The organism is Amycolatopsis silviterrae, from assembly GCF_042684085.1.
In the GTDB taxonomy this organism is placed as follows: Bacteria; Actinomycetota; Actinomycetes; order Mycobacteriales; family Pseudonocardiaceae; genus Amycolatopsis; species Amycolatopsis silviterrae.
The window spans coordinates 227,972-284,559 of record NZ_JBHUKS010000015.1; the positions used below are offsets into that span (position 1 = coordinate 227,972).

A 56,588-nucleotide genomic window follows, 5' to 3' on the forward strand; every position below is an offset into this window, starting at 1 on the left:
GGCAGCGACGACGCTGACGACCGCCGATCTCACGCTGGTGCGAGCACTGCAACGGGAACCGCGCGCGACCTGGACGCGCGTCGGAGCCGTCGTCGGCACCGACGCGACGACCGCGGCCCGTCGCTGGGAACGGCTGCACAAAGCCGGGCTCGCCTGGCTCACCGCCTACGTGACGCCGCCGACCTGGACCGTCGGCTACGTCGATCTCGCCTGCACTCCCGACCGGCTGCTGGCCGTCGGCGAGGAAGTGTGCCGCTGGCCGCCGGTGTTCAGCGTCGAACGGACCACGAGCGACCATCAGCTGTTCCTCGGCATCGCGGCCCGCTGCTACCACGCGATGGACACCCTCGTGACCAAACGGCTCGGCGTCATCCCCGGGGTGCGCTCGGTGCGGATGGCGGTGGCCACGCACATCCACCGCGAGGGCGGCGGCTGGACAGTCGGCCCCGACCAGCACGAACCTTCGCGCACCAGCCTCCCGCTGCCCCAGTTCTGGCAGGACGGCAGCGTACGCACGATCGTCGACGCACTCGGCACCGACGGCAGGCTCAGCAGCGCCGAACTGGCCCGCCGCTGCGGAGTCGGCGAATCCGTGGTGCGGCGCGTGCTCGCCCGGCTGCTGCGCAACGGCGAACTGGCATTTCGCTGCGACCTGGCGCACGTGGCCGCTGGCTGGCCGGTGATCGCCGGTTATCGGTTGGACGTACCCGCCGATGTACTAGACCGCGTGGCCGCCGCGGTCGCGGCGCTGCCGGAAACGCGCCTTTCGGCTGCTGTGGTCGGCCGCGGCAACCTGGTGGTGTCGACGTGGCTGCGCAACCCCGCCGACACCACCGGGTACGAAGCCCGGCTGCTGCGCACTGCGCCCGGGGTGCGGGTCCTGGACCGGGCCGTCACGCTGACCATGCCGAAACGGATGGGGCGGCTGCTGGATCAGGCTGGGCGGGCGGTGGGGTATCAGCAGATTCTCCCGGCTGGAGGGCATCCTGTTCCGGGCGGGTGAGCCCCCTGCCCTCGGTCGAAGTACTCCAACGCGACACACCGCTGAAGGCCTCGGGATCGCCATCGTCCACGGCTTGCCAACCTTCGCCCCGGCCCGGCCAAGTCCGTGAGGGGCACCCTCACGGACTCTGATTCCCCATGCCAGGAACTCAAGCTGCGTGGCGCCGCGCCCGTCAACCATCCACAAAGGACACCAACACTGCCGAAATGCCCGATTAACCCCCATGTGACCGGGTGCGCGGGGCTGTGAGGGCCTCCCTGAGGGAATCTGATTCCCTCAGGGTGCCCCTCACGGACGACGCGCCCAGCTACCGACGCCCACGACCCCGCCCCTCCCGATCAGCCGTCCCGGGCAGCACTCCCCCCTTGACACATCGTTTCATCTGACAATACGTTCTTGTCACCAGATGAAACACCCCTTCGTCAAGGGAGGCCGCTCGGATGGTTCTCGACACCGCCTACCTGCTCCGCCGGGCGGCGGCCGCGCATCGGGGCGTTACCGCGGTCGACGACGGGGGCACGGCGCGCACGTTCGGCGAATTGCTGGACCGTGCGGAACGGCTCGCCAACGCCATGGACGCGCTCGGCGTGCCAGAAGGGGCCAGTGTCGGGATTCTGTCCGACAACCGCACGGAGTTCATCGAGGTCGACTGTGCGATCGCGCTCGGGCGGCGGGTCCGGGTGGCGCTCAACGCCCGGCTGCACCTCGAGGATTTCCGTTACGTAGCTGAGGATGCGGGGCTTCGGGCACTGTTCTTCGCCCCGAGGTTCGCCGCTGCCGCGCACGCGTTGGCCGAGGAGTTCGGGCTCGTCGCGGTTCCGTTCGAGGCGGATTCCAGCTTCAAGCATCAGTACGAGGCGCTGGTCGCGGGGGCACGGGCGGAGCCGGTGTTGCGTGACAGCGATCCCGAAGGGGCGGCTTGGATTTCCTACACCTCCGGGACGACCGGGCGACCCAAGGGCGTGGTGCTGTCGCATCGGGCGTTGCGTGAGGTGGCGTTGAATCTGCTGCTGGAGCTGGCACCGGTGCGCGAGGGCGAGCGGATTTTGCTTACCCAGGCCGTTTCGCACGCATCCGGGTACTTCGTGCTGCCGTATCTGATCAGCGGCGCGGGCGTGCATGTCATGCCGAAGTTCGATCCTGACGAGGTGTGGCACCGGTCCCGCGAGGGGCATTTCCGTACGCTCAAAGCGGTTCCGGCGATGCTCGAACCGTTGCTAGACGCGGCGCGCGGCGAGTGGGGGTTCGAGACGATCGTTTACGGTGCCTCCAGCGTCGCGTTGCCGGTGCTGGAGCGCGCGCTGGAACGGTTCGGGCCGACGCTGGTGCAGGACTACGGGCAGTCCGAGGCGCCGATGACCATCACCTGTCTCAGCAAAACCGATCACTTGGACGCACAGGCTCGCCAGTCGGCGGGACGGCCCTGGCGGTCGGTGGCGGTCGAGGTGCGTGCCGAGGACGGCCGGGTCGCGCGGCGGGGTGAGATCGGGGAGGTCTTCGTCCGGGGGTCGCATTTGATGACCGGTTATCACCGTAAGCCGGAGGCTACCGCGGCCGTGCTCAGCGACGGATGGTTGCGTACCAAGGATCTTGCCCGCACGGACGAGCGCGGGTTCGTCCATCTTCAAGGGCGCAACGACGAGATGATCAACTCGGGCGGCTACAACATCGCGCCGCGCGAGGTGGAGAACGAGTTGTCGGCGCATGCCGCGGTGAGCGAGGCGGTCGTGCTCGGGCTGCCGGATCCGCGGTGGGGCGACGCGGTCACGGCGGTTGTGCGGTTGCGGGAGCCGCAGGCGTTGTCGAGCCAGGAGCTGATCGAGTTCGTCCGGCCCCGGCTGGGAATCCGGACGCCGCGCCGGCTGGAGATCTGGGACGCCATCCCGCGCACGCCCTACGGGAAGGTCGACCGGGCCGAACTGCGCGACAAGCTGACCGGAGGGCTCGAATGACCAGCGACGACATCGAGATCATCGGCGTCGGCATGCATCCCTTCGGCCGCTACACCACCGCCTCGCTGAAGGACCTCAACCGCGTCGCGTGCGTCTCGGCGCTGATCGACGCGGGGCTCGGCGTGCGCGACATAGACGCGGTCTACGCCGCCAACGCGATGGCCGGGTTGCTGCAGGGCCAGGAGATGATCCGCGGCCAGTCGGCGATGCGGGAGATCGGCATCGAACGCGTCCCGGTCACGAACGTCGAGAACGCGTGCGCGAGCGGGTCGACCGCGTTGCGCCAGGCGGTGCTCGCGATCCGCGCCGGTTCGGCGGACGTCGTGCTGGTCGCGGGCGTGGAGAAGATGTTCGTGGAGGACCGTTCCCGGACGCTCGCGGCATTGGAGTCGGCGGGTGATCTCGACGTGATTTCCGGGATCGGGCTGCAGTTCACCGCGGTGTACGGGATGCGGCTGCGCAAGCTCATCGCCGCGGGCAGGCTGACTGTCGACGACCTAGTCGCCGTTTCCGTCAAGAGCCACGCCAACGGCGAGCGCAATCCGTATGCGCAGCACCGGAAAGTCGTCAGCCCGGAGGAAGTGCTGGGGTCGCGGCCGATCGCTGATCCGTTGACACTGTTGATGTGTAGTTCCATCTGCGACGGTGCGGCCGCAGTGGTCGTGGCTCGCCGGGGCGCGGTCCCGGTAGAAAAGCCGACCATCCGGATCCGGGCGTCGCAGGCCGCGACCGGGTATACGACCACCGGGAACGAACCGTCGTTGACCGAACTGTGCGCGGCGGCCGCGTATGCGGAGGCGGGGTTCGGACCCGAGGACGTGGACGTCGCCGAGGTGCACGACGCCATGGCCCCGGCCGAACTCATCGCGTACGAACAGCTTGGCTTCTGCAGTCCCGGCGATGCGGGCGCGTTGCTCGACAGCGGCACGACCCAGATCGACGGCTCCCGTCCGGTCAATCCGAGCGGCGGGCTGTCGTCGCGCGGGCACGCGGTGGGGGCCACCGGGCTGGCACAGATCGCGGAGCTGACCTGGCAGTTGCGCGGCGAAGCCACTGGACGCCAGACCCAGCGGCCGCGCATCGGCCTCGCCCACAACAACGGCGGCTGGCTGGAAGGCGAGTCCGCCGTGTCCTGCGTCCATCTGCTGGAGAGGACCGACCCATGGGACTGAACGCCGCGTTGACGGTGCCAGGAACGGCGGACCGGCCGCGCGACAACGGGCAGGCGCTCGTCGGCAGCCGTTGCACGCAGTGCGAGACAGACTCCTTCCCCGCCCGCGCCGTCTGCCATCGCTGCGGAGCCGCCGCGCCTGCCGAGCAGACCTTCGCGGCGACCGGCTTGCTGCTCACCTACACGACCGTGCACGTCCCGCGCCCCGGGCTGCCCGCGCCGTACACGCTCGGGCAGATCGCGCTGGAGCACGGGCCGATGGTGTTCGGCCAGGTCCGGGCCAACGGGACCGAGCTGGCGGCGGGCATGCTCGTGCGCGTGCGGATCGGGGCGGCGGGCGAGACGCCGCGTTATTGGTTCGAGCCCGAGCGTTTCGCTGGTTGATACGGTGACCTCACTCGACGAAAACGCAGAGGTGGCCAGTGACAGAATCCGCTGATGGCTCCACGGTCCGCGCGGTCAGCCGGGCGATCGACATCCTGTTCGCCCTCGGGCACAGCCCGCTGACGCTCGGCGACGTGGCCGAGGTCGTCTCGCTGTCGAAGCCGACGACCTACCGGCTGCTGAGCACGTTGCGCGCCAAGGGAATGGTCGTCCAGGACCAGGCGAGCGGGCACTACGGGCTCGGCCCCGGCTGCTTCCACCTGATGTCGTCGATCTCCAACGGCAACGCGGGCTTCATCTTCGAAGCGACCGACGCGCTGGAGGAACTGCGCGACGTCACCGCGGAGACGGTCGCGGTGCACGTGCGGGCCGGCCGGTCCCGGATCTGTGTCAAGGAACTGCCGAGCCCGCACCTCATCCGGTACATCGCGGGCGTCGGCGTTTCCGAGGGCATCCACACCGGTTCGGCGGGCAAGACGCTGCTCGCGTTCATGCCCGAGACGGAGCGCGAACGCCTGCTCAAGGACCTCCCGCTCGCCCCCACGACGCCGAACACGATCACCGACCTCGAAACCCTGCGCGCCGAACTGATCCGCATCGCCGACGCGGGCGTCGCCTACAGCCACGGCGAACGGGCGGTGGGTGCCGTCGGCGTGACCGCGCCGATCACCGACGCGAACGGCTTCGCGCTGGCCGCGTTGAGCGTCATCGGGCCGGAAGGCCGCCTCGGCGAGGAGAAGATCGCCGAGGTCGAACGACAGGTACGAGAGGTCGCGGCCCGGATTTCGGCGACGGTGTCCGGAGCGTCCGAAGTGGACTGAACAGGGAGGTCCAGTGCGGCCCGAAAGCGACAGCAGCGACGTCAGCGACATCAGCAGGGCGAACGACGGCCGGGTCCCGGTCCGCGCGCGCTACGAGCCGACCACCGCCGAGCCCGCGCTGAAAGCGTGGAGCGACGCCAGAATCGCCGAGCCCGGACCGTTCCGGCCGCGGTTCATGGTCTACTCCGGACTCGGCCCGCCGTCGATGACCGCGGAACGGCTCGCCGTGCTGCAGGAGGTGGGCGCGGAGTCGTTCCTGCTGGCCGCCGACCTGCCCTCGCAGCTCGGCTTCGACCCCGACCACGAGCTGGCGCACGCCCAGGTCGGCCGGGCGGGGGTGTCGTGCGCGACGCTGGACGACTTCGCCACCATCTGCTCCCGGCTCGACCTCGCGTCCGCGGACAGCGTCGGGATGCTGCAGAACTCGCTCGGGCACGTCGCGCTGGGAATGGTGCACAGCGTCCTGTCCGACCGCGACGCCCGGCACGTGAAGCTGGTGATGCAGAACGATCCGCTCAAGGAATTCACCGCGCGCGGCACCGAAATCCACTCGCCCGCGCAAGCGCTGCGGATCGCCGCCGACTGTGTCGCGTTCGCGATCGACGAGGGCATGCCCGGTGCGGCGCTGACCGTCTGTTCCAACCATTACGACGTCGCGGGCGCGGGACCGTTGCTGGCGGTGGCGTTCGCACTCGGCAACGCCATCGCGTACGTCGACGAACTGGTCGGCCGCGGCTACGAACCCGCGGACGTCGCCGGGAAGCTGATGTTCTTCCTCAACGAGCGCAGCGATTTGTTCGTGGAGGCTTCGGTTTTCCGCACGGCGCGGATTCTGTGGAGCGAGATCCTGCGCGACCGCTACGGCATCCCGGTCGCCGACCAGCCGGTCGCGAAGCTCATGGGTTACGCGCACGGCCTGGAATCCGCCGAGGAACCGCTGGTCAACATCCCGCGCGTGACGCTCAGCGTGCTCGGCTCGATGCTCGGCGGCGTCGATTACCTCTGCGCCACCGGTTACGACGAGGCGTTGCGCATCCCGTCCGTCGACGCCGCCGCGCTCGCCGTGCGCACGATGCAGGTCGTCGCGTACGAGCACGGCACGTTGACGACGATCGACCCGCTCGCCGGGAGCGCCAAACTGCGCGACGTGGACGAGCAGGTCATGCGCAAAGTCCGGCTCGAACTCGACCGGCTCACCGAGGCCGGCGGGCCGCTGGAAGCCATCGAAAACGGCTACATCGCGGGAAGGATCGACGAAAACCGCGGTGCCCGCCAGGAACAACTGCGCAGTGGAGAACGGCTCATGGTCGGCCACGGCGTGTTCGATGCGAAGGCCCGCGCGGAGTGGTTCGCGGGCAAGAGTTCCGGCGAAATCGACTTCGCGAAGGTCGAGCAGGACGCCGTCGAGCGGATCACCGAGCACAAACGGCACCGGGACACCGCGCTGGTCGAGCGGGCGCTCAAAGCGGTCGAGACCGCCGCCGCGGGCACCGAGAACCTCGTCCAGCCGAGTATCGAGGCGCTGCGGGCGGGGGCCACCTCCGCCGAGATCGTCGGGGCCACCAGGGAAGGGTTCGAGAGATGAAACGCGTCGTGCTGGCGAAACTCGGGCTCGACGGGCACGACGTCGGCGTCCGGCTCATCGGGAAGCACCTCGCCGACGCCGGGTTCGAGGTCGTCTACCTGGGCAAACGCGTCGCCACCGCGACGATCGTGCAGGTCGCGGTCCAGGAGGACGCGGACGCGGTCGGGCTCAGCTGTCTCAGCGGCGGGCTCGGGCACTTCGCCTCGCTGACCGTCGAGGGACTGCGCCGCGAGGGCTCCGACGTCCCGGTGCTCGCCGGCGGGATCGACGAACCCGCCGAGATCGACCGCATGATGGCGGCGGGCGTGCACCGGCATTTCGGGCCTGGGGCGTCGATGACGGAAATCGTGACGGCCTTCGAGAAGGCGACCGCGGACCTCTGACGCTTTCCGCGCCTTACCTCCCGCTCAGCCGACCGGGAGGTCCCGGTCCTGCCCCGCGAAGCCCCGGCAAGACCCCCTCTTGACCTGCGTGACCAGGGCGAGTAGACAAGCCATATCACGTAGTGGTTCGCACGTTTCATTGGACGAAACGTTGAGGTTTCGTCCCGACGGCCGTCGAAGGTGGCGGAAGGAGCGGGCAATGGCGCCGGCGCAGGAACCCACACAGGCACGACCCGAGACGAGACCGGCCAAGGTCGCGTTGACCGCACTCTCGGCTTCGAGCATCGAGAACTACGACTTCTTCATCTACGGCACCGCCGCGGCACTGGTCTTCCCGCAGCTGTTCTTCCCCGAGCAGACCGCGCTGACCAGCGCGCTGCTCAGCTTCGCGACCTTCGCGGTCGGCTTCATCGCCCGTCCGCTCGGCGGCGTCCTCTTCGGCCACATCGGCGACGTGCGCGGCCGCAAGACCGCACTGGTCGGCGCGCTGGCCGGGATGGGGCTCGCGTCGACCCTCATCGGGCTGATGCCGACGCATTCGGTGATCGGGACCGCCGCGCCGATCCTGTTGGTACTGCTGCGTTTCCTGCAGGGCATCGCGGTCGGCGGACAGCTCGGCGGCGTCGTGCTGCTCGCGATGGAAAGCGCGCCGCCCCGGAAGCGCGGGTTCTTCTCCAGCTTCGCGCAGGCGGGCGGCCCGGGCGGCATCATCCTCGGCAACCTCGCCTTCATCGCGGCCATCCGGTTCACCTCGCCCGCGGCCTTCGAGGCGTGGGGCTGGCGGGTGCCCTTCCTCGCCAGCGCGTTGCTGGTCTGGCTGGCCATCCATCTGCAGCTGCGGCTGGAGGACACCGACGCGTTCCGGCGGCTCAAGCAGGTGAAGAAGCCGGACGCCGAACGCTCCCCCGTGCTGCGCGCATTTCGCGTGCACTACAAGCAAATCGCGCTGGTCGCGGCTGCCTACATCGGCATCAACGTGACCTACTACCTGTTCATGACCTTCGCGGTTTCCTACAGCACGAACTCGGCGATTCTGGGACTGTCCAAGGACACCGTCCTGCTCGCGGTGCTCGTCGCGGCGGGCGTGCAGCTGGTGCTGCTCCCGGTCGCCGGCGCGATCTCGGACCGGATCGGCAGGCGCGCGATGCTGCTGGCCGGTTCGGGAATGCTGTGCGCGTTCTCGTTCGCGTTCTGGCCGTTGCTGAACACGAAATCGACGTTCCTGATCATGGTGGCGTTCATCGTCGGCCTCGGGCTCATGCACACCACGATGTACGGGCCGCAGGGCGCGTTCTTCGCCGAGGCGTTCACCACCGGGCTCCGGTACTCCGGCGTCTCGCTGGGCGTGCAGCTGGGCGCGGTGATCGGCGGCGCGTTCGCCCCGCTGATCGCGACGTCGCTGTACGCGGCGACCGGGTCTTCGGTTTCGGTGGCCATTTACATGGCGGTCGTCTGCGCGATCACCTTCGGCGCGGTCCTGCTCATGCCGGAGACCCATCTCAAGGACATCAACGAACCCGCGGCGGCGGCCGAACCCGCCGCCGCCACCGACCCGGCCCACTAGAACGAAGGAGAATCCGCATGGCGATGCCCACCCGGCGGCTCGGCAAGCTCGACGTCGGCGCCCAGGGGCTCGGCTGCATGGGAATGAGCGATTTCTACGGCAGCGGCGACGAAACCGAGTCGATCGCGACCGTGCACCGCGCGCTCGACCTCGGCGTCACGCTCCTGGACACCTCCGACATGTACGGCTACGGCGCCAACGAGGAACTGGTCGGGCGGGCGATCGCCGGCCGCCGCGAAAACGTCGTGCTGGCCACGAAATTCGGCGTCGTCCGCGCGGAGGACGACTCGATGGCGCGGTCCGTGCGCGGGGACGCGGAGTACGTCCGACAGGCCTGCGACGCGTCGCTTCGCCGCCTCGGCGTCGACCACATCGACCTCTACCAGCAGCACCGGGTCGATCCCGCGGTCACCATCGAGGAGACCGTCAGCGCGCTGGCGGAGCTGGTCAAGGCGGGGAAGGTACGTCACATCGGGCTGTCGGAAGCCTCGCCGGAGACGATCCGCCGCGCGCACGCCGTGCACCCGATCACGTCAGTGCAAACCGAATGGTCGCTGTGGTCGCGCACGATCGAGGCCGAAGTCGTGCCGACCTGCCGCGAGCTGGGCGTCGGAATCGTGCCGTATTCGCCGTTGGGCCGGGGAATACTCACCGGCCGCTACCGGTCGGCCAACGACTTCGAGGAAGGCGACTTCCGGCGGACCTCTCAGCCTCGTTTCGCCGAGGGGAACCTGGAACGCAACCTGGAGTTCGTGCGGGCGCTCGAAGAACTCGCCCGCGAACGAGGGGTCACGGCGGGTCAGCTCGCGCTCGCGTGGGTACACAGCCACGGCGACGACGTCGTGCCGATTCCCGGGACGAAGAAGCGGAGCAGGCTGGAGGAGAACGTCGGCGCGGTCGCCATCGAGCTGTCCGCCGCTGACGTAGCGGCGATCGAACGAGCGGTGCCCGCCGACCAGATCGCCGGCGAACGGTACTCCCCCGACCGGATGTCCCTGCTGGAATGACCTTGATGGGTTGGTGAAATGCGTTTCGCAGACCGAGTGGTGATCGTGACCGGCGGCGGCGGTTCCGGGCTGGGCCGGACGCTGATCCGCCGCTTCGCCGCCGAGGGCGCCGCCGTCGTGGTGGCCGACCGCGACGCGGCGGCTGCCGACCAGGCCGCCGCCGAGGTGGAAGAACAGGGCGGGCGGGCGCTGGCGGTGAAGACCGACGTCCGCAGCGACGACGACGTCCGGGCGATGGTCGAAGCAGTCCGATTCGCTTACGGCCGCATCGACGTCCTCGTCAACAACGCCTTCACGTCCAATCCGGCTTCGATCCTCGACACGCGCATCGAGGACTGGAACCGCGACCTCGACGTGGTGCTGACCGGGACTTTCCGCTGCTCCCAGCAGGTCCTTCCGACGATGATCGACCAACGGCGCGGCGTGATCGTCAGCGTCTCGTCGGTGAACGCGCACACCCACGTCGGCGCCGCCGCCTACAGCGCGGCGAAAGCGGGCGTGGAGGCGCTGACCCGCAACCTGGCGGTCGAGTTCGCGCCCTTCGGGATCCGGGCGAACGCGCTCGTGCCCGGCACCTTCCGCACCGACGTCTGGAAGGAGCGGCAGAAGATCGATCCGGACCTCCTCGACCGGCTCGCGACCTGGTACCCGCTCGGCCAGGTCGGCCTGCCGGACGACATCGCGTCCGCGGCGCTGTTCCTGGCGTCGGACGAGGCGTCGTTCATCACCGGCAGCCTGCTTCCGGTCGACGGCGGCCTGCTGGCGGGCAATCCGCAGTTCGCGCGCGACGTGCATCCGGAGAACCACCGATGAAGGACGAGGTGCGCGTTTCGCTGGTGCAGTTCAGTTCGGCAACGCTGGACTGCCCGGGCAACGCCAAACGGATGGCGGAGTTCGTCGAGCGCGAGGCGCGGGAGCACGGTGCTGAGCTGGTGGTCTTCCCGGAGCTGAGCAACACCGGGTACGTCCGCTCCGCACGCGACGACGCCTATGCGGAGCGCCTGTACGCGGCGTCCGAGCTGGTGCCGGGCCCGACCACCGAGGCGCTGAGCGAGGCAGCCCGCCGGGGCGGTGCCCACGTCGTGGTCGGCCTGTCCCAACGGCATCCGCACGTGCCCGAAGTGCTGTACAACAGTGCGGTGCTGATCGGCCCGTCGGGCGAGGTGATTGGCGTGCAGCACAAGGTGCACCCTTGCCGCGACGAGAAGGAGTACTACGTCCCCGGCGACGAGATCTCGGTGTTCCGCACCGCGCTCGGCACGCTCGCGCTCAACGTTTGCTACGACGTCCGGTTCCCCGAAATGGCCCGGGTGCAGACCCTCGCGGGCGCCGAGATCGTCGTCTCGCTGTGGGCGTCGGCCGTGCAGCCGGGCAAAGTCCCGTCCGACAGCATCGTCTCGCGGTGTGCGACGAGGGCGATGGAGAACGCCGTGTTCTTCTTGGGCTGCAACCGAACCGGCACCGACGGCGACCAGCACTTCTACGGCCGCAGCGCCGTCGCGGGCCCGAGCGGCGACGTACTGGCCTGCTCGGACGACGACCGGGAGGACGCGGTCCGGGCCGTGCTGCGCGGCGCGGATCTCAAGGCGCAGCGCCGCTATCTCACCCTCTTCCGCGACCGCCGGCCTGAACTGTACGGCCGCGTCACCGAGCCGCTTTCCCGCCCTAGCCCGGAGCGCACATGACCTCGGACCTCTGCCAATGGACGGCTGAACAGCTTGGTGCCGCTTACGCGTCCGGCGGTCTCTCGCCGGTGGAAGCGACGAAAGCGGCGCTGGAGGCGGTCGATGCCCACGAACACTTGCGCGCGTTCGCACACGTCGACCGCGAAGGCGCGCTCAAGCAAGCTGCGGTGTCCGAACAACGCTGGCTCAACGGTCGCGCGCTGGGGCCGTTCGACGGGGTTCCCGCGTCGATCAAGGACCTCTTTCTCACCCGGGACATGCCAACGCTGCGCGGTTCCCGGCGCACCGACCCGGCTCAGCTTTGGGACACCGACAGCCCCGTCGCGTCCGCGCTCCGCTCGAACGGCCTGGTGCTGCTCGGCAAGACGACGACGTCGGAACTCGGCTGGAAAGGCGTCACCGACAACCTGATCGACGGTGTCACCCGCAACCCCTGGGACCCGGCGCGCACCGCAGGCGGGTCGAGCGGCGGCAGCGGCGTGGCGGTCCGGGCAGGCATGGGCGCGGTGTCGGTGGCGAGCGACGCCGCCGGTTCGGTGCGCATCCCGGCCGCGTTCTGCGGAGTCGTGGGCTTCAAACCGACGCACGGACGCATTCCCATGTACCCGCCCAGCGTCCTGGGCACGCTGGCGCACGCCGGACCGATGGCTCGCTCAGTCGCCGACGTCGCCGCGCTGACCGACCTTCTCGCCGCCCCGGACCCTCGCGATCCTTCCTGGACCCCCACCATCGACTGGACGGAAACCCCCGGCCGGATCGCGTTCTCGCCGACACTGGGCCGGGTGGCGGTAGATCCGGAGATCGCCTCGATCGTCGCGGAAACCGTCGCCGCGTTAGCCGGAACCGGCTTGGACATCCGCGAGGCGGACCCCGATTTCCCTGACCCGGCAAGCGCATTCGACGTCCTGTGGTCGGCCGGCGTCGCGCAGATCGTCCGCCGTTACGGCGGCGAGGCAGCGCTCGACCCCGGCCTGCAGACCCTGATCGAACGGGGTGCCCAGCGCTCGGCCGCCGACTACCTCGACGCGCAAACCGAACTCGCCGCACTCGGCGTCGCCATGGGCGAATTCCACACCCGGTTCGACCTCCTGCTCACCCCCACCGTGCCGATCGAACCGTTCGCCGCTGGCCACGACGTCCCGCCGGACAGCGGCATGACCGACTGGCCACAGTGGACACCCTTCACCTACCCGTTCAACATGTCCCGGCAGCCCGCGCTCAGTGTCCCTATTGGACTGACTTCGCGCGGATTGCCGGTCGGCATCCAGATCGTCGGGCCCCGGCACGCGGACTCGCTCGTTCTCGCCGTGGGCGCGCTGATCGAGCAAGTACGTCCCGCGCTCGGCTATCCGCAGGAGAACGCATGAAATTCGGCGTCAACACTTTCGTCACCGACGAGAGCATCCGCCCGGATGCTCTCGGCCGCGCCTTGGAAGAACGGGGTTTCGAGACACTGCTCATCACCGAGCACTCGCACATCCCGGTCAGCCGGGAGACTCCGTGGTCGGGCGGCGGCGAGCTGCCCCGCGAGTACTACCGCACTTACGACCCGTTCGTCGCCCTCGCCCTGGCCTCCGCCGCGACGACCACGCTCACCCTCGGCACGGCCGTCGCCCTGCTGGCCCAGCGCGATGTCTTCCAAACTGCCAAGGAAGTCGCGACCCTGGACGTCCTCTCCGGCGGCCGGGTCCTGTTCGGCGTCGGGGTCGGCTGGAACCGCGAAGAAATGCGCAACCACGGCGTCGACCCCGGCCGTCGCGGACCGCTGCTGAACGAGAAACTCGCCGCTCTCAAGGAGATCTGGACCCACGACGAGGCCGAATTCCACGGCGAATACCTCGACTTCGACCCGGTTTTCTCCTGGCCGAAACCAGTGCGCCGGCCGCATCCGCCCATCGCGATCGGCGGCGAAAGCCCAGCCGCGCTCGAACGGCTCGCCCGCTACGGCGACGAATGGCTGCCCCGCGCGAAAACCCCGGTCGCCGAACTGCGCCGGGTGAAGGCCTGGCTGTCCGAACGAGACATCGGCATCACCTTGTGCGGCGCTACCGCGGATTCCCCCATCGCGGCCTACGCCGAGTCCGGAGTGGACCGGGTGACGTTCACGCTGCCGCCGGCCCCGGAAGCGGAAACGCTGCACTACCTGGACCAGCTGGCGAAGCTTATGGGAACAGACTGAACCGCGGCCACCGGCAAGCAGTGGCCGCGGTTCAGCGCGGAAATTCAGATACCCATGCTCGCGCCGAGGCTGTCCAGCGCCTTGGTGACCATGCCCTGAGCGGTGGCGTTCAGGTTGGCGTTGGTGCCGTTCACGACCCAGTCCGAACCGGAGAACATCACCACGGTCACGCCGTTGTCGACGCCGCCTTCGGTGCCGCTGCTGTTGATCCCGAGCAGCGAGGCCGCCTTCACCGACGCCTCGCCCAGTTCACGGGAGTCGTTTTCCGAAGTGTCCTGGTCGTTCGCGGTCTGCGTGTCGCCGAAGATCGCGCCGATGACCTTGCTCTTGTAGAACATCAGCGCGAACTGGCGGCCCTTGATGCCGTGTTCCTTGTAGAAGAAGTGCGGGCAGGGGCTCTTCTTGTCGTAGCAGTCGTCGCCGAGCACGTAGAACGGGACGTGGTGCGCGCCGAGGTACTTTCCGTTGCTGTCCTTGAAAGTCGTCGAACCCTGGTGGTCGGGATCGGGGTCCGGGTCGCTGCCGTCGGTGTCGACGGCCAGCCCGGAACCGTAGGCGTAGACGCCCTTCGCGACCTGGTAGACGTTGACGTTCTTGGCCCGCGTCATCGTGTTGACGTGCGGCTTCGAGTTGACCTTGTTCGCGTCCGTGCTGTTCTTCTTGACACCGGCCAGCACCTCGGCGGGGGTGTACGACTTGGCGGCGGCGTCGGTCGTCGCGGCGGTCGTGGCGGCATGGGCGGAGCTGACCGCGAGCGGCACGGCGAGCGCCAGAGCGGCGCCGACCACGGCGAAGCGCCTACGGGAGGATGACATGATCGGGCGACCTCCAGCACTATGTTAGGAAAATTTCCTAACATAGTGAACCATCCGTGACCGGACGTTGTCACGAGGTCATCGGAAGAAACTTCGAGACGGCTCCCGGTGACCGGGACCAGGACCAGGAACCGGTCGCCAGGTAATCGATCGGGCATTTCGCCGATTGTCCTTTGTGGATGGTCAACGGGCTGAGGCTCTTCCCGCCTAATGCAGCCCGAACGTATAAACCTGCCGCCCATCCACCAGCAAATACACCTGAACCACCGCACTGGCGTGATGCGGCAGCGCGTCCCGCACCGCGAAGAAGATCTGTTTCATCGCCTGGAAAATCGTGGTCCGGTCCTTCACCTGCCCGTAACTGCTCGGCAGCGGCACACTCACCCCGGTCTGCTTTTTCCGTTGCGCGTCCTCGAGAAGCGCCGCGACGGTGCGGGCGAAGTCGTCCGCCAGCGTGTAGTCCCCTTCCCGCGTGGTGCCGCGTGCCTCCGGCGGCGTCAGCACCAGCCGGTCGAACTGCGGGACCGCGACGGGAGCCGGAGCCGGTGCGGGGCTCGGCTGGGGCGCGGGCCGGACCGGGGAGAAGTCGAACTTCACCGTCGGGCCCTTGAGGATCGTCTCGCCGGGCGCGGACGGAAGCGGCGGCACCACCGACGGCGGCACGACCTGCGCGTACGGGCTCCCCGCCCCCTCCTGCTGCCGGTCCGTCCCCTTGCCCGGCTGCTGCTTGATCAAGCCCTCCACGAGACTGTGAATCGCGCCCCGCTCCGAGTCGGTGACGCGCGCCTGGGCCATCGCGAGGTCGACCAGCTTGACCAATCCCTCGGCGACCGCCGATTTGGCCCCGTCCAGGACCAGCTTCTTCGCGCCCTCCGACAGCTTCGTCCGGCGCAGCAACGGGGTGAGCGTCGTATCGACGATCCCGGCACCAGCCGCCTCGCCCACGGTTTTCGGGCGTTTGTCCGGGTCCGTCGTCGCCGGCGCGTTGCGCAACTGGTCCAGCCTCCGGCCCGGAACGGCGGCGGGCAGCCACCTCGCGACCTCGTGCGCGAGTGCGGCAGGCGTGCCGGGCAGCCCGGTCCCGGACAACCAGGCCTCGACGGCGGTCAGCTTTCCCGGATCGCCGGCGAACAGCTGCAAAATCGCGTACTTCACCTGATCGGTGACCCGCAGCGTCTGTCCGCCCTGCTCCTTCTGCACCCGTTGCAGGTAGTCGACAAGTGCGGCTTCGACCTGCGGACGGGTCGTCTCGCTGGTGCGCTCGACCTGCCGCTGGATCGCCGCCACCGGGCCGCCGGGGACTGCTGAACCCGCCTCGGCCGCGCGCTCGGCCGGGTCGCCGGGGGAACTGACGCCGGGCACGAGGCGGCTGGCATGCCGTTGCTGGACGACATGGGCCGCCTCGTGCGTCAACAGGTGCTCGTCGGCGGGGCCGGACAGGACGATGTCCTCGCCGGCGGTGTAGGCGATCGCGCCCAGTTCCCGCGCGGAGCGGGCCGCCTCCGGGCCGGTGTGCACGCGGACGTCGCCGAGGTCCTCGCCCAGCTGGTCTTCCAGCCTGCCCCGGACCTCGGCCGGGAGCGGGGTTCCGGCCGAGCGCGCCGGGACCTGGCTGAAATCCGCCGGGACCGCCGAGGACTTCGCCTGGCCGGCGGCCTCCTCCGAAGTCGTCCGGGCAGGCGTTTTCCGAGCCGGACGGTCGCCGAAAGCCCGCATGCCGAGCCCCTCCCGGTCATCCGGCGGCGTCCGCGCTGCCGGCCGGCCTCCAGGATCGGCCGGGCGCGTCACCGGCGCATCACCGCGGCGTCAGAACGAGCAGTACGCCTTGAGCGCCGCGTTGGCGAGCGTCGTCTGGCCGCGGGTCGCGGACCCCGGCAGGTGGTTCTCATTGGCCGCGACGAGCACCTGCTTGCTGCCGTCGTCGCTGGTCAGCCACACGTTGAAGTAGCCGAGCACCGCACCGCTGTGGTTCCAGGCCATTCCGCAGGGCGTCGGGGACAGGCCGATGCCCAGTCCGTACCGGGTGCCCGCGTCGTCGGCGGGCACCGTTGTCTTCAGCTCGGCCTGCTGTTGCGGCGGCAGGAGTTTTCCGCTCAGCAGCGCGCGTTCGAACGTCGCGACGTCGTCCTCAGTGGACACAATGGCGCCCGCGGCCCCGAACGCCTGGACGTTGGAGACCGTGAAGTCCTTGTAGAACACGCCGAACGAGATGTAGTAGCCGTTCAGGTAGTTGCCGGACAGCGTCGGATCGTCGGTCGGGAAAGACGTGTCGCGCAAGCCGAGCGGCTCGATGATCCGGCGCTGGACCTCGATCGCCGGTTCGTTCCCGGTCACCGCCTTGATCACCATGCCCGCGAGGACGTAGTTGGTGTTCGAGTAGTGGAACGCCGCGCCCGGCGCGCCCAGCGGCGGATGCGACGTCGCGATGTTCACCAGCGTCTGCGGCGGCCACGCCTGACGCGGGTTGGTGTTCGCGAGATACGAGTTGACGAACCGCGAGTCGCTGGCGTATTCCGGCAGTCCGGAGGTCTGGTGGAGCAGCTGCCGGACGCTGATCTTGGTGCCGTCGTTGCCGTTCGCGTTCACCGCGCCGGGCAGCCAGCGGGCGACCGTATCGTCGAGCGAGAGCTTGCCCTCGCCCTCCAATTGCAGCAGGACCGCCGAGGTGAACGCCTTGGTGACACTGCCGATCCGGAACTTCGCTTTCGGGTCCGCCGGGGTCTTGGCGGTGATGTTTCCGTACCCGGCGTGGATGTACTGCGCGGTTTCCCCGTTCCGGACCAGGCCGACCACGCCGGGGTAGCCCACGCTGACCCCGGCCTGGGCTCCGGCTTGCAGGATCTCGGCCGGGGTCTCCGCCGAAGCCGGACCGGCCAGCCCGGCCAAGGCGGCGACCACGACCGCCGCGACGGTTCCGAAGGCTCTGCGTCTCATCGCACTCCTCAGTTCGACGTCCGCCGGGCCGGCCGATTCCGGTACGGCCACAGTGATTCCCGGCGAGCGGCGTGCGCACCGTATCCGCCGCCGATCAAACTTCGATGAACTTCTCAGAGCTTGGCCGCGTCCACGATCGCCTGCGCGAACGGCCGGGGAGCCTCCTGCGGGACGTTGTGGCCGATCCCGTCGAGGATCCGGTGCTCGTACTTCCCGGTGAACTTGGCGCGGTAGGCCTTCCCGTCCTTGGCCGCGCCGTCGAAGTCGCTGGACAGCGTGATCGCCGGGACGCCGATCGTCGCGCCCGCGGCGAGTTTCTGTTCGTACGCCTCGTATTGCGGTTCGCCCGGGGCAAGGCTGAGCCGCCAGCGGTAGTTGTGGACGACGATCGCGACGTGGTCCGGATTGCCGAACGCGGCCGCGCTGCGGTCGTATGTCGCGTCGTCGAAGTTCCAGGTCGGCGACGCCGTCTTCCAGATCAGCTTGTTGAAGTCGTGCCGGTTCGCCGCGTAGCCCGCGCGGCCGCGCTCGGTCGCGAAGTAGTACTGGTACCACCAGCCCAGCTCAGCGGCCGGGGGCAGCGGCTGGAGGTTCGCCTTCAGATTCGCGACGATATACCCGCTGACCGGGACGACAGCCTGGCACCGCTCCGGCCACAGCGCTGCAATGACGGCCGCCGTCCGCGAACCCCAATCGTACCCGCCGAGGATCGCTTTGCTGATCTTCAACGTGTCCATCAGCGCCACGACGTCGCGCGCGATCGCCGTCTGCTGTCCGTTGCGGATCGTGCTGGCGGACTTGAACACCGTCGGACCGAAGCCGCGCAGGAACGGGACGATCACCCGGAAGCCCTGCGCGGCGAGCAGCGGCGCGACGTCGGCGTAGCTGTACGGGTCGTACGGCCAGCCGTGCAACAGCAGCACCGGTTTGCCGTTCGCCGGGCCGAATTCGGCGTACGCCATGGTCACGGCGCCAGCGTCGGCGTGCTTGATCGTGCCCAGCGAGGTGTGCTCGCCCGAGCCCGCGCGCAGGTCTGCGCCGGGCTGTTTTGTCCCGGGCTGTGTTGTCCCGGCAGGCGAGGAGCAGGCAGCGAGAGAGGTCGCCGCCAGACCGGCCGCGAACGCCTGGGTGAATCGTCTCCTGCTGATCATCTGAACTCCTGTGCGCAAGACCGTGGGACGGTCTCGACGCTAGGGAGCGCGGCCGGGGGCTCGCGCCCGTCAGATGACGCACCCGGGGTAAGTCAGTCCCCGGCGGGACCCGCGTTCCGTGAGGGGAACCCTCACGGACTCTGAGTCCAATGCCAGGGACTTAAGCTGCGTGGCCGCACGCCGGCCGACCATCCACAAAGGACGCCAGAACCACCGAGCTGCCCTTTTTATGCCCGTATGACCATGTTCGGAGGTCCGTGAGGGGAACCCTGAGGGAATCAGAGTCCGTCAGGGTTCCCCTCACGACCATCGCCGCCCGAGCCAAGAGCTGAAGCTGAGCGGCTTCAGCATGCCGACCATCCACAAAGGACTCAACTGCCGCCGAAATGCCCGACTTATGCCCATTTAACCGTTTCCACCAGGTCTGTGAAGGACTCCTTGGGGGAATCTGATTCCCTCAAGGAGTCCTTCACGGACGACACGCCCAGCACCCGCCGCCCGCGTCGGCCCCGACGCAAGCCAACCCGGTCCGCCTGCCGCCTCGACCTGGGCGGACACACCCTCAGCCACACCCACAACGCCGACTCAAGTCCCTGGCATTAGGCCAGGATTCCCTGAAGGAGTCCTTCACAGCCGACCGTCCCCGTCCCCCATCGCCCGCACCGCATCAGCCAGCTCGCCCCGCGAACTCACCCCGAGCTTCGGAAAAATCCGATGCAGATGCGTCCCCACCGTCCGATGCGAAAGATAGAGCCGCTGCCCGATCTCCCGGTTCGTCAACCCCTCCGCGGCCAGCTGCGCGATGCTCAGCTCGTGCGGCGTCAGCTTGTCCCGCGCGTCCGGGCTCCGATTCGGGCTCGACTCCCCCGCGCTGCGCAGCTCACGCCGAGCCCGCTCCGCCCACGCCGCCATCCCCAGCGCGTCGAAAGTCTCCCGAGCCGTCCGCAGATGCGCCCGCGACTCGACCACCCGCCGCTGCCGCCGCAGCCATTCGCCGAACGCCAGGTGGACACGCCCCCGCTCAGCCGGCCATCCGCTCAACTCCACCCGCAGCGCCGCCGTGAACAGGTCTTCCGCGGTCTCCTTCGGCGCGAGCACGGCCCGCGCGTACCGCACGCCGATATGCAACGCTGGCGCCGAAGTCGTCGCGGCCAGCAGCTCCAGCTCAGCGAGGATTTCCCGCATCGCCTCCGTCTGACCGGCCCGGACGGCGGCCTCGGTCAGCTCCGCGACGCAGTACGCGCGCAAAGCCAGCTGGTACGCGGGATCGGCGGGGTCAAGCAGCCGGCGCAGGTCCGCGAAAGCGTCCTCGTACCGGCCTTCGCTCAGCGCCACGAGCCCACGCGCGAGCTGGACGGTGGCCAGCACCGGCCGGGCACCCGCCGCAAGACCGGCGCGTTCGGCCTCGTCGGCGAGTGTGTTCGCCTGTTTGTGGTCGCCGCGCAGAGCGGCGATCTCGGCCTGGACAGCCAGCGCCAGCCCGCCCATGAACGGCTGGCCGGTCTCGTGCGCGAGCCGGACGGCCTCCGCGGCGGACGGCGCGGCCCCGGCCAGGTCGCCGAGCCGGACCCGGCTCCACGCCTGCACCGCCAGCGCTCGCGGCAACAACCCGAGCCGGCCTTGCGCCCGCAGGCCCGGGACCGCGGCCGTCGAGAAGCGGGCCGCCAGGTCGAACGCGCCTACCTGCAAGGACGCACTGCCCAGGTACCGGTCGGTTTCCGGGTCGGCCCCGGCGGCACCGACCAGAACCTGGAGTTGCTCCAGGACTGCGGTGCCGCGTTCGAAGGGAGCGACGTATGCGGCGACCGCGATCAGGCGCGGGTCGTCGGCGGGGAACAGAGCGGCGACGTCGAGCAGCGTCCGGCGGGCCGCGTCGCCCGGTTCGGCCCAGAAACAGCGCATCGCGGCCCCCCACAGGATGCGCAGCGCCGCGTCGTTCTGGCCGTCGGCGGCGACGGACTGCGCGAGCGCGGCCAGCTCCCCGATCCGGGCGGGATCCTCGCGGACGCCGTCCTCGAAACCGCTGAGCAGCTGGCTCGCGGTGGCCTTAAGACGTGGAGAAAGCGGACCGTTCCGGGCGTCGCGCACCAGGCGTTCGGCGGTCTCGCGGCGACCGGATTCGACCGCCAGACCGGCGGCCTGCAGCAACCGGTCCGCCCGCGCGTCCGGGTCTTCGCTGAGCTGTGCCGCCTGCTCGAGCGCGGCGATCGCGGCAGCGGCCCCACCCCTCCGGCGAGCCCGATCGGCGGCCGATTCGAGGGCCGCGGCCACGGTTTCGTCCGGGCCCGAGGCTGCGCGGGCCTGGTGCCAGGCGTGCCGATCAGGCTGGTCACGCACCGCCTTGGCCAACGCGAGCTGCGCGCGCCGCCGGTCGCTGAGCGTCGCGGCGGCCGGGATGGCCGAGCGCATCAGCGGATGCCGGAAGGTCACGCAGCCGACCGCGAACTCGACCAGCCGGGCGTCGACCGCGGGGCTCAGCACCTCGGGATCGACCGGCGTGCCGAGCACAACCTCCGTCGCGGCAAGGGTTTCCGCGATCGAACCGGTCTCGTTGAGCGCCGCGACGAGCAGCGCGGCCCGGGTGGCTTCCGGCAGCGTCGCGACCCGGGAGGCGAACGTGCGCTCCAGCCGTTCGGTCAGCGGCAGGACCGGATCGAGCACGTCGAGATCGGCCACCGCGGCCGGAAGCTCGGTCAGCGCGAGCGGATGGCCCGCGGACTCGGCGAGCAGCCGCGACCGGACCATCGGGTCGAGCCGAGGCGCGACCGAGTCCAGGAGTTCCGCGGCCGCGTCGTCGGGGAGGCGGCCGAGCGGCATCAGGGAAAGACCGGCGTCGAGCAGCGGGCCGTCCCGGAGCGTCGCGATCAGGGCGATCGGCTCGGTCTCGATCCGCCGGGCGACGAAGGCCAGCACATCGGCGCTGGCGCGGTCGAGCCAGTGGACGTCCTCGGCGACGACCAGCACCGGCTTCGCGGCGGCGGTGTCGGCCAGCAGCGTCAACGCGGCGAGCCCGACCAGGTAGGCGCTCGGTTCCGGCCCGTCCGCGAGCCCGAGCGCGGTCTCCAGCGCCGCCCGTTGCGGCGCGGGCAATTCGGCCACGCCCGCGCGGACGGGGTGCAGCAGCTGGTGCAGCCCGGCGTAGGCGAGATCCCGCTCCGCCTCGGCACCGGCAGTGCGCAGCACGCGCATTCCCGCGACCGAAGCGGCGGCGGCCGCCTCGGCGACGAGCGCGGACTTCCCGATGCCCGCCTCGCCCCGGATGAGCACGCCGACGCGGCCTTCCGGGCCGCCCACCAGCTCGGTCAGCTCTTTGAGTTCAGCGTCCCGCCCGTGCAGCGTCATGATCCCGGACGATACCGGGAGACGACGTACGCCGACGACGTCGTTCGACGGGCGCGAAGAACGTCACGGCCGCCTTAGTTTCAGGCGAAAGCGACCCTCCACAAAGGAAAGCGATGAGACGCACCCGAAAACTCTTGTCGGCACTGCCGCTCGCGGCGCTGCTGGTGACCACCGTCACCCAGTTCGCGCCCAGCGCCGCGGCCGCCGAAACCACCGCCTGCGCCACGGTCCCGGTCACCGCGCCCGCCGGCGCGAAGATCGAATCGGTGCAGGCCGAAGCGAAGACCGGCTTCTGCCAGATCACCGTCACGCTCACCCATCCCGGGGCGAATGACCACGTCAAGGTCGGCGTGGCGCTGCCGGAAACCGGATGGACCGGCCGGCTCCAGGCGGTCGGCGGGAGCGCGTACGCCGCCGGCGACTTCGGCGCTCCGCTGGCCCAGGCCGCCAAGGACGGCTACGCCGGCGTGACGACCGACGCGGGTGTCTTGACCGGCCTCGACACCTCGTGGGCGCTGACCGCGCCCGGCAAGGTCAACCAGCCGCTGCTGACGAACTTCGCCACCCGTTCGGTGCACGAGGCCGCAGTCATCGGCAAGGACGTCACGCAGCGGTTCTACCACCGCCCGGTGACCTACTCGTACTGGAACGGCTGCTCGACCGGCGGCCGCCAGGGCTACTCCGAGGCGCAGAACTTCCCCGGCGACTTCGACGGCATCCTGGCGAACGCGCCCGCGGTCCACTGGACCCAGTTCGCGGTGGCGACGCTCTGGCCGCAGATCGTCATGAACCAGGAGCACGACTTCCCGAGCGCCTGCGTCTTCACCGCGTTCCGGCAGGCCGCGGTCAAGGCGTGCGACGCGAACGACGGCGTCCGCAACGGCATCGTCGACCGGCCGGACGAATGCAGCTACGACCCGCGCAGCCTGATCGGCACGAAGGTCGTCTGCGACGGCAAGGAGGTCCGGGTCACCGCCAAGGACGCCGACGTCATGCGCAAGATCTGGGCCGGGCCGACCGACGAACGCGGCCGGAAACTGTGGGACGGCCTCCCGAAGGGCGCCGACTTCACCTGGCTGGCCGGAACCGGCGACAGCCCGTACGCCACCGGCTTCCCGGTCGCGGTCAAGTGGGTGCAGTCGTTCCTGGCCAAGCAGGCCGGCTTCGACGTCTCGAAGCTCACCTACGCCCAGTTCGCCCAGGTCTTCCGGCAGTCGGTGCGGGAGTACGACGACGTCATCGGCACCGCCGACCCGGACCTGTCGGCGTTCCGCCGGGCCGGCGGCAAGCTCGTGACCTTCGTCGGCTCGGACGACCAGCTCATCCCGCCCGGCGGCACGCTGCGCTACCGCGCCGAGGTCGAACGGGCGATGGGCGGCGCCCACCGGGTCAACGACTTCTACCGGCTCTTCCTGGCCCCCGGCGTCGAACACTGCGGCGGCGGCACCGGCCCGGCGCCCACGAACCCGCTCGGCGCGCTGGTCGGCTGGGTCGAGCACGGCAAGGCCCCGGCCACCCTGGCGGCCGCGACCGCGGACGGGAAGCAGACCCGCGACCTGTGCGCATACCCGCGAGTCTCGCGGTACCGGGGCTACGGCGATCCGGCCGTCGCGTCCAGCTACCGCTGCCGCTGACCTGTGCCGTGCGTGCCGACCCCAGCGGCACGCACGGCACTACCCGGCGACGTACAGCAATGCGGTCATCCGACAGACGCGAAGAAGATCAACCGCGACCTAGTTTTCTTGCTATGCCTCATTTCCTTCGCACCGCAGTCCTCGGCTCGGTCGCCTTGCTCGCGACCGCCTGCTCCGCTTCAGCCGCTCCTTCGACGCCGCCGCCCGCGCCTCCGCCCGCCGCCGCTTCGGGGTGGTCGCCCGCACCGGTCGTGCCGCTGCCGAGCCAGCCGCCGCCCTCGCTCGTCGTGGACGCGCCGCTGCCGGAACAGCTCGCGATGGGACTGGTCGTCCTGCGCTACCGCGCGGAAAACCTCCGGATCGTCCCGGTTTACGGCCCGGCCGCGCTGGACGTTTCCCCGCGCATCGGCCACATCCACGTCACGGTCGACGACGCGCCGTGGCACTGGGCCGACGGCAGCGGCGAACCGCTGATCATCCAGGCGCTGCCGCCCGGCCCGCACAAGGTGTGGATCGGGCTGGCCGACCCGACGCACAAGGTCCTCGACAGCAAGACCGTGAGCTTCGTAGTGCCCGCGGGCAACCACCACCACTGACCGAACCGGCAGAATCGGGCGCATGACCGACCGCACCGATCTCGTCGACGGCAGGCTCAAGCTCCGGCATCTGCGCTACGTCGTGGCCATCGCCGAACAGGGCTCACTGGTCGCCGCGGGCGAGCGGATGCACGTCACCCAGCCGGTGCTGACCCGCGGGCTGCGCGAACTCGAGTCGATCGTCGGGGTCGAACTGTTCGAGCGCAGCCCGCGCGGGATGACGCCGACGCTGTTCGGCGAGGTGTTCGTCGACCACGCCAAAGCGGTGCTCGCCGAGCTTCGCCAGGCGGGGCGGCATCTCGAAGAACTGGTCGACGGGCACGCCGGCACCGTCACGATCGGCATCTTCCTCGCCGGGGCGAGCGTGCTGCTGCCCCGCGCGGTCGCGCGGGTGAAAGCCGTCGCGCCAGACCTGACCGTGATCATCCGGCACGGCAGCCCGGAAGCGCTGTACGAAGCGCTGCTCACCAACGACATCGACCTCGTCGTCGGCACGCTCGAACCGGCGAACAACGACCGGCTGCGCCAGCACCACCTCTACTACGAGCCCGCCCGGGTGGTGGCGCGCAGCCAGCATCCCGCGCACCGCAAACCCGGCCTCACGATCGCCGACCTGATCGACGAACTCTGGTCGCTGCCGCCCGTCGACAACCCGCAGCGGCGGCAGCTGGAAGAGCATCTCCTCCGGCGAGGCCTCTCGACCCCGGCCAACCGCATCGAATGCGGTTCGTTCCTCGCCGTGCGCGCGATCGCGCTGGAGACCGACACGCTGGTCGTGATGCCGCAGCTGGTCGCCGAAACCGAGCCGGGTCTTGCCGCGCTCCCGGTGGACCTCGGCATCGTCGAATCGGTCGGCGTCACACTGCCCGCGGGCAGGCAGCTGCCCCCGACGCTGCTGCTGATGATGCGGAAATTGGACGAGGTGGCGGCCGAGATCAGGGCGGCTGTCACTGGCTATACCCAACCGACATAGCCTCGCGCCAACGCGGCATTGGACGGGCATGGGCGACGCTTCTAGCGTTTGACTCATGGAAATGAATTCCTCCTGCTGCACCCCTCCCGGATCCGGTACGGCGACCGTGGTGCGCCGCCCGCGGCCGACGGTCGGCGGCGGTTTCCAGCTCGTCGACGATTCCGGCAATGCGGTCACCGAGCGTTCCTATTTCGGCGAATACCTCCTCGTCTTTTTCGGGTTCACGAATTGCCGGACCGTGTGCCCGCCCGCATTGGCCCGGCTCGACCGCGTACTCGACGAACTCGGCGAACTCGGCGAACTCGGCGACCGCGCGGATCAGGTGCGGGCGCTTTACGTGACGGTCGATCCGGAACGGGACACTCCGGAAGTCCTGCACGCTTTCCTGGCCACCCGGCACCCGCGGATCACCGGGCTCACCGGAGCCGCCGGGGAAATCGAGGCGATGCAGAAGGCGTATCACGTGCACGCCAGCCGGGTCGACACGACGGACGGCTACCGGATGCCGCACAGCGCGTTCACCTACCTCATGGGCCCCGAGGGCGAATACCTCACGCACTTCACGGATCTGGTGGAGAGCACGGAAATCACCGCCGCGCTCGATGCGTACCTGGCGGTCCGGTGAGGTCCGCGGCTCCCGACCTTTCGGGATACCCCGCGCTGGACGACAAACAGGCCGGACACGTCCAGCACATCCGCAATCTGGTCGCCCAGCAGGACAACGAGTGGGCGAACATGGGCAGCATGCTGTGGGGCCAGGAATGGACCGACGCCTACCGCTACCAATTCACGCAGATGGCCTACACGCTGGGCTTCGCGCATTTTCATCACCTTCCCGCGGCACCGGCGGCGTTCCGGCCGGCCTTCGAGGAGATCATCCGGAAAATGCAGCTTCCGGAGGTGTGGGCGTACTGGCGGGAGACCAGCCGGGGCAGCCGCCGCAACAATCCGGACATCACCGAATTGCGCGAGGGCTGGCGCGATCCGGTGATGAAGGAAAACATCATGTACAGCGGCCGGTTCTTCGCGATGCTCGGCATGCACAGCATGCTTTTCGACAGCGACCAGTACGACCGCGACGGCGCGCTCTCGTTCCGCTGGGACCCGCTGTTCCAGGGGCTCGGCACGGAGATCTACGAGTACTCGCTCAGCTCGCTCGCCGACAACCTCTACTGGCAGATGGCCGAACAGGGCTGGTACGGCATCGTCTGCGAGCCCAACTGCCTGTTCCTCGTCTGCAACCAGTTCCCCATTCTCGGCTTCCGCTTCCTCGACCTGCGCAAGGGCACCTCGGTCGCCGAGGAGGTCACCGAGTCCTACCAGGCGGCGTGGGACCAGCGGGGGATCCTCAACGAATACGGCGAGTACTGGCGGCTCTGGCTGGTCGAGCAGGACCGCCCGGAAATGCCGCTGGAGGGCGGCGGCAACGCCTGGACCGCGCTGAACCTGAACGCGTGGAGCCGCGACCTGGTGCACCGGCTGTACCCGAACCAGATCCGCGACGAAATCCGGCGCACCGCCGACGGCCTCGTCACCCTCGCCGAGCCGACCGCCGCGCTGGAAGCCCGGAAGGCGCGTCTGGCCGGCCGGGAACCGGAGTTCACCCGCGACCTGGATTTCACTTGGCGCGCCCCGGCTTTCGGCTACGTCGCGGCCTGCATGGCCGAAGTCGGCGACCACGAGAACCTGCGCGGCATGCTCGGCTACGCCGACAACTATCTGAACCCGACCTGGCAGAACGGCGGCCTGTTCTACCCGCGAGAAGACCGTTCGTTCGACGAGAACGGGAACATGATCTTCATGGACCGGCTGACCGGAAACGCGATGCTCGGCTATGCCCGGCTGAACGTCACCGACGGGCTGTGGAAGATGTATCACCATCCCTGGACCGCGGAGCACTTCCGCGAACCGGCGGTGACCGGGATCGACGGCGAGGCCGAGTTCCTCCGCGCTTGGTACGACCGCGAAAAGTCGGTGCTGGCCCTGACTTTGCGGCCAGTGGCCGGGAAACAGACCGACGTGACGCTGCGGATCGCCAACGTCGCCCCCGGGCAGCACTGGACGCTGTTCCGCGACGACGTGCTCGTCGCCGATTCCGCCGGAACGGCATCGCCCGCTCTGCACACCCGGCACGAGGGAAACGACCTCCTCGTCACGCTTCCGCTGCCGGTCCGGACAAACCTGACGCTCTGCTGCTGAGAGAAGAGGATCATGAAACTAGCCAATGTGGACGGCCGGGCGGTGCTGCTGACCGCCGAGGACAGGGGAATCGACGTCGCCAAGGCGTCCGGCGGCCTGTTCGGCCTCGGTTCCCTTTACCGGAACTGGGAGGAATTCCAGGTCTGGGCGAGGAAACTCACCGCCGAGCCCGACGTGGTCTTCACGCGTGCCCAGCTGGGCCCGCCGTCCCCCGCCCCGCGGCAGATCGTCGCGATCGGCCTGAACTACGACGCCCACGCCGCCGAGTCCGGTTTCGCTTCGCCGGACGGGATTCCCCCGGTGTTCACCAAATTCGTGTCCGCGCTGACCGGCCCCGACACCGAGGTCGTGCTGCCGCCCGGCGGCAACGTGGACTGGGAGGTGGAACTCGTCGCGATCATCGGCCGGACCGCCTCCCGCGTCGAGGAAGCCGAGGCGTGGGACCACGTCGCCGGGGTGACGATCGCCCAGGATCTCTCCGAGCGGATCTCGCAGCTGGCCGGTCCGGCCCCGCAGTTCAGCCTCGGCAAGTCTTTCCCCGGCTTCGCCCCGGTCGGGCCGTGGCTGGTCACGCCGGACGAACTGGCGGACCGGGACGACCTGGCGCTGGGCTGCGCGGTCGACGGCGAGACCGTGCAGGACGGCCGCACCCGCGAGCTGATCTTCCCGGTGGCCAAGCTGATTTCCGCGCTGTCGCGGACGATCACCCTGTACCCGGGCGACCTCGTCCTGACCGGAACCCCGTCCGGGGTGGGCGTCGGCCGCTCCCCGCAACGCTTCCTGCGCGCCGGGGAGGAGCTGGTCAGCTGGATCGAGGGGCTCGGCGAAATGCGGCAGACCTTCGTCGCGGCGAAGGAGGACTGACATGGGCATGCACCGGCTGACCCGGGTCACCATGGGCGTCCCGAACGTCGCGGAAACCATTGCCTACTACGCCGATTTCGGCCTCGGCCACGTCGGCGACGGCAACTTCACCACGCTCGAAGGCGGCGAGCAGCTGCGCGTCCGGCACGCGCCTTACCGGCAACTGCTCGAACTCGGGGTCGGAGTCGACGACGCCGACGACATCGCGCGAACCGCCGCCCGGCTGAACCGCCTCGGCGTCGTCAGCACCGAAACCGCCACGTCGGTCGCCGCGATCGAGCCGGTTTCCGGATTCACCGTCCGCGTCGAGATTTCGCCGCGGATCGTGCAGGAACCCGTCCTGGCCACGCCGTACAACGGACCCGGCCGCATCGAACGGTTCGGCCGCGCCCCCGGTGTGGTCCGCACCAGCCCGATCCGGCCGAAGAAACTCGGCCACTGTGTCGTGGGCACCACCGATCTCGACGCCACCATGCGGTTCTTCACCGAAGCACTCGGGTTCAAGGTGAGCGACTACATCGGCGACAAGGGCGCGTTCATGCGCTGCTCGGCCGATCACCACAACGTGCTGGCGCTCGCCGCCCCGGTGAATTTCCTGCACCACACGTCCTGGCAGGTCGACGACATCGACGACGTCGGCCGCGGCGCGGCGGCGATGCTGAACGGCCATCCCGACCGGCACGTCTGGGGACTCGGCCGCCACCACGCCGGCTCCAATTTCTTCTGGTACCTGAAAGACCCGGCGGGGAATTTCAGCGAGTACTACTCCGACATGGACTGCATCCCCGAGGACGAGATCTGGACGCCGGAGGTTTTCGAAGGCGCACAGGGCTTGTTCAGCTGGGGCCCGCCCCCGCCGCCGTCGTTCCTGGAACCGGACGACCTCGGCGCGCTCATGACCGGCCAGCACTCCCCGCACTGAAAAAAGGAGAGAAAATCATGTCCGAAGAATTGTATGTCCGGCAGATCCCGGACGACCTGAACATCCGGTTCGTCGAGAACCGCATCGTGATCAAGCGCCCGGCGCAGGAGGTGTACGACTGGGTGACCACCTGGTCGAACCTGCCGAAGTGGCTGCCGATGGCCCTGGGAACCGAGGTGCGGCGCGGCACCCCGGACGTCCCCGCCGAGCTCGGCGACGTGCTGCTCGAAACCATCCAGCCGGAGCTGAACGAGAAGCCGAAGCTCTACACCGTCGTCGCGCGGGTCCCCGGCAAGCTGTGGACGGTCGTCGGCCGCGACGTCCTCGACGACGGCACCCCGGCGCCGGCGATGCACGCGATCGCCACCTTCACCACGTTCGACCTCGGCGACGGCACCACGCTGTTCTGCCGCCTGTTCGAGCGCCTGATCCCGCCCACCGAACCTCCCGGCCCGCACCCGGTCGAGGACCCGGCCCTCATCCAGCCCGGACTGGAACTGATCAAGGCGCACGTCGAGGGCACCGTCGCCGCTTGACAGCGGACGTGAGGGGAACCCTGAGGGAATCAGATTCCCTCAGGGTTCCCCTCACGGACATCTCTACCGCGCGACGGTGATCGTCGGGCCGCTCAGCGTTTCGTACGAGTAATTGTCCCCGACGAACTGGTGCTCAATGGCGTACTGCCCCAGCTGCGCGCTGGCGAAAACCCCGATGGAGAAGGTGAAGGTTTTGCTGCCGTTGAGCGGGACATCGCCCACGTCGTAGCGAATGGTGTTGCCGGCCTGGTAGCAGTCCGCGCAGGTGCTGACGTCCAGGACCTGATTTATCGCCCCGTTCGCCACGCCAAGCCCCAGCTTTCCGCCTTTCAGCGGATCGGCGTCGGCATTCGACAGGGTCACCGAGAACGTCACCGCCGCACCCGGCGCGACCGTGCCCGGCGCGACGGTCACCGAACTCGACGGGGCTGGCTCGGCGTTCGCGGAAGTACCCATCGTCACCAGGCCGAGAGCGCACAATGCCGCGACAACAAGTTTTCTCAACACAGCTCACCCACTCCATGTTCGCGCGAAATCCCCGACAGTTCGACGTTAGCCCGGGAATGCTAGCGGGAATCGGGGAAGGTGCGCGACGACCATTCGCCGCACGGCGGTTCCGGCGAAAGGCAGCCGGTCATTCCACCGGAACGTAGTCACCGGCGGGAAGCGCCGCGCGCGTGGACGCACTGGTCAGGAAACGCCCCTGGACGACGCGGACCCAGGCGCCGCCGAGCGGAAAGACGAGCACGAACTTGGCCCCGTCGTTCCCGCGCAGCATCGCACCCTTTCGCAAATTGTCGAGAAACTCCGTAATGTCGCGTTCGATTTCCGCCGCGAATTCCCGGTACTTGTCCTGCGACAGGTCGTACAGGTCGGTGTCGATGGCGTAGGTGGCGCGTTTGCCGGTCACCGGATCCCACGCCGCGAACTCCAGCCCGAGCCAGCGCCGCGGATCGACGGTCACGGTCGCCTGCCAGGTCTGTCCGGCCAGCTCCCACCGCGACGGGCTGCGGGCGACGACCGTCCACGCGGTGGTCGCCCGCAGCTCGCGGAGGAAAACAAGCAGCTCGGACGGCATGCGGCCGAGTCTAAGCCGCCCCGATCAGCGGACGGTGAACGGCAGGATCGAGTAGGAATGCTGACAGTCCAGCGCCACCCAGTAGTTCCCGTTCCCGGCCGGGGTCACGTCCGGCAGCACGGTGGCCTGCGCGCTGCCCACGTAGGTGTGCGGGTTCGTCGGGAACCCGGTCAGGACGTTCGACCACAGCTGACGCACCGGGCCGTCGTCCTTGCTGCACTGCCAGGTCATCGTGACCGCATCGCCGGGCGCACCCGAGTTCGGGTCGAGAGTGAGCTGCGACGTGGCCGAAGCGGGCGCCGCCGCTCCGATTCCGGCCAGCCCCAGTATGCCGACCACAGCAATGATTCGACGGATCATGAGCCCTCCCCCAGAGTTCGAACTTCCCACGATAGAACCGCACGCGCGGGTGTGTCCACTGCCAGCGACCTACACCGGGTGGCCCCACGCGTGTTTCCCCGTCCGTGAGGGGAACCCTGAGGGAATCAGAGTCCGTGAAGGTTCCCCTCACGGACGACCAACCCGTGCCAGCCGGACCCGCCAAGAGCCGCACCGGCCCTGGCCAGCCCCTTCAACCTGGGCAGACGAGCCTCAACGGCACCCGCAGCGCCGCCTCCGCTTGCTGACCGTCCACAAAGGATTCCCGGGTCGGCGAAATGCCCGATTAGTGCCGGAATACTCCTTCCTTCAGGTCTGTGAGGGGGTCCCTGAGGGAATCAGATTCCCTCAGGGACCCCCTCACAGACAACACACCCAACTCCCGCCGCCCACGACGGCCCCGACGCAAACCAAACCGGCCCGCCAGCCGTGTCGGACTGGGCAGACGAGCCTCGACGACACCCGCAGCGCCGCCTTAAGCCCCAGCATGGACCCAGATTCCCTCAAGGAGTCCTTCACGGCCGCGAGCCCTGAGCAGGCCCACCTGGAGGCGTGCAGACCAGGGCACCGCCGCTCCGAAACAGCGGCGGTGCCTGGTGCTTCGCGGAACCGGCACCGGGCCGCGGGATCGGTCGATGGCACCGGTCCGCGAAGTTCAGCTGGCCGGAATCCTCGGCAGCAAGAGCGTCGGCCGTCGGTTTTCCGTGCTGTGCAAGGTGGTCCGGCCGCTGAAGGCCGCACGGTCACGATCACCTGGCAGCTCGTGCCAATACGCACCGCTGCCCCGCACCTCGCGTCCATAGGTCATCTCATGCGGGCCAGGCAGGTGATGCTCGTAGTCCTGCCCGCGCACCGACACCCCGAGGGCGTACCCGACCGGAAGCACGATCGAGAACGGCCAGATCTCCACATCCGCCTCGTACACCTCCCCCGGAACCAGCGGCGCGACCGCGGTGTGCCGCTGCCAGGGACGGTACGGCCGCGACAGTTCCGGGTCGAGTTCGCGGTGCGACAGGCGCAGCCAACCCTGGCCGACCGGACCATGCGGCTCGAAGGCGGTCGGGAAAAGCACCTCGACGCCGTCCGGATCGAACAGGTGCATCGTGACGAACAGGTCCGCGTCCTCGGTCGTGGACGAGACAAACAGCTTCAGCGCCGCCGGCCCGGTGTATTCCACCGTCTCCGAAGCGGGCGGCAAGGTGAACAGCACGCCCTCCGACCGCGCCACGAACTCCGCCGCCTGCGCGCCGAACGGAGCACGCGAGACCAGCTCCCGGGTTTCGAGGTCGAGATTCAGCGAAGTCCATTCCGTACGCGCGAGCGGCCATTCCCGTTCGTGACGCAGGAAAAATCTGTCCGGCGTGCGCACCTGCAACTGGACCGGCGGCTGAACGTCCCAGCCATTGGCCTCTCCCTTGAGGAAGTGGTCGAAGAAACGGCGCTGCACGTCGAGGCCGTAGTCGGTGTAGAACTCCGTCCAGTGTTCCAGCCCGTGCACCTCAAGCCACTTCTGCTCCGACGAAACCCGTTGGAAGCCCTCGAAATTTCCCCGGGAATGCAGACCCATCCCGCCCCAGTTCGAGGAGGACAGCACCGGCACGGTGATCTTCTCCAGTACCGCGGTGCGGTCCCGGTAGTAGTCATCGATGACCGGCCGTTCGAGCAGGACGTCGGTGATCCGGATGGCGGCTGCGGCCAGTTCTTCTTCCGTGCGAACAGGTTTCCCGGATACTCGGCGGCCGGTGTTCGGGTTGACCGGCGCGTCGGCGCGGCCGTGCTGGATGCGCAGCACCTGGTTCGGCGCCCAACTGGGCATGAATTCCGTCGGGATCCCGCCGTGGTGGGTGTATTCGCGGAAATAGTCGGAAGCGCCTTCCCACGGGCAGATCGCCTTCAGATGCGGCGGGGAAAGCGCGGCGGCCAACCATTGGTTGGTCGCGAGATAGGAGATGCCGAGCATGCCGACGTTGCCGTTGCTCCAGTCCTGGACGCCAGCCCATTCGATCGATTCGTAAAGATCCTGGGCCTCGCGCGGCGAAAAGAAGTCGATCGCCCCCTCGCTGCCGCCGGTGCCGCGCACGTCGATCCGCACGCAGACATAGCCTTCCGGGACCCACCGTTCCGGGTCCGGATATTCCCAGACCTGGTACGCGCCGGTCGAGGCAGCCATCACTTCGGGATGCTCGCGGACGAGTGCGGAGAACTGGGACGGGAACCCCTCGGCGAACGAAAGGCCTTTGCCGTACGGGCTGGCTGCCAGCAGCACCGGATGCGGCCGGTCGTCGTCCGGCCGGAAGATGTCCGCCGCCAGGGTCACGCCGTCGCTCATCGGGAGCCGGACGTCCCAGTCGATCCGCATGCCGTCGCGCACTTCGGAGTACGGTTCGTAGTGCTGTGTCATGGATTTCGTTCCTCTCTGTCCTTTGTGGTCAGTCGCGCGGCTTGCCCATCGCGGCCATCGCGATCAGGCCGACGGCCGGGATCGCGCACAGCTGGAGCACTCCGGCGGTGTGCCAGCCCAGGCCGGATTTGACGGCCGCGAAGAAATAGCCGGACACGCTCGCCGGGAGATACATGGCCGCGACGAAGAGCCCGCTCGCCCGGCCCGCCTTCGAGCCGGGCACCGAACGCTGCATGAGCGCGTTCGTGTTGGTGTAGACGATCCCGGTGAAGGCGATGCCCAGTACCAGCGAAAGCACGAGCTGCGCGGGATAGGCGTCGGCGAAGGCGAAGATCCCCGCCCCGCACGCTGCGATCGCGGCGAATCCGGCGACGTTGACCAGCCGCTGGTCGAGCCGGTCGGCGAACATCCCGCAGAAGACCGACGTGAGCGCACCGAGCCCGAACATCCCCGCGGCCACGGAGATCTGGCTGCCGGAGTAGCCGTGTGCATCGCGGAGGTAGGTGGGATACAGCCCGAGGTAGCCGTAGATGGCGAAGCCGGCGGCGACGGTCGCGATGGTGCAGCAGACGACGCGGCGGTTGAAGAACCGGACCTCGCTGCCCGGCACCGAGGCCGAGCGGGTTTCCTCTTGGCGACCGGCTTCCGTCACCGATCGCGGCACGGTGCACACCATCACGACCAGAATCACCAGGCCGAGCCCGCCGAACACCAGGAGCGGCACGCGCCAGTTGCCGGTCGAGGACAGCAGCGCCCCGCCCCAGAGCGGACCGGCGAACGCGCCAAGCCCGAACGCGGCGTTGATCGATCCGATCGCCACCGCGCGATTGCGGTGGAAGTACGCGCCGACGGCCGCGTACAGCGCCGCGTTCTGGGCTCCTTCGCCGACGCCGGACAGGATCCGCCACGCGGTCAGGTCGACGAGCCCGTGCGCCGTCGCCTGGAGCGCGCAGGTGATCGAGAACAGCAGCAGGCTCGCGACGATGACCCGTTTGCGCCCGATCCGGTCGGCAAGGTAGCCCGCCGGGATGCCGGCCAGCCCCATGCCGAGGGTGAAGATCGTGGACAGCGTCCCGGCCTGGGTGCCGGTGAGCAGGTAGGTCTGCTTGATGTCCGGCAGCAGGACGGCGAACACCTGCCGGTCCATCGCGTTGACGAGGTAGGTCAGGTCGAGGACGAGCAGGATCAGCAGGGTCCGGAACGTCCACGGCGAGGCGGAGCGCGAGGGGCGGCGGACGAGTTCGGGGGTGGTCATGGCGGGCTCCTCGGAGCGAGGCGGGGGTAGGGGCGGCGCTGGCGAACGGGCGGGCGTTCGCGCCGTCCTCTGAAGACTCTGAGGACGGCCGGGTGCTGCCGGAACGAGAAGTCAGTAGAGGGAAAGCAGGCGCAGTCCGCGCCGCACGTGGCCGAGCCGGTCGCGGCTCTCGCGGCGGGCGGCGACGGCCTGGTCGAGCGACACCGGCACGAAACGGACCGTGTCCGGTGCTTTGAGCTGGGCGAGCGCGTCGAGGTCGGCGCTCACGACGGTGCCGATGGTGGCGTAGCCGCCGCCGGTCACCGCGTCGCGCAGCAGGCAGATGGCTTCCTCGCCGTTGGGCACCTGCACCGATCCGACCGGGTAACCGAGGTCGACGACGTTGCTGGGGTTGTCGCCGGCGCCGAACGGGGCCTCGCGGTCCACGAACCGCAGCGCCGGGCCGATCAGCCGACGGCCGGTGCGGTCGGATTCGGCGGAGACGGTGAACGTCGAGGAGAAGAACTCGCGGACGCTCTCGTCGGTGAACCGGTACCGGCACAGCCCTTCGACCAGCCGCAGCGGCTGGTGCCCGCCGAGCGCGGGACGCAACCGGGAGTCGACGGTGCTGCCCTCGCCCGGACAGAACGGCTCGGTCTCGTCGCCGACCGGCACGGTGTCGCCGGCGGCAAGCGGACAGCCGATCGCCGAACTCTGGTAAGTGGATCGGCTGCCGAGGAACGGCTCGGTCGCGATCCCGCCGCGCACCGCGAGATAGGCGTGACAACCGGTGCGCAGAGTGCCGATCCGCAACACCTGACCGGCGTCCACCGACAACGTCTGCCAACCTTCCGCAGGCATTCCGTCGATGCTGATCTCGGCTTCGCCGCCGGTGATCGCCACGGTGGCCGGTTCGGCGAACCGCAGTTCCGGGCCGATCATCGTAACTTCCAGCGTCGCGGCGGTTTCGGTGTTGCCGACAAGCAAGTTGGCGCAACGATGCGAGTACTGGTCGAGCGCGCCGGACGGCGGCAGGCCGATCGCGTACTGCCCGGCGCGGCCGAGGTCTTGGACGAGCGTGCGGGCCCCCGGGGCAAGAACGGTCATCATGACAACACCGCCGTCAACGTGCTCGGATAGCCGACCGGGTCCGCGAGGAATTCGGCGAGCGCGAACCGCACCGGCGCGCGGCGGTAGCGGTATCGGCCCTCGCGCGAGTCGGTGCGGAGCTGCGCGTACTCGTCGCCGTGGATGGGGCGGAAGCTCAGCAAGGTGGAGATCGTGGCGAGCACCTTCGACGTCTCGAACCCAGGGGTCCGCTGCGCGAGATCGGCGACCGGGACCGGCGATCGGCCCAGCAGCTGGTACCCGCCGACGCCCGCGGTCGGATAGACGACGGTGAACGCGCCGCCGTGCGCGACCGCGCGCGCCGGGGTCTCCGTCCTCGGCCGCAGGTACTTCGGCGCTTGGAGCTGCCGTTCGCGCGGCACGAGCTGGACGCATTCGGTGTTGCCGGGTTTGAAGCACGGGAACGTGACGATGAACGGCGCCGACGAATGCGCGGCGACCAGCTCAGCCGAGGACAGCCCGTTGACGCGCGCGGTGTAGCCGAGGTCGGTCTCGTCCGCCGACTGGTGCCGGTCACGGAACTTCAGGCAGACCCGTTCGGTCTCCGGATCCCCGTACCAGACTGGGATTTCGACGATCTCCGTGTCCAGCGCGACCGAGCCCGCCTCCCCGAACCGTTCGTGCAGCCGGGCCAGCGTCCGCACCAGTTCGCGCGGGTGCAGCACGTCCGGGTCCGCGCGCACGAGGTAGCTGGCGTTGGCCGGGGCGACGTCGAGAACGCCGGGCAGCTCGCGCCGCGACAGCTCGCCGGTGATGGCCTGGATCCGCAGTGCCTGTGCGAGATCCATGCTTTCGCAGACTTCGACGAACACGAACTCGTCGCCGCCGAAACTGGCCCGGGAGCCGTCGGCGAAAACCTCATAGCTCATGTCGGCCGCCCCTCAGCACGAACCCCGCCGACTCCAGCCGCCGGCGCACCGCGGCCGCGATCGCCACCGCATTCGGCCGGTCGCCGTGCACGCACACCGAACGCACCGGCATCGGGATCACCGTTCCGTCCACCGTCTGGACCGTCCCGCGCGCCATCTCCAGCGCCCGCTCCGCGACCGCCGTCGGGTCCTTGGCCTGCGGGATCGGTTCGACGACGTTGATGCCGTCCTGGTCGAAGTCGAGGTCGGCCGCGTTTTCCGGGATGACCGGCAGTCCGGCCGCGACCACCGCGCGCATCGCCTCGGTGGGAGCGAACATGAGCGGCACTCCGGGCAGCACGGACTGCAGCTCTCGCGCGACCGTGACCGCCAGCTCCGGCGAACGGCAGATCCGGCCCATCAGCGCGCCGTGCGGTTTGACGTGCGTGAGCGGCACGTCCTCGGCCGCGGCGAGCCCGGCGAGCGCGCCGACCTGGTAGAGGATGTAGTCGACCACGTCGGAATCGGTCGCGGGCAGCGCGCGGCGGCCGAAGCCGAGCAGGTCCGGATAGCCGGGGTGGGCGCCGGCGGCGATCCCGGCGTTCCGCGCGCGGATCAGGGACGCGCGCATGGTCGCCGGATCGCCCGCGTGGTAGCCGCACGCGATGTTGGCGGTCGTGATGTGCTGGAACAGGGCGTCGTCGTCGCCGAGAGTCCAGCGGCCGAAGCTTTCGCCCGCGTCGGCGTTCAGGTCGATCGTCGGTGCGGTCATGCGCGCCTCCGGTCGGCCGCCGCCGCGAAACGCTCCAGCAGCAGCGCGGCGTCGGCGGCGGAGAACACCAGTGGCGGCCGGATCTTGATGACATTCCCCTGTGGACCCGAAGCCGACACGAGCACGAAGTGTTCCCGCAGATCGTCCACAAGAGACTGCGCGAGTGCCCGATCCGGCTCGGTGCTGTCCGGCTCGGTCACCTCGATGCCGAGAAACAGCCCCGCACCGCGCGCCTCGGCCAGCCAAGAATGTCCAGCGACGATCTCGGTGAAACCGCGCAGCAGTTGTCCGCCGATCTCCCGCGCGTTGTCGATCAGGCCCTCGCGTTCGATGGTGTCGAGCACCGCCGAGGCCGCGGCGATCGGGACATTGCTGCCGCCGAAAGTGTTGAAGTAACGGACGTTCCGGCCGAACTCCCGGCCGATCTCGTTCCTCAGCACGGTCGCGGCCACCGGAATACCGTTGCCCATCGGCTTTCCCAGCGTCACCAGGTCAGGCACGACGTCGTGCCGGCCGAAACCCCACCACCCGGCCCCAGTGCGACCGAACCCGGCTTGGACCTCGTCGGCGAGATAAACCCCGCCTGCCGTGCGGACTTCGGCGGCGAGAATGCCCAGCAGGTCCGTCGGAAACGGCTGCACACCGTCGGAAGAAAAGATGCTGTCCACCACGAGCGCGCACACACCGAACCCGTGCCGCTGCAGATCTTCGATCACCGACCGGATTTCGTCACGCAACATATCCGTCACCGAATCCCCGTGCCGCAACGGATCCGGGGCGCTGATCGTCCGCACGTGCGGTCCCAGCGGCGAAGTCGGCCCGAGGGACGGGGAAAACGCCGCGACCTCGGCGGTCACCCCGTGATACGCGTTGCGCGTGACGATGATCCCGGCGTTCCCGGTGTGCGCCCGAGCGATGCGCAAGGCGAGGTCGTTCGCTTCCGAACCGGTGCACGTGTAAGTGACCCGGTCGAGTTCCGCCGGGAACGTCGCGAGCAGCCGTTCGGAGAAATCGAGCAGATCTTCCTGCAGGTAACGGGTATTCGTCGTCAGTACCGAAAGCTGCCGGGCCACGGCCTCGACCACGGCGGGATGACAATGCCCGAGCGAGACGACGTTGTTGTAGGCGTCGAGGTACTCATTGCCCCCGGAGTCGTAAAGGTGCACACCCGAACCCCGGCTGACTTCGACCGGGTTCGAGTAGAACAGCTGATACCCCGGCCCCAGCACCTTCGCGCGCCGGTCGATCAAGCCCCGGATGTGCGGTGGCTGCGCGGAAAGATGCTCCTCGGTGAAGCCGTTGACCATTTCCGGACCGGTCATCGCCGCACCTCCAGCATTCGTTCGGCCACGGTGTCCAGATCGGCATAAACCGCCTGGGCAGTCGTCCAATCCCGGGCCGCGTGGGAAAGCACGTACGCCGCGCGAGCCGGATCCCGCTCGGCCCGCCACGCCGCGATGAGCGCACGCTGCACCAATCTCGCCGTGGCCAGCAACGGAAGCAGCCGGAGTTCTTCTTCGGCTACCGGCCGGATCCTGAGATAGCCCCGCAGCCACGCGAGCGGATCCGCCCACGGGTCCGGCGCGTCCGCGTCGAGGACGTTGGACAGCGCGATGGCAAGGTCGAAAACCACTGCGGTGCGGAGCACGTCGCCGAAGTCGAGGATTCCGGTCAGCTCTCCGCGCGAGTCGACGAGGAGGTTGTGCGGGCTCAGATCGTTGTGCACCAGCTGGGTTTCCAGCTCGTCGGGCCGGACGCGGGACGCGCACTCCGCCAGGATCTCCTGCGCGAGCGGGTCATCCGGGGCGAGCGCACCGAGGTGGCGCAGATCCCAGAGCAAAGTCCGCTCCCCGCCCCGAAAGTCGGCGAGCGCACGGATGAGCTGCCCGTGGGCACTGCCAAAGGACTCCAGGTCGCCCGCACGCTTGGCCAACGGCTCTCCCGGCAGATACGACAAGACCCGCAACAGCCTTCCGCCAGCGATGTCGTGCATCAACCCACCGTCCACACCGGACTTGACGACCGGAACCGGCAGCCCAGAGCCCGCAAGGTGCCGCAACACCGCCGTCTGCAACGCGAGGTCCTCCCGCGCTTCGCCACTCACCTTGACCAGGTACCGCGCGTCCGCCGAATGCAGGACGAACGTCTCGTCCTTCTCCGACGCAAGCCGCTCCAGCCGCCCGGACAAGCCGTGCAACTCCTGAAGCGCGGCAAGCACTACCGCCACATCGAGCGGTTCCGCGACAAGGTCGAGGCCGCTCGCGGCGACGAGTTCGCCAAACCTCACGACGCCACCCAGCCGCCGTCGATCAGCAGGCTGGCACCGTGGATATAGGACGCGGCAGGGGAAGCGAGGAACGCGACCGCGGGCGCGATGTCGCCGACCTCGCCGACACGGCCCGCCGGAGTGGAATCGAGCATCTGGCGTTCGTAGTCGGAATCCGCGAGCAGGTGCGCGTTGATGCTGGTGCGCACGTTGCCGGGGGCGACGGCGTTCACCCGGATGCCCTGCGGGGCGAACTCGGCGGTCAGCGATTTGACCAGCAGCTCCACCGCGCCCTTGGTGGCGCAGTAGGCGCTGGAGTTCGGAAACCCGACGTGCCCGCAGATCGACGAGACGAAAATGACGCTGCTGCCGTCGCCGAGGTGCTTGGCGGCCGCCCTGGTCAGCCGGAACGGTGCCCGGACGTTGGTCGCCCACTGCGCGTCGAGCTGCTCGTCGGTGGTGTCGGCGAACGGCGTCGGCAGGAAGACCCCGGCGGCGTGGACGAGCACGTCGATGCCGCCGAACCGAGCGACCGCGCGGTCCACGACCTCCTGCGGACCGGACTCGGTGGCCAGATCGGCGACGATCGGCTCGGCCGCCGCCAGCTCCCCCGCGACCGCCCCGAGCCGCCCCGAATCCCGCCCCACCAGGGCAACCTTGGCCCCGGCGGCACCGAGTTCGCGGGCGATCTGCGCCCCGATCCCGGAACTCGCCCCGGTGACGACGGCGATCCGGTCGCGAAGCGGGTGTGCGCTGCCGGCCATAGTGACTCCGCTCTTAACGTTAGAAAACTTGCACTAACGAGAAGTATGCGAAGAGGAGGCCACTAATGCAAGAGTTCCTGCAGTTAGATTTTTCAGCGGCCTCGCAGGCCTGGTCCACCACGGCCACCCGGGGCAATGCCAGGGACTCAAGACGGCGTTACGGGTGCGGCCCGAGCAGCGTCCGTCCAACCCGACACGACTGGCGGACACTGCTCGGCCTGCGTCCGGGCCAACGCGGGCGACCGGAGCCGGGTGCGTCGGTCGTGAGGGCCACCTTGAGGGAATCTGATTCCCCCAAGGTGGCCCTCACAGACCTGGAGAAACGGGTATTCCGGTGTCAATCGGGCATTTCACCGACGTTGGCGTCCTTTATGGACGGTCAGCAGGCTGAGCCGCCCGGCTCAGGAGGCACCCCCGCCAGGGCCGGACGTAGGGCTAGCGGTCCGTGAAGACATCCGCAACCGGCGGCAGCCCGCCCGCTCAGGCAGTAGCCAACGCCCGATCCACCAGCACAGCCAGCTCAGTATCCGGCGGCTCATACCCAAAGATCGCCCGCAGATAAATCGGCGCAAGCACAACATCGAACACATGCGCCACAGTCGGCGGCTTACCCCCCGCCGCAGCGACCCGATCCAGCGCCCGCTGCAGCTGCGCGGTGCGCTTCGCCAGATACCCGGCGGCATCGGCGGCGACCGGTTCGTCCGACCCGCCGCCGAGCGGGGACGTAGCCGCGGCGAGCGCGCGGAACAGCGCGAACCCCTCGCGCGTTTTCACCTGTCCGGCGACCGCGCGTGCCCAGTCGAGCAGGTCGCGGCGCAGGTCACCGCTGTCCGGGAACGGCGCTTCCTCGTTGAGCTGCGTGACCGCGACGTCGAGGACCAGCGATTCGATCCGCCCCCACCGCCGGTAGATCGTCACCTCGTGCACACCCGACCGTTCGGACACTTCCCGCACCGACGGCTGGTCGCGTCCCTCGGCGAACAGCTCGCGCACGGCGTTGTGCACTGCCGCGCGCGTACGGGCGGTACGGCCTCCAGGTCGAGTTTCTGCCATACGACCAAGGCTAGCGTTCGCGGTCCGGCTCAGCGGGCAACGGCAGCGGGCCGCTCCGGAACAGGAGTGCGGCCAGCACGGCGCTGCCGAGGAAGACCGCCGCCGCGATCCAGAACACCAGGTGATATCCGGCGAAGGTCGCTTCGGCGGCCGCGCCCGGGTGTGCGGCCAGGTATCCGGCGATCGCCGACGTGGCGAGCGAGCTGAACACCGCGGTCCCGATGGACCCGCCGATCTGCTGGGCCGTCGTCACCATCGCGGACGCCACCCCGGCGTCATGCGGCCGGACCCCGCTGGTCGCGGCGTTCTGCACCGGGCCGAAGATCAGCCCGAATCCCGCTCCGGTGACGAGCAGCGCGGGCAGGATGTCCGCGGCGTAGCTCGAATCCGCGCCGATTCCGGTCAGCAGCACCATGCCGATCGCGGCCAGCAGGCAGCCGGCCGGGACGAGCGGCCGGGGTCCGGTGCGCGGCAGGAGCACCGCGCCGGAGAACACCGCTCCCACCATGACCAGGCCGATCATCGGGAGGAACGCGACGCCGGTCTGCACCGGGCTGAACCCCAGCGTGTTCGCGAGGTAGAAGGTGAGGAACAGGAAGACCGCGAACATCCCGGTCCCGCAGATGCCCAAGGTCAGGTACGCCGCGCCGCGGACCCGGTCCAGCACCACCCGCAGCGGCAGCAGCGGATGCGCGACTCGGCGTTCGATGACCACGAACGCGACGACGAGCACGACACCCGCGAGCACCGGCCCGAACGTCCGGATGTCTTGCCAGCCATGCGTTTCCGCGGTGCCGAGGCCGAAGACGACGCCGATCAGCCCGAGCACGACGACGGCCGTTCCCGCGACGTCGAGCCGGACCCGCTGCGGCCGGTCGCCGTCGTGCAGGAGAACCAGCCCGCCGACGAACGCGACCGCGGCGATGATCAGGTTGGCGTAGAGGCACCACCGCCACGAAAGGCCTTGCGTGAGCACGCCGCCCAGCACCAGTCCCACCGCGCCGCCCGCGCCGGAGATCGCACCGAAGATCCCGAACGCGCGGCCGCGTTCCTTCGCGTCGTCGGCGAAAGTGATGGACAGCAACGACAATGCCGCCGGCGCGAGCATCGCGGCGAACGCGCCCTGGCCGATTCGCGCGGCCAGCAGCGTCGCGAAGTTCTCGGCGGCGCCGCCCACCGCGGAGGCGAGCGCGAACCCGCCGATGCCGATGAGGAACAGCCGCTTCCGGCCGAAGTAGTCGGACAGCCGGCCGCCGAGGAGCAGGAGGCTGCCGAATGCGAGCGCGTAGCCGGTCAGCACCCATTGCCGGTAGTCGGCCGGGAAACCGAGGTCGTGCTGCGCGGACGGGAGCGCGATGTTGACGATGGTCGAGTCGAGGATGTCCATCAGCTGGGCGAGGCTCAGTACGACGAGCGCGAGCCAGCGATGCTTGTGGCGCACGGCGTTTCCGGGCGCGTGAGGAGGAGCCGACGGGGCGGTCCCGGTCGGCGAGAGGTCAGGATTCATGAAGTTCTCTCGATTGAGTGAAGGGGCTCGTCAGCCGGGCAGCAGGACGAGCTTTCCGCGCACGCTCCCCGATTCGCCGACGCGGTGCGCTTCCGCGACGTCGGACAGCGGGAACGTCTGCCCGACGGGGAGGGTGAACCGGCCGGCTTCGACCAGTTCGCTGAGCTGGGACAGCACGTAAAGCGCGCGTCCCCCGTCGCCGCGGCTGAACCGCACGCCGTACTGCTGGGAGCCGGCGAAGTCGGCGACGGTGAGGACGTTCTCCGGGCCGCCCGCGAGCTGGATCAGCTCCGGCAGAACCCCGCTCCCGGCGACGTCCAGGGCCAGGTCGACGCCTTCGGGCGCGAGCGCGCGGACCCGGTCCGGCATCCCTGGCCCGTAAGCGATGGGTTCGGCGCCGAGGGAACGCAGAAAGTCATGTTTGGCCGGGCTTCCGGTGCCGATCACGCGCGCTCCCCGAGCCACCGCGAGTTGCACCGCCGCGCTGCCGATGCCGCCGGAGGCACCGCTGATCAGCACTGTCACGCCGCTCTCGACACCGAGCTGATCAAGCGCCCGCGCGGCGGTCTCGGCCGCGACCGGCAGCGCGGCCGCCTCGGCGAAACTGAGCGACGGCGGGATGGGCGCGTAGCAGAACAACACGGTCAATTCCGCTTGCGCGCCACCGGAAGCCTGGAAGCCGAAGACTCGATCGCCGACGGCGACGTCCGTGACGCCCTCGCCGAGTTCGTCCACAATGCCCGCCGCTTCGTACCCCATGGTCTGCGGAAGTTCCGGATCCATCAGGCCTTGGCGCTTCTTCCAGTCGCTCGCGTTGACCCCGGCCGCGCGCACCGCGATGCGGACCTCGCCGGGGCCGGGGTGCGGATCCGGCAGATCCACGATCTCGAGAACTTCCGGGCCGCCGAAGCTGCTGAACCGGACCGATTTCACGAGAGGCTCCCTTCACGGAGAGGCAGGCACGGGAAATCGTGCCCCGCCCAGAGGTTCGCGGACGCCTGTTCGGGGTAAGACCGCACGATCGGGTCGGCGTCGATCACCCAGGTCGTGCCGGTTTCGCCGAATTCGCCCCAACCCGGCCCCTCGCCGCGCGCGAAGGCGGTCCAGGCCGCCCGCATCGCCGCGGAAACCGCGATAAGTTCGGCATTGGGTTGCGGCCCCAGCATTTTCTCGGCCAACGGCCCGGTCAGATTCCCGAAAGTCAGCGCGACGTCCGCGCCGTGGCACGCGCCCAGCGCACCGCCGTTGCCGGGCGCTTCGAGGACGAATTCGTAGCAGAACGTGCGACCGGTGTGGTCCCGGGCGAGGTGCGCCGAAGGCATCCGGAACAGCCAGTCGGAATGGACCAGTTCGTACAGCTCCTCCGGCGTGGCTTCCGGGAAAGCCGCGCGGCACGCCTCGGCGTCGGGTGCCAACGCGGCGAGCGCGTCAGCCGCCATTTCCGCGGTCACCCGCCCTCGCAGTCCGCGCCCCGCGAGCATCTTCCGGAACTCGTCACGGGTGTGCCCGACGATCAGTTCGACGTCGCGGGAGGCACCGTCGCGGAGGGCTTGCCAAGGCGTGGCAGGAAGAACGTCGCCATCGACGACCGGCGCATACGGCGACACCCCGTACGCGAAGGTGCCCCAACGATCGACGTACTCGCGCAGATCGAGCTTGTCTACCGCCGCCGTGAGCGCAGCCGTCTCCGTGCCACCCGCTTTTGCCTCGATCGTGGCCAGGACATCCGCCGCCAGCTCGGGCGAGACAAAGGTGCCCGGCACGCTCTGCGCGATCGCCCGCTGGAACAGCCCTGCCGCACGCGGCATCGCGAGCAGCGCGGCGACCGCGCCCGCACCAGCGGACTGACCGAAGATCGTGACCTGCTCCGGGTCGCCCCCGAACGCGGCCGCGTTGTCCCGGACCCACTTCAGCGCCGCGACCTGGTCCAGCAGCCCGCGGTTCGCGGGCGCCCCGGCGAGCTGCCCGAACCCCTCGGCCCCGACGCGGTAGTTGAAGGTCACCACGACGACCTCCTCGGCCAGCGCCGCCCCGTCGTATCCCGGATCGGCCGAGCTGCCGGCCAGGTAGCCGCCGCCGTAGATCCACACCATCACCGGGCGACGGCCGGACAGGTCGCTGGTCCAGACATTCGCGGTGAGGCAGCCGCGCCCGTCGTCAGGCGGATTCGGCGGCGGAGCCACCGCGGACGACGGCACCTCCGCCTGGGCCGGAATCGGGCCGAAGGCCGAGGCGTCAAGCACGTCCGCCCACTCGCGTGGCGGCTGAGGCGCGGCGAAGCGCAGATCGCCTACGGGCGGCGCGGCGAAGGGGATGCCGCGGAACACCACGAGGTCGCCCTCGACGGTTCCACGCACCTGGCCGTGGGAGGTCGGCACCACCGGCCGTCGGTCTGTCAGTACTCGCACGAACACCGTTCTATCAACGAACAGTGTTCCTGTCAACGCGCAAGAAACCCCCGGAGACGTCTCCGGGGGTTTCCGGACGGTCTACCGGCGGGCGAGCCCGTCGATCATCAGCGCGAGCGAGAAGTCGAACCGATCATGCCCCTCGCCAGCCGTGAGCTGGGCAGCATGGCTTGCGGTATAAGGAAATTCCTCTGCGGGCAGCGACTCGAGCCGACGCTGCATCTCGTCCCGGCCGACGATCCACACCGCGTCCTTCTCCGCCACCCGCCGCCGCACGATCGACGCCTCCAGGCAGTACGCCGCCACGTAGAGCAGGAGCGTGTCGACCCCCCACGCCGCGGCCTGCGCCGGGACGCCCCCGGTGAGCAGGATCGCGAGCATCCCCTCGTTGAGCCGCGCGGTGTCGAGGTCGGTGGGCGCCACCGCGAACGCGGCACCGGAGATCCCGGGATAGGCCAGGTAGAGGTCGCGAAGCTGGACGCACACGTCGCCGATCTGATCGCGCCAGCGCGCCGGGTCCGGCTCGGGCAGGACGATCCTCGCGCACAGCCGCGCGATGAGCAGCTCGTCGAGATCGGTCTTGTTGACCACGTGCGCGTAGAGCGAGGCAGGCCCGGTGTTGAGCGCGTCGGCCACACGGCGCATGGACAACGCCTCGTACCCCTCGGTGGCGATGATCTCCAGCGCGGTGTCGACGACCTGCTCGACCGTGATCGGCACCGTCCGCCGCCGGGGTTTGGGACTGGCACCGGAGGCCGGCGACTGGTGCCGCGCGGCGCGTCGTTCTTTGGGATCCACGAGGGCAGCGTATCGCGAGTGTTCGTTCGGCGAACACTGTTCGTCACAGGTCGGGTCGGCGAAGGTCCGTGAAGGGAACCCCGACGGAATCAGAGTCCAATGCCAGGGACTTAAGGCGGCGCGGTAGATGCCGTCGCGGCCCGCCCGCCCGGATCGACGGAGCCGGCCAGAGCCGGTGCGGCTCTCCACCGGTCGGCAGGCCGGCGCGGGAGCGGTCTGGTCGTCCGTGCGGGGAACCTTCACAGACCCTGATTCCCTCAGGGTTCCCTTCACGGACGCCTCACCCCGCCCCCGTCGGCACCGGGGTGAGCAGCGACGAAGGCCCGGACCACGCCGAGGTTTGGCGCAGCTGGGCCGATCGCGCCTGGTTACTTCGTATTCGCCAGCCCGGTTCTGTCCGTCATCACTTTCGCCGCACCGGTTCGACCGGCATCTGCCCCGCTGCCTCCCCGGCCCCGTTGCCGCCGAAGAATGCCCTTACCGCCGCCCAAAAAGGGCCGCCGGGGAACCCAAGACCCGTCAGAAAATCGCCACTGGATTAACCGGCACCCCCGTCAACCCGAGGATCCGAGGCGGAGCCGCGACAAACAGAAAGCTATACCGTCCCAATTCAGCACAAACCGCGGCCAGTTCATCAGCGTCCACCGCGTCGATCAGCGGCATGCCCATCCGCGGCAACGCGACCCCGTGCATCGCCGGCGGGACGCCCGGCTGCACCGGCGGATACGCGTCCGAGAGATCCCCGGCATACAACGAAACCCCGCGATCATGCATCCACCGCACCGCGTCGACGGTCATGCCCGGCATCGGGTTGCCGCGGTACCGGGTCTGCACCCAGCCGAACCGCGCGACGAGCGCATCGCCGGATTCGACGCGGACACCGAAGCGTTCCTCCGCGGCGTCCAGGTCCCGCGCGGTGATCGCGTGGTCGGCGGGAACCGGGCCGTCGGCACCGAAATCGAGCAGGACTCCCCTGGTCACGATGCCGGCGGCGAAGGCTGTGGTCGATCCGTGCACGACGCCGCCCATCGTGACGCTCTCGTTCGCCGGGCGGCCGGGATAGACCTGGCCGTCCTGCGGGATGTGCGCCAGCGCGTCCAGGTGCGTGGACAGGACATGGTGATTGGTAACGGTCATCGCCTCCGCGTACGCGAGCGCGGGGCTTCCGGTGTACAGCATCATCTGCTGTACCGGTGACTCTTCGGCGGTCCGTGGTGGGAAGGGGCCGCTGAGCACGGGCAACGGCTGGATCGGCACGGCCAGGGAGACTGAGCGGCCGCTGCGCACTTCCCGGCCGGCTCGTTCGCGGACCTCGTCGGTGATCAGGTTCAGCGTGCCCAGTTCGTCGTCGGCGCCCCACCGGCCCCAGTTGCTCGGCAGTTCTTCCTCGCTCATGGCATTGAGCTTACTGATCTTCGGCGAACCGTTGCGCCACAGCGAATTACCGGTCGGGATCGTGGTCCGCCGCGTATGAACGGCCCCACGCAGCCATCGCGTTCAGCACCTTCTGCGCGTTTTCGCCCAATTCCGTCAGGCTGTATTCCACCTTCGGCGGCACCTGCGGGTACACCACGCGGCGCAGCAGCCCGTCGGCTTCCAGCTCGCGCAGCTGGCGGGTCAGGACGCGGTCGGTGAGACCCGACAGCAAGCGCGAGAGTTCGCCGAAGCGGAGCACGCCGTGGTCGGCCAGTTCGTGCAGGATGCTCGGTTTCCACGCGCCGCCCAGCACCATCGTCGTGATTTCGGCGGCGCACGTCGTCCGCCAGGTACGGACGGCCTTCTCGACCTGCGGGCGCATCCGGCCTCCTCACTATCCGTTTGGTTAGTACCGAACATCGAAGTCCGTACTTGTCGCGTGTGCGGGTGTCCGGACAAGATCGTCGCATGGCGTTGACCCGGGTGGAACCGCGACGCGGGCTGGTTGTGATTCCTCTTCTGGCTGGGGTGCTCGGCGGGAGTCTCGCGCTCAGCATGGTCAACACGGCGCTGCCGCGGATCGCCGCCGAACTGCAGGTGCCCGCGACGGCACGGGCGTGGATCGTCGACGTTTACCCGCTCGCGCTGGCGGTCTCGATGGTCGGGGCGGCCCGGGCGGGCGACCGGTACGGACGGCGACGGGTGCTGCTGATCGGCGCGAGCGCGCTGGCGGTGCTCAACGCCGTGGCCGCTGCCGCGACGAACGCGACGTTGCTCATTGTGTGCCGTGGGTTGCTCGGGGTGGCCAGTGCGCTGATTCTGGCCGGGGTCGTCGGCACGATCGGTTCGCTGTTCTCCGGCCGCGATCTCGCGTTCGCCAACGGGATGTGGATCACCACGCTGGGTGCCGGAAACGCGCTGGGTCCGGTCGCCGGCGGGCTGCTGACCGACGGGCCGGGCTGGCGCTGGGTTTTCCTCGCGCTGGTGCCGCTCGCGGTGCTGACGATCGGGCTGGCGCTGTGGTTACAGCCCGAGTCGGTCGGCCAGGCCGCTGCCGGATGGGAGATCCCGAGCCTGCTGTGGTCGGCGGCGGCGATCGGCGGGATTGTGTATGGACTGCAGGAAGCGACCGTCGCACCGGTGCGCGGGGTGCTGTGCATAGCGGCGGGGCTGGTCGCGGGGACGGTGTTCGTGCGCCGGCAGCTTCGGCTCCGCGAACCGTTGCTGCAGGTCCGGTTGTTTCGGCGGCCGGGGTTCGCGTCGGCGTTCGCGCGGATCGTCGTTTCCGCCGCGACGGCCGCGGCTTGTCTCTATCTTGTCAGCCTCGAACTCCAGCACTCGCAAGGACATACGCCGATCGAGGCGGGGTTCGCGCTGCTGCCGCAAGCCGTGGCCACTGCGGCCGGCGGGCTGGTCGCTCCGTTCAGCGTGAACTGGCTGCGCAGCCGGACGTCGACCTCCATCGCGTTGGTGATCCAAGCGGCCGGACTGATTGCGATTCCGTTGAGCCACACGGTTCTTCCGGTCGCGCTGGTCGGATTCGGATACGGCGCGATCGGCACCCTGGCGACCACCGCGCTGTTCGAAGCCGCGACCGCCGAGCACGCCGGGGCGGCGGGCGCGACGCAGGAGGTCGGCTTCGCCATCGGCGCGGGCGGCGGGGTCGCCGTGTTCAGCACGATCGCCAACCTCGGCGGCGGGACGGGATTCGCCGCCGCACTGCTCGCGGCGGGCGCGGTCACGCTGCTCACGGCGATTCGCTGACCTCCTCCACAGTATCCACAGTGGACCCGAGCCGCACCCACCGCGTCGCCCCGATAGACCGCAGAAACGAGAGGTCGTGGCTGACCACGATCAACGCACCGGCATAGGACGCCAACGCTTGCGACAGCTGCCGGACGCTGGCCAGGTCCAGATTGTTCGTCGGCTCGTCCAGCAACAACAGCTGCGGCGCCGGGTCCGCCAGCAGCAGGGTCGCCAGCGTCGCGCGGAAACGCTCGCCGCCGGAAAGGCTTCCGGCGGGCTGATCGGCCCGGCTGCCGCGCAACAGGAACCGCGCGAGTTGAGCGCGGATCTCGTTGTCCGAGGCCGAAGGAGCCGCGCGAGCCACGTTCTGCGCGGCCGACAGTGTGTCGTCCAGCAGGTCGAGCCGTTGCGGCAGCCAGCGCACCGGAACCGGGACCTTGACCGTCCCGGACCGCGGCTGGATCGCCCCGGTGATCGTTTGCAGCAGCGTGGTCTTCCCGGAACCGTTCGGCCCGACGAGCGCGATCCGCTCCGGACCGCGCAGCTCCATGCGCACCGCGAGCCCGTTGCGAAGCTCCACATCGGACAGCGTGAGCACTTCTTTTCCGGACGGCACCGAGGTTTCCGGCAGATCGATCCGGATCTCGTCGTCGGCGCGGACGGTCTCCGCCGCCTCCCGCAGCCGGTCCTTGGCCTCCGCGACCTTGCCGAGGTGCATCGTGCGGTGCTTGCCCGCGGCGATTTCCGCGTCCTCCTGCCGTTTCCGCATCCGGACCTTCGGCTCCCGCTTGTTCTCCCACTGCTTCCGGCCGTAACGGGCGCGCCGGTCCAGCTTCGTCCGCGCCTCGACCAGCTCGCGCTTCTGCCGCTTGAGATCCGACTCGGCCGCCCGCACCGTCCGCTCGGCCGCCTCCTGCTCGACCGCGACCGCCGCCTCGTAGTCCTCCAGATTCCCGCCGTAGAACGTCACCGTCCCGGAACGCAGATCGCCGATCCGGTCGACGTGGCGCAGCAGCTCCCGATCGTGCGAAACCAGCACCAGCACGCCTTTCCACGCCCGCACCGCCGCGCCGACCAGCCGCCGGGCGCGCCGGTCCAGGTTGTTCGTCGGCTCGTCGAGCACCAGCACGTCCGGCTGCTTCAGGAACTGCGCGGCGAGGCCGAGCAGGATCAGCTCGCCGCCGGACAGTTCGTCCGCCCGCGCGTCCAGTGCGACGTGCGCGAGGCCGAGCTGATCGAGCGTGGCGCGGGTGCGTTCCTCGACGTCCCACTGGTCGCCGACGGCCGCGAAATGGCGTTCGTCGGCGTCCCCGCGTTCGATCGCGGCCAGCGCGGCCCGGACCTCGGCCAGCCCGAGCACCTCGTCCACCCGGCGTTCGGACGCGAGGCTCAGGTTTTGCGGCAGGTAAGCGAGTTCGCCGGACACGCTGATCGAGCCCGCGTCCGGCGCCAGCTCGCCGGAGATGAGCCGGAGCAGGGTGGATTTCCCGGACCCGTTGACCCCGATCAGCCCGGTGCGGCCCTCGCTGATCGCGAGGGTGAACCGGTCGAAGACCACCTCGCCGTCCGGCCAGGCGAAACAGAGGTCATTGCACACAATGGACGAAGACATAGAGCTCCCTTGTTCGCGGTGGACGAGAACACGAAGACACCGCGGCACAGGGTGCGTACGAACAACCGGGATCAGCTGCCGTCCTCCGAGGCCAGACGCGCGCCGGGCGGGAAGCACCCAGGTCGCGGTGTCAATGCACCTCAGAAGATCAATGTCCCTCTTTCACAGAACGGCGGCAGCTGACCTCAGTCTAGGCGAACGGCCTCGCCCGGCGCGAGCGATTAACCCGCCGAGGGCGCGGCGCTGCCGGTGTACTCGCGGAGCCCGGCGACCAGTTCCGCGATGTCCGGCACGTTCTCGAACCTGCGCCGGTGGACGTCGGCGATCCTCGCGCCGATCTCCGGATCCGGATCGTCGGTGATGTCGAAGGACATGAACTTGTCGACCAGCGGCAGCCCGATCCGGTCCATGTCCAGGTGCACCGGATGGTTCATGTACTCGGTGTAGCCCTCGATGTCCTCGACCACGGTGACCGCGCCGTACTCGTACTCCCCGCCGAAATCCGGGCCGACGACGCGCGAAACGATGGCTGGGATCGTGGACTCGTGCTCGCCCATTTTCGCGAGAGCAGCTGCTCGTTCCTCCGGCGTGACCGAAGGCTTGAGGGTGAACCGGGTGCAGTGGTAGATCATCGGAATTCCCTTTCAGGCAGCGAAGTCGGCGGCGTAGTCGCGAGCGAAGTCGGTGACGTCGCGGGCGGGGTGTCCGGTGAGGTCGGCGACGGCGGTGTGCACCTCGGCGGCCTCGCCGCGGGCATAGTGGGCGTAGTCCTCGATGAGCCCCTCGACCTGCCAGGGCGGAAGGAATCCGGTCAGCGCGGCGGCGAACTGCTCGGCGGGCGCGTCGTGGAAGGCGATGTCCCGCCCGGTGGCCGCAGAGAGTGCCTCGGCGATCTGGGAGTGGGTCACGGCGCGCGGGCCAGTCAGGGTGTAGGTGCGGCCGGTGTGTCCGCCGCTGGTCAGCACGGCAGCAGCGGCGTCGGAGATGTCCCGGGTGTCGATGGCGCTGACGGCCGCGTCGCCGATGGGCGCGGCGAAGAATCCCTGCGCGATGGTGGCGGAGAAGCTGCGCAACGCCTGCAGGTACAGGTTGGGGCGGAGCACGGTGTAGTCGAGCCCGATTTTCTCGACGTGCGCTTCGACTTCGGCGTGCCAGCGCAGGAATCGCACCGGCGAATCGGCACGCGCCGCGTATTGGGAGAGCAGCACGAACCGGCTGACTCCGGCGTCGCGGGCGAGGTTCGCGAACTGGATCTGCAACTCCGCGGCGTCCGGTGCCGAGGGGCTGTTGAGGAAGACCGCGTCGACCCCCTTCAGCGCCGAGGCGACCGCGGCCGGGTCCTGCAGGTCGGCGACGACGGTCTCGGCACCGTCGACAGAACGGCCCCGGGTCATCGCCCGGACGGCCGCACCACGCGCTTGCAGAGCGGGGATCAGGGCGGAGCCGACCGTTCCGGTCGCGCCGGTGACGAGCACTGTGTTCATTGTGGATTGTCCTTTCCGGATTTCAGCGGGTGCCGCGGGTCTTGGCGACCAGCGACAGGGTCAAAGCGACGAGGACGAACGCGGCCTCGCCGAGGAACGCGGTGGTGAAGGAGATGTGGGTGCCGGTGAGGGCGATGCCGGCGAGCGCGGCGAGGCCGACCGCGCCGCCGAGCTGCTGTGCGGCGTTGACGAGCCCGCTGAGCAGTCCGGACTCGCCGTCCGCGCTGTCGCGGACCGCCATCGCGGTGGCGTTGACCGCGCCGAGCCCGAGCCCGGTGCCGATCAGCAGGAACGCGCCGAGCAGGCTGACCGAGAAGCCGCTGGTGGTCGGGTCCAGCGCCAGCCACACGAAGCCGGCGAGCAGCACGGCGAGGGCGATCGACAATGCCCGGGCCGGGCCAGCGCGCTTGGCCAGCAGCGGCGCGGCGGCGCTGCCCGCGATGATCATGAACGCGAGCGGCAGCTGGGCCATCCCCGTCGCGAGCGGGCTCATCCCGAGCACTTCCTGCTGGTACTGCGGCAGGAAGAAGAACAGGCTGGTCAGGGTGCCGCCGATCAGCACCATCACCAGGTTCGCCGTCACCACCGGCTTGCGGCGGAACACGCCGAGCGGGACCAGCGGACGGGCGGAACGCCGTTCGACGGACACGAACACCGCCAGCGCGACGAGGCCGACGACGAGACCGATGATCGTGCCGGGCGCGCTCCATCCGGCGTCGGCGGCGCTGACCATGCCCAGCGCGAGACCGGAGATGCCGGCGGTGATCGTGACGGCGCCCGCCGCGTCGAACCGGCCGGGCCTGCCCGCGACCGGCGGCACCGAACGCCACACGACGAGCACCCCGAGGACGCCGAACGGCACCGGGGTGACGAACACCGCCTGCCAGCCGAACACCTCGGTCAGCGTTCCGCCGAGAAAGACGCCGATGAGGCTGCCCGCACCCGCGACCGCGCCCCAGATGCCCATCGCGCGGGTGCGTTCCGCGGGCGTCGAGTAGAGCCCGAGCACGAGCGAGAGCGCGGACGGCATCAGGAGCGCGGCCCCGATCCCCTGCCCGATCCGCCCGGCGATCAGCATCCCGCCGTTGGCCGCCAGCGCGCAGAACGCCGACGCCGCGAGGTAGCACGCCATTCCGGCGAGGAACACCTTCCGGGCGCCGAGCACGTCGGCGAGCCGTCCGCCGAGGAGCAGCAGCCCGGCGAAGGTCACCAGGTAGCTGTCGACGACGACCGCGAGTTCCGCGGCGCTCAGCCCGAGGCTGCGGCGGATCGCGGACCCGGCGAGGTTGACCATCGAGGCGTCGAGGATGACCAGGAACATGGCAGTCGCCAAACCCACCAGCGCCACGCTGCGGGGCAACTGCTTGACAAGTGTCGTGTTGTCCGTCGGCATGCCACCACAATCGCCCCAACCGGACATCGTTCGCGTCGGTGACTTTCACCTACTTCGCCTACCGCTCTAAGGTTCAGACCATGCCCACGACGCCCTCCCGCTCCCTCGTCGGCCGGCACGACGAGGTCGACCGCCTGCTCGCCCTGGTCCGGGCGGCGGAACGGGGCGAAGGCGGGGCGCTCGTCCTGCGCGGCGAGCCGGGCATCGGCAAGAGCGCGCTGCTGGACCACGTCGAACAGGCGGCGGAAGGGTTCCAGCTGATCCGGGCGTCCGGGTCGGAGTTCGAGGGCGAGATGCCGTTCGCCGCGCTGCACCAGCTGTGCGTTCCAGTGCTCGCGCACCTCGACACGCTCTATCGCGACGCCCTCCTGGTCGCGTTCGGCCTTGCCGACGGCGCACCGGACCCGTTCCGCGTCAGTCTCGCCGCGCTGGACCTGCTGACGACCGCCGCCGCGGAACGTCCGCTGCTGTGCGTGATCGACGACGCGCACTGGCTGGACGCCGCCTCGGCGCGCGCGTTGACGTTCCTGGCCAGGCGCATCTCGGCCGAGCCGATCGCGATGGTGTTCGCCGCCCGCGACCAGGAGCCGGTCCCCGGGCTGGACGAGCTGCCCGGGCTGACCGTCGGCGGCCTGAGCGACGCGGAGGCGCGCGTCCTGCTGGCCGAGGAGAAGACCGTGACGCTGGACGAGCGGGTGCGCGACCGCCTGCTCGCCGAGGCGCGCGGCAACCCGCTGGCGCTGATCGAGCTGCCGAAAGCGGGCGGTTTCGCGCCGCCGGCCCCGTCGCCGATCGCGAGCCGGATCGAGCGGAGTTTTCGCACGCGGATGGCGGAACTGCCCCCGGACGCGCGGCTGCTGCTGATCCTCGCGAGCGCCGAACCGACCGGCGACCCGGCCGTGCTGTGGGCGGCCGCGCGGGAGCTCGACCTCGACGTACCCGCCGCGAGCGCCGCCGCCGAAGCGTCCGGGCTGATCGTCTTCGACACACGGGCGCGCTTCAGCCATCCGCTCGCCCGCTCGGCCGCCTACCGGGCCGCGGAGCCTGCCCAGCGGCGGACGGCGCATCGGGCGCTGGCCGACGCCACCGACCCGGTTACCGCCGGCGACCGGCGGGCCTGGCACCGCGCACAGGCCACCGCCGGACCGGACGAAGAGGTCGCGGCGGAGCTGGAACTGTCGGCGTCCCGCGCGGAAGCCCGTGGCGGCGTCGCGGCCGCCGCCGCATTCCTCGAACGTGCCGCCGCGCTGTCCCTCGACCCGGGCAAGCAGGTCGAACGCACTCTCGCCGCCGCGCGGGCGACGCTCGCGGCCGGCCGGTCCGAAGCCGCGGCAGACCTGGTGACCAGCATCGACACGTCGGTGCTGGAGGTCGCCCAGCACGCCTCGGCCGACCTGCTGCGCGGGCAGATCGCCTTCGTCCAGGGCGCGGGCAAGACCGGTCCGGAACTCATCCTGCAGGCCGCGCAGCGACTCGCCTCCAGCGATCCGGAACGGTCACGGGAGTTCCTGGTGGCCGCGGTGGAGATGGGACTCGTCGTCGGCCGGGCCGCCGGAGTACTGGACCGGGTGCTCGCCGCCGCTCCCCCGGCCGGGCCGCCGGATCTCCTCTCCGCCCTAGTGCGCCTGACCACCGAAGGACACCGCGCCGGGCTGCCCGCCATCCGGGAGGTCCTGACCGGCGACGACGCGGGCTGGACGCGCACCCCCGCGCTGGCCACCGTGCTCGCAGGCGAACTGTGGGACCTCGACCTGCACCGGACGATCGTCGACTGGCTGGCGAAGACTGGACAGTCCACGGGATCGCCGATGACGTTGCGGCTCGGCCGCTCGCAAGAGGCGATGTACGCGGTCTTCACCGGGAACTTCGGCCAAGCGATGGCCGCGATCGCCGAGGAGGAAGCGATCGCCGACGCCCTCGGCGACCCGCCGCAGCTCTACCCGAGGGTGCATCTGGCGGCGATGCGCGGGCGCCGGCAGGAGGTACTCGACCTGTTCGCCGAGGTCACGCGCCGACAGACCGGCCAGCTGACCGCGAACGCCTACTGGGCGACGTCCGTGCTGTACAACGGCCTCGGCGACTACCCGGCCGCCTTGACCGCCGCAACCCACGCGGTAGCGAGCGGCGATCTCTTCCTGACTGGCATCGCGCTGCCGGAACAGATCGAAGCCGCCGTCCGCTGCGGAGAGGACGCGGTCGCCCGGTCGGCTCTGACGTCGCTGCTCGAACGCACGGAACCAGCTGGCACCGACTTCGCACTCGGACTCGCGGCCGGTGCGCGGGCGATGGTCAACGACACGGAAGAGGACTACGTCGCGGCGCTCTCGCATCTGGCGGACAGCCCGCTTACCGTGCAGATCGCGCGGGCCCACCTGCGGTACGGGGAGTGGCTGCGCCGCGCGGGCCGTCGCCGGGATGCACGGGAGCAGCTGCGTACCGCGCATGAGCAGCTGTCGAAGATCGGGATGGAAGCGTTCACCCAACGGGCCGCCGACGAGCTGCGCGCGACCGGGGAGGTGGCGCGCAGCCGGTCGGAGCACACGTATGACCGGTTGACGATGCAGGAAATGCACATCGCCCGGGAGGTCGCGGCGGGGGCCAC

Annotated in this window: 50 protein-coding genes (2 of these 50 running past the window's edge); 23 read left to right on the forward strand and 27 right to left on the reverse strand. The window is 69.5% G+C overall.

Annotation, left to right across the window (positions count from 1 at the left end):
- From ACFSVL_RS21665 to ACFSVL_RS21725, 13 genes are all read left to right on the forward strand, one after another.
- A protein-coding gene (locus ACFSVL_RS21665) for an Lrp/AsnC family transcriptional regulator (RefSeq protein WP_378306865.1) crosses the window boundary here: on the forward strand, window positions 1-1,003 show its 3' portion. The gene continues 17 nt to the left of window position 1, outside the view; only the last 1,003 of its 1,020 coding nucleotides appear in the window; its start codon lies off the left edge, out of view; its stop codon occupies window positions 1,001-1,003.
- A 440-nt stretch (window positions 1,004-1,443) separates the two neighbouring features.
- Entirely contained in the window at window positions 1,444-2,955 is a 1,512-nt protein-coding gene (locus ACFSVL_RS21670) for an AMP-binding protein (RefSeq protein ID WP_378306867.1), read from the forward strand.
- The gene (locus tag ACFSVL_RS21675; protein WP_378306869.1) at window positions 2,952-4,127 is read left to right on the forward strand and encodes a thiolase C-terminal domain-containing protein; all 1,176 of its coding nucleotides are present in this window, start codon (window positions 2,952-2,954) and stop codon (window positions 4,125-4,127) included. Before ACFSVL_RS21670 ends, ACFSVL_RS21675 begins: the two co-directional genes overlap by 4 nt.
- Complete coding sequence (locus ACFSVL_RS21680; protein ID WP_378306871.1) at window positions 4,118-4,510, forward strand: Zn-ribbon domain-containing OB-fold protein; 393 nt, start codon at window positions 4,118-4,120, stop codon at window positions 4,508-4,510. Before ACFSVL_RS21675 ends, ACFSVL_RS21680 begins: the two co-directional genes overlap by 10 nt.
- Window positions 4,511-4,548: 38 nt before the next feature.
- Window positions 4,549-5,331, forward strand: a complete 783-nt coding sequence (locus ACFSVL_RS21685) for an IclR family transcriptional regulator (protein WP_378306873.1) — start codon at window positions 4,549-4,551, stop codon at window positions 5,329-5,331.
- A gap of 13 nt (window positions 5,332-5,344) precedes the next feature.
- Window positions 5,345-6,916: a methylmalonyl-CoA mutase family protein gene (locus ACFSVL_RS21690; protein ID WP_378306875.1), complete on the forward strand. Its 1,572-nt coding sequence runs from the start codon at window positions 5,345-5,347 to the stop codon at window positions 6,914-6,916.
- Window positions 6,913-7,299 (forward strand): cobalamin B12-binding domain-containing protein, encoded by a 387-nt coding sequence (locus ACFSVL_RS21695; RefSeq protein WP_378306877.1) that lies wholly within the window; start codon window positions 6,913-6,915, stop codon window positions 7,297-7,299. The genes ACFSVL_RS21690 and ACFSVL_RS21695 overlap by 4 nt, the downstream gene beginning before the upstream one ends.
- A 199-nt stretch (window positions 7,300-7,498) precedes the next feature.
- Window positions 7,499-8,863, forward strand: a complete 1,365-nt coding sequence (locus tag ACFSVL_RS21700) for an MFS transporter (RefSeq protein WP_378306879.1) — start codon at window positions 7,499-7,501, stop codon at window positions 8,861-8,863.
- 23 nt (window positions 8,864-8,886) lie between these two features.
- Window positions 8,887-9,870 (forward strand): aldo/keto reductase, encoded by a 984-nt coding sequence (locus ACFSVL_RS21705; protein WP_378307298.1) that lies wholly within the window; start codon window positions 8,887-8,889, stop codon window positions 9,868-9,870.
- 18 nt (window positions 9,871-9,888) lie between these two features.
- The gene (locus ACFSVL_RS21710; RefSeq protein WP_378306880.1) at window positions 9,889-10,683 is read left to right on the forward strand and encodes an SDR family NAD(P)-dependent oxidoreductase; all 795 of its coding nucleotides are present in this window, start codon (window positions 9,889-9,891) and stop codon (window positions 10,681-10,683) included.
- Window positions 10,680-11,555 carry a carbon-nitrogen hydrolase family protein gene (locus tag ACFSVL_RS21715; RefSeq protein ID WP_378306881.1) on the forward strand — a complete coding sequence of 292 codons (876 nt, stop codon included), beginning with the start codon at window positions 10,680-10,682 and terminating at the stop codon, window positions 11,553-11,555. Before ACFSVL_RS21710 ends, ACFSVL_RS21715 begins: the two co-directional genes overlap by 4 nt.
- Window positions 11,552-12,922 carry an amidase gene (locus ACFSVL_RS21720; RefSeq protein ID WP_378306882.1) on the forward strand — a complete coding sequence of 457 codons (1,371 nt, stop codon included), beginning with the start codon at window positions 11,552-11,554 and terminating at the stop codon, window positions 12,920-12,922. Before ACFSVL_RS21715 ends, ACFSVL_RS21720 begins: the two co-directional genes overlap by 4 nt.
- Window positions 12,919-13,734, forward strand: a complete 816-nt coding sequence (locus ACFSVL_RS21725; RefSeq protein WP_378306883.1) for an LLM class F420-dependent oxidoreductase — start codon at window positions 12,919-12,921, stop codon at window positions 13,732-13,734. Before ACFSVL_RS21720 ends, ACFSVL_RS21725 begins: the two co-directional genes overlap by 4 nt.
- A 44-nt stretch (window positions 13,735-13,778) precedes the next feature.
- On the opposite strand, the gene ACFSVL_RS21730 is transcribed toward ACFSVL_RS21725, so the two are convergent.
- The 5 genes from ACFSVL_RS21730 to ACFSVL_RS21750 form a co-directional block, all read right to left on the reverse strand.
- Window positions 13,779-14,549 carry a glycoside hydrolase family 75 protein gene (locus ACFSVL_RS21730; protein WP_378306884.1) on the reverse strand — a complete coding sequence of 257 codons (771 nt, stop codon included), beginning with the start codon at window positions 14,547-14,549 and terminating at the stop codon, window positions 13,779-13,781.
- A gap of 207 nt (window positions 14,550-14,756) precedes the next feature.
- Window positions 14,757-16,265 carry an eCIS core domain-containing protein gene (locus tag ACFSVL_RS21735; protein WP_378306885.1) on the reverse strand — a complete coding sequence of 503 codons (1,509 nt, stop codon included), beginning with the start codon at window positions 16,263-16,265 and terminating at the stop codon, window positions 14,757-14,759.
- Between the two features lie 90 nt (window positions 16,266-16,355).
- Window positions 16,356-17,483 (reverse strand): serine hydrolase domain-containing protein, encoded by a 1,128-nt coding sequence (locus tag ACFSVL_RS21740; protein ID WP_378306886.1) that lies wholly within the window; start codon window positions 17,481-17,483, stop codon window positions 16,356-16,358.
- Between the two features lie 113 nt (window positions 17,484-17,596).
- Window positions 17,597-18,634 (reverse strand): alpha/beta fold hydrolase, encoded by a 1,038-nt coding sequence (locus tag ACFSVL_RS21745; protein ID WP_378306887.1) that lies wholly within the window; start codon window positions 18,632-18,634, stop codon window positions 17,597-17,599.
- A 627-nt stretch (window positions 18,635-19,261) separates the two neighbouring features.
- Window positions 19,262-21,976 (reverse strand): helix-turn-helix transcriptional regulator, encoded by a 2,715-nt coding sequence (locus ACFSVL_RS21750; protein WP_378306889.1) that lies wholly within the window; start codon window positions 21,974-21,976, stop codon window positions 19,262-19,264.
- A 113-nt stretch (window positions 21,977-22,089) separates the two neighbouring features.
- On the opposite strand from ACFSVL_RS21750, the gene ACFSVL_RS21755 reads away from it, so the two are divergent.
- The 8 genes from ACFSVL_RS21755 to ACFSVL_RS21790 all read left to right on the forward strand — a co-directional run bounded on the left by ACFSVL_RS21755 (window position 22,090) and on the right by ACFSVL_RS21790 (window position 29,700).
- Window positions 22,090-23,610: a tannase/feruloyl esterase family alpha/beta hydrolase gene (locus ACFSVL_RS21755; RefSeq protein WP_378306891.1), complete on the forward strand. Its 1,521-nt coding sequence runs from the start codon at window positions 22,090-22,092 to the stop codon at window positions 23,608-23,610.
- A 113-nt stretch (window positions 23,611-23,723) separates the two neighbouring features.
- Window positions 23,724-24,206 (forward strand): DUF6130 family protein, encoded by a 483-nt coding sequence (locus ACFSVL_RS21760; RefSeq protein ID WP_378306893.1) that lies wholly within the window; start codon window positions 23,724-23,726, stop codon window positions 24,204-24,206.
- A gap of 22 nt (window positions 24,207-24,228) precedes the next feature.
- A complete protein-coding gene (locus tag ACFSVL_RS21765; protein WP_378306895.1) occupies window positions 24,229-25,179 on the forward strand; it encodes a LysR substrate-binding domain-containing protein in 951 nt (316 codons plus the stop codon).
- A gap of 55 nt (window positions 25,180-25,234) precedes the next feature.
- A complete protein-coding gene (locus ACFSVL_RS21770; RefSeq protein ID WP_378306897.1) occupies window positions 25,235-25,804 on the forward strand; it encodes an SCO family protein in 570 nt (189 codons plus the stop codon).
- Complete coding sequence (locus tag ACFSVL_RS21775; RefSeq protein ID WP_378306899.1) at window positions 25,801-27,378, forward strand: linalool dehydratase/isomerase domain-containing protein; 1,578 nt, start codon at window positions 25,801-25,803, stop codon at window positions 27,376-27,378. Before ACFSVL_RS21770 ends, ACFSVL_RS21775 begins: the two co-directional genes overlap by 4 nt.
- Before the next feature lie 12 nt (window positions 27,379-27,390).
- Window positions 27,391-28,242, forward strand: a complete 852-nt coding sequence (locus ACFSVL_RS21780; RefSeq protein ID WP_378306901.1) for a fumarylacetoacetate hydrolase family protein — start codon at window positions 27,391-27,393, stop codon at window positions 28,240-28,242.
- A gap of 1 nt (window position 28,243) precedes the next feature.
- Window positions 28,244-29,164 (forward strand): VOC family protein, encoded by a 921-nt coding sequence (locus ACFSVL_RS21785; protein ID WP_378306903.1) that lies wholly within the window; start codon window positions 28,244-28,246, stop codon window positions 29,162-29,164.
- Window positions 29,165-29,181: 17 nt separating this feature from the next.
- Window positions 29,182-29,700, forward strand: a complete 519-nt coding sequence (locus ACFSVL_RS21790; protein ID WP_378306905.1) for an SRPBCC family protein — start codon at window positions 29,182-29,184, stop codon at window positions 29,698-29,700.
- A gap of 63 nt (window positions 29,701-29,763) precedes the next feature.
- Here ACFSVL_RS21790 and ACFSVL_RS21795 read toward each other — a convergent pair whose 3' ends face one another.
- The 18 genes from ACFSVL_RS21795 to ACFSVL_RS21880 all read right to left on the reverse strand — a co-directional run bounded on the left by ACFSVL_RS21795 (window position 29,764) and on the right by ACFSVL_RS21880 (window position 48,133).
- Window positions 29,764-30,207 carry a hypothetical protein gene (locus ACFSVL_RS21795; RefSeq protein ID WP_378306907.1) on the reverse strand — a complete coding sequence of 148 codons (444 nt, stop codon included), beginning with the start codon at window positions 30,205-30,207 and terminating at the stop codon, window positions 29,764-29,766.
- Between the two features lie 127 nt (window positions 30,208-30,334).
- Window positions 30,335-30,778, reverse strand: coding sequence for a hypothetical protein (locus ACFSVL_RS21800; protein ID WP_378306909.1), 444 nt, complete (start codon window positions 30,776-30,778; stop codon window positions 30,335-30,337).
- A gap of 24 nt (window positions 30,779-30,802) precedes the next feature.
- Window positions 30,803-31,138: a hypothetical protein gene (locus tag ACFSVL_RS21805; protein ID WP_378306911.1), complete on the reverse strand. Its 336-nt coding sequence runs from the start codon at window positions 31,136-31,138 to the stop codon at window positions 30,803-30,805.
- A gap of 673 nt (window positions 31,139-31,811) precedes the next feature.
- Window positions 31,812-33,557, reverse strand: a complete 1,746-nt coding sequence (locus ACFSVL_RS21810; RefSeq protein ID WP_378306912.1) for a CocE/NonD family hydrolase — start codon at window positions 33,555-33,557, stop codon at window positions 31,812-31,814.
- Between the two features lie 28 nt (window positions 33,558-33,585).
- Window positions 33,586-34,812: an MFS transporter gene (locus tag ACFSVL_RS21815; RefSeq protein WP_378306914.1), complete on the reverse strand. Its 1,227-nt coding sequence runs from the start codon at window positions 34,810-34,812 to the stop codon at window positions 33,586-33,588.
- Window positions 34,813-34,923: 111 nt separating this feature from the next.
- Complete coding sequence (locus ACFSVL_RS21820) at window positions 34,924-35,901, reverse strand: 5-oxoprolinase subunit C family protein (RefSeq protein WP_378306916.1); 978 nt, start codon at window positions 35,899-35,901, stop codon at window positions 34,924-34,926.
- Window positions 35,898-36,788 (reverse strand): 5-oxoprolinase subunit B family protein, encoded by an 891-nt coding sequence (locus tag ACFSVL_RS21825; RefSeq protein WP_378306918.1) that lies wholly within the window; start codon window positions 36,786-36,788, stop codon window positions 35,898-35,900. The genes ACFSVL_RS21820 and ACFSVL_RS21825 overlap by 4 nt, the downstream gene beginning before the upstream one ends.
- Window positions 36,778-37,539, reverse strand: coding sequence for a 5-oxoprolinase subunit PxpA (locus tag ACFSVL_RS21830; protein ID WP_378306920.1), 762 nt, complete (start codon window positions 37,537-37,539; stop codon window positions 36,778-36,780). The genes ACFSVL_RS21825 and ACFSVL_RS21830 overlap by 11 nt, the downstream gene beginning before the upstream one ends.
- Window positions 37,536-38,861, reverse strand: coding sequence for an aspartate aminotransferase family protein (locus ACFSVL_RS21835; protein ID WP_378306922.1), 1,326 nt, complete (start codon window positions 38,859-38,861; stop codon window positions 37,536-37,538). Before ACFSVL_RS21835 ends, ACFSVL_RS21830 begins: the two co-directional genes overlap by 4 nt.
- A complete protein-coding gene (locus ACFSVL_RS21840) occupies window positions 38,858-39,826 on the reverse strand; it encodes a phosphotransferase (protein ID WP_378306924.1) in 969 nt (322 codons plus the stop codon). Before ACFSVL_RS21840 ends, ACFSVL_RS21835 begins: the two co-directional genes overlap by 4 nt.
- Window positions 39,823-40,569: an SDR family NAD(P)-dependent oxidoreductase gene (locus ACFSVL_RS21845; RefSeq protein WP_378306926.1), complete on the reverse strand. Its 747-nt coding sequence runs from the start codon at window positions 40,567-40,569 to the stop codon at window positions 39,823-39,825. Before ACFSVL_RS21845 ends, ACFSVL_RS21840 begins: the two co-directional genes overlap by 4 nt.
- A gap of 480 nt (window positions 40,570-41,049) precedes the next feature.
- Window positions 41,050-41,622, reverse strand: coding sequence for a TetR-like C-terminal domain-containing protein (locus ACFSVL_RS21850; protein ID WP_378306928.1), 573 nt, complete (start codon window positions 41,620-41,622; stop codon window positions 41,050-41,052).
- Window positions 41,623-41,632: 10 nt separating this feature from the next.
- The gene (locus ACFSVL_RS21855) at window positions 41,633-43,129 is read right to left on the reverse strand and encodes an MFS transporter (RefSeq protein ID WP_378306930.1); all 1,497 of its coding nucleotides are present in this window, start codon (window positions 43,127-43,129) and stop codon (window positions 41,633-41,635) included.
- A gap of 30 nt (window positions 43,130-43,159) precedes the next feature.
- Window positions 43,160-44,062, reverse strand: coding sequence for an NADP-dependent oxidoreductase (locus ACFSVL_RS21860; protein ID WP_378306932.1), 903 nt, complete (start codon window positions 44,060-44,062; stop codon window positions 43,160-43,162).
- Window positions 44,059-45,537, reverse strand: coding sequence for a carboxylesterase/lipase family protein (locus tag ACFSVL_RS21865; RefSeq protein ID WP_378306934.1), 1,479 nt, complete (start codon window positions 45,535-45,537; stop codon window positions 44,059-44,061). The genes ACFSVL_RS21860 and ACFSVL_RS21865 overlap by 4 nt, the downstream gene beginning before the upstream one ends.
- Before the next feature lie 81 nt (window positions 45,538-45,618).
- A complete protein-coding gene (locus tag ACFSVL_RS21870; RefSeq protein WP_378306936.1) occupies window positions 45,619-46,335 on the reverse strand; it encodes a TetR/AcrR family transcriptional regulator in 717 nt (238 codons plus the stop codon).
- Between the two features lie 519 nt (window positions 46,336-46,854).
- On the reverse strand, window positions 46,855-47,730 hold the full coding sequence (locus ACFSVL_RS21875; RefSeq protein ID WP_378306938.1) for a cyclase family protein: 876 nt from the start codon (window positions 47,728-47,730) through the stop codon (window positions 46,855-46,857).
- Between the two features lie 46 nt (window positions 47,731-47,776).
- Window positions 47,777-48,133, reverse strand: a complete 357-nt coding sequence (locus ACFSVL_RS21880; RefSeq protein ID WP_378306940.1) for a winged helix-turn-helix transcriptional regulator — start codon at window positions 48,131-48,133, stop codon at window positions 47,777-47,779.
- 86 nt (window positions 48,134-48,219) lie between these two features.
- On the opposite strand from ACFSVL_RS21880, the gene ACFSVL_RS21885 reads away from it, so the two are divergent.
- Complete coding sequence (locus tag ACFSVL_RS21885; RefSeq protein ID WP_378306942.1) at window positions 48,220-49,515, forward strand: MFS transporter; 1,296 nt, start codon at window positions 48,220-48,222, stop codon at window positions 49,513-49,515.
- Here the strand turns inward: ACFSVL_RS21885 and ACFSVL_RS21890 are convergent.
- The 4 genes from ACFSVL_RS21890 to ACFSVL_RS21905 all read right to left on the reverse strand — a co-directional run bounded on the left by ACFSVL_RS21890 (window position 49,499) and on the right by ACFSVL_RS21905 (window position 53,986).
- Entirely contained in the window at window positions 49,499-51,109 is a 1,611-nt protein-coding gene (locus ACFSVL_RS21890; RefSeq protein ID WP_378306944.1) for an ABC-F family ATP-binding cassette domain-containing protein, read from the reverse strand. The genes ACFSVL_RS21885 and ACFSVL_RS21890 overlap by 17 nt on opposite strands.
- A gap of 221 nt (window positions 51,110-51,330) precedes the next feature.
- On the reverse strand, window positions 51,331-51,741 hold the full coding sequence (locus tag ACFSVL_RS21895) for a Dabb family protein (protein ID WP_378306946.1): 411 nt from the start codon (window positions 51,739-51,741) through the stop codon (window positions 51,331-51,333).
- 12 nt (window positions 51,742-51,753) lie between these two features.
- On the reverse strand, window positions 51,754-52,593 hold the full coding sequence (locus ACFSVL_RS21900) for an SDR family oxidoreductase (RefSeq protein ID WP_378306947.1): 840 nt from the start codon (window positions 52,591-52,593) through the stop codon (window positions 51,754-51,756).
- A 22-nt stretch (window positions 52,594-52,615) separates the two neighbouring features.
- Window positions 52,616-53,986: an MFS transporter gene (locus ACFSVL_RS21905; RefSeq protein WP_378306949.1), complete on the reverse strand. Its 1,371-nt coding sequence runs from the start codon at window positions 53,984-53,986 to the stop codon at window positions 52,616-52,618.
- 80 nt (window positions 53,987-54,066) lie between these two features.
- Here ACFSVL_RS21905 and ACFSVL_RS21910 point away from each other — a divergent pair, with 80 nt between their 5' ends.
- Window positions 54,067-56,588 carry the 5' portion of an AAA family ATPase gene (locus ACFSVL_RS21910; RefSeq protein ID WP_378306951.1) on the forward strand. Its footprint extends 136 nt past the window's final position, so 2,522 of the gene's 2,658 nt are visible here — the first part of the coding sequence; the start codon lies at window positions 54,067-54,069; its stop codon lies beyond the right edge, outside the window.

What these genes read in the sequence shown, in the direction of transcription:
- ACFSVL_RS21710 (WP_378306880.1), top strand. Translation starts at nt 9,889, where the DNA reads ATGCGTTTCGCAGACCGAGTGGTGATCGTGACCGGCGGCGGCGGTTCC.
- ACFSVL_RS21845 (WP_378306926.1), bottom strand. Translation starts at nt 40,569, where the DNA reads ATGGCCGGCAGCGCACACCCGCTTCGCGACCGGATCGCCGTCGTCACC.
- ACFSVL_RS21780 (WP_378306901.1), top strand. Translation starts at nt 27,391, where the DNA reads ATGAAACTAGCCAATGTGGACGGCCGGGCGGTGCTGCTGACCGCCGAG.
- ACFSVL_RS21900 (WP_378306947.1), bottom strand. Translation starts at nt 52,593, where the DNA reads ATGAACACAGTGCTCGTCACCGGCGCGACCGGAACGGTCGGCTCCGCC.
- ACFSVL_RS21905 (WP_378306949.1), bottom strand. Translation starts at nt 53,986, where the DNA reads ATGCCGACGGACAACACGACACTTGTCAAGCAGTTGCCCCGCAGCGTG.
- ACFSVL_RS21805 (WP_378306911.1), bottom strand. Translation starts at nt 31,138, where the DNA reads ATGATCCGTCGAATCATTGCTGTGGTCGGCATACTGGGGCTGGCCGGA.
- ACFSVL_RS21885 (WP_378306942.1), top strand. Translation starts at nt 48,220, where the DNA reads ATGGCGTTGACCCGGGTGGAACCGCGACGCGGGCTGGTTGTGATTCCT.
- ACFSVL_RS21745 (WP_378306887.1), bottom strand. Translation starts at nt 18,634, where the DNA reads ATGATCAGCAGGAGACGATTCACCCAGGCGTTCGCGGCCGGTCTGGCG.
- ACFSVL_RS21835 (WP_378306922.1), bottom strand. Translation starts at nt 38,861, where the DNA reads ATGACCGGTCCGGAAATGGTCAACGGCTTCACCGAGGAGCATCTTTCC.
- ACFSVL_RS21695 (WP_378306877.1), top strand. Translation starts at nt 6,913, where the DNA reads ATGAAACGCGTCGTGCTGGCGAAACTCGGGCTCGACGGGCACGACGTC.
- ACFSVL_RS21875 (WP_378306938.1), bottom strand. Translation starts at nt 47,730, where the DNA reads ATGAGCGAGGAAGAACTGCCGAGCAACTGGGGCCGGTGGGGCGCCGAC.
- ACFSVL_RS21790 (WP_378306905.1), top strand. Translation starts at nt 29,182, where the DNA reads ATGTCCGAAGAATTGTATGTCCGGCAGATCCCGGACGACCTGAACATC.
- ACFSVL_RS21750 (WP_378306889.1), bottom strand. Translation starts at nt 21,976, where the DNA reads ATGACGCTGCACGGGCGGGACGCTGAACTCAAAGAGCTGACCGAGCTG.
- ACFSVL_RS21755 (WP_378306891.1), top strand. Translation starts at nt 22,090, where the DNA reads ATGAGACGCACCCGAAAACTCTTGTCGGCACTGCCGCTCGCGGCGCTG.
- ACFSVL_RS21815 (WP_378306914.1), bottom strand. Translation starts at nt 34,812, where the DNA reads ATGACCACCCCCGAACTCGTCCGCCGCCCCTCGCGCTCCGCCTCGCCG.
- ACFSVL_RS21785 (WP_378306903.1), top strand. Translation starts at nt 28,244, where the DNA reads ATGGGCATGCACCGGCTGACCCGGGTCACCATGGGCGTCCCGAACGTC.
- ACFSVL_RS21830 (WP_378306920.1), bottom strand. Translation starts at nt 37,539, where the DNA reads ATGACCGCACCGACGATCGACCTGAACGCCGACGCGGGCGAAAGCTTC.
- ACFSVL_RS21715 (WP_378306881.1), top strand. Translation starts at nt 10,680, where the DNA reads ATGAAGGACGAGGTGCGCGTTTCGCTGGTGCAGTTCAGTTCGGCAACG.
- ACFSVL_RS21740 (WP_378306886.1), bottom strand. Translation starts at nt 17,483, where the DNA reads ATGAGACGCAGAGCCTTCGGAACCGTCGCGGCGGTCGTGGTCGCCGCC.
- ACFSVL_RS21760 (WP_378306893.1), top strand. Translation starts at nt 23,724, where the DNA reads ATGCCTCATTTCCTTCGCACCGCAGTCCTCGGCTCGGTCGCCTTGCTC.
- ACFSVL_RS21855 (WP_378306930.1), bottom strand. Translation starts at nt 43,129, where the DNA reads ATGAATCCTGACCTCTCGCCGACCGGGACCGCCCCGTCGGCTCCTCCT.
- ACFSVL_RS21700 (WP_378306879.1), top strand. Translation starts at nt 7,499, where the DNA reads ATGGCGCCGGCGCAGGAACCCACACAGGCACGACCCGAGACGAGACCG.
- ACFSVL_RS21810 (WP_378306912.1), bottom strand. Translation starts at nt 33,557, where the DNA reads ATGACACAGCACTACGAACCGTACTCCGAAGTGCGCGACGGCATGCGG.
- ACFSVL_RS21670 (WP_378306867.1), top strand. Translation starts at nt 1,444, where the DNA reads ATGGTTCTCGACACCGCCTACCTGCTCCGCCGGGCGGCGGCCGCGCAT.
- ACFSVL_RS21825 (WP_378306918.1), bottom strand. Translation starts at nt 36,788, where the DNA reads ATGAGCTATGAGGTTTTCGCCGACGGCTCCCGGGCCAGTTTCGGCGGC.
- ACFSVL_RS21675 (WP_378306869.1), top strand. Translation starts at nt 2,952, where the DNA reads ATGACCAGCGACGACATCGAGATCATCGGCGTCGGCATGCATCCCTTC.
- ACFSVL_RS21680 (WP_378306871.1), top strand. Translation starts at nt 4,118, where the DNA reads ATGGGACTGAACGCCGCGTTGACGGTGCCAGGAACGGCGGACCGGCCG.
- ACFSVL_RS21765 (WP_378306895.1), top strand. Translation starts at nt 24,229, where the DNA reads ATGACCGACCGCACCGATCTCGTCGACGGCAGGCTCAAGCTCCGGCAT.
- ACFSVL_RS21770 (WP_378306897.1), top strand. Translation starts at nt 25,235, where the DNA reads ATGGAAATGAATTCCTCCTGCTGCACCCCTCCCGGATCCGGTACGGCG.
- ACFSVL_RS21735 (WP_378306885.1), bottom strand. Translation starts at nt 16,265, where the DNA reads ATGCGGGCTTTCGGCGACCGTCCGGCTCGGAAAACGCCTGCCCGGACG.
- ACFSVL_RS21895 (WP_378306946.1), bottom strand. Translation starts at nt 51,741, where the DNA reads ATGATCTACCACTGCACCCGGTTCACCCTCAAGCCTTCGGTCACGCCG.
- ACFSVL_RS21705 (WP_378307298.1), top strand. Translation starts at nt 8,887, where the DNA reads ATGCCCACCCGGCGGCTCGGCAAGCTCGACGTCGGCGCCCAGGGGCTC.
- ACFSVL_RS21720 (WP_378306882.1), top strand. Translation starts at nt 11,552, where the DNA reads ATGACCTCGGACCTCTGCCAATGGACGGCTGAACAGCTTGGTGCCGCT.
- ACFSVL_RS21820 (WP_378306916.1), bottom strand. Translation starts at nt 35,901, where the DNA reads ATGATGACCGTTCTTGCCCCGGGGGCCCGCACGCTCGTCCAAGACCTC.
- ACFSVL_RS21730 (WP_378306884.1), bottom strand. Translation starts at nt 14,549, where the DNA reads ATGTCATCCTCCCGTAGGCGCTTCGCCGTGGTCGGCGCCGCTCTGGCG.
- ACFSVL_RS21725 (WP_378306883.1), top strand. Translation starts at nt 12,919, where the DNA reads ATGAAATTCGGCGTCAACACTTTCGTCACCGACGAGAGCATCCGCCCG.
- ACFSVL_RS21850 (WP_378306928.1), bottom strand. Translation starts at nt 41,622, where the DNA reads ATGGCAGAAACTCGACCTGGAGGCCGTACCGCCCGTACGCGCGCGGCA.
- ACFSVL_RS21890 (WP_378306944.1), bottom strand. Translation starts at nt 51,109, where the DNA reads ATGTCTTCGTCCATTGTGTGCAATGACCTCTGTTTCGCCTGGCCGGAC.
- ACFSVL_RS21800 (WP_378306909.1), bottom strand. Translation starts at nt 30,778, where the DNA reads ATGCCGTCCGAGCTGCTTGTTTTCCTCCGCGAGCTGCGGGCGACCACC.
- ACFSVL_RS21880 (WP_378306940.1), bottom strand. Translation starts at nt 48,133, where the DNA reads ATGCGCCCGCAGGTCGAGAAGGCCGTCCGTACCTGGCGGACGACGTGC.